General features: G+C 62.6%; 41 protein-coding genes and 4 pseudogenes (2 of these 45 cut by a window edge). 28 read left to right on the top strand and 17 right to left on the bottom strand.

Annotation, left to right across the window (positions count from 1 at the left end; all coding sequences use genetic code 11):
• The 8 genes and pseudogenes from BF95_RS03520 to BF95_RS03490 all read left to right on the top strand — a co-directional run.
• Positions 1-328: the 3' end of a LacI family DNA-binding transcriptional regulator gene (locus tag BF95_RS03520; RefSeq protein ID WP_043149386.1), read on the top strand. The gene continues 746 nt to the left of window position 1, outside the view; only the last 328 of its 1,074 coding nucleotides appear in the window; its start codon lies beyond the left edge, outside the window; its stop codon occupies positions 326-328.
• On the top strand, positions 318-1,397 hold the full coding sequence (locus BF95_RS03515; protein WP_327195401.1) for an MFS transporter: 1,080 nt from the start codon (positions 318-320) through the stop codon (positions 1,395-1,397). The genes BF95_RS03520 and BF95_RS03515 overlap by 11 nt, the downstream gene beginning before the upstream one ends.
• A 217-nt stretch (positions 1,398-1,614) precedes the next feature.
• Positions 1,615-4,035: a glycoside hydrolase family 3 protein gene (locus BF95_RS03510; RefSeq protein WP_235209547.1), complete on the top strand. Its 2,421-nt coding sequence runs from the start codon at positions 1,615-1,617 to the stop codon at positions 4,033-4,035.
• A gap of 266 nt (positions 4,036-4,301) precedes the next feature.
• Positions 4,302-5,969, top strand: coding sequence for a glycoside hydrolase family 43 protein (locus BF95_RS03505; protein WP_235209546.1), 1,668 nt, complete (start codon positions 4,302-4,304; stop codon positions 5,967-5,969).
• A 12-nt stretch (positions 5,970-5,981) separates the two neighbouring features.
• Positions 5,982-7,556: a glycoside hydrolase family 43 protein gene (locus BF95_RS03500; protein ID WP_043149379.1), complete on the top strand. Its 1,575-nt coding sequence runs from the start codon at positions 5,982-5,984 to the stop codon at positions 7,554-7,556.
• Between the two features lie 127 nt (positions 7,557-7,683).
• On the top strand, positions 7,684-7,983 hold the full coding sequence (locus BF95_RS30275; RefSeq protein WP_268747141.1) for a glycoside hydrolase N-terminal domain-containing protein: 300 nt from the start codon (positions 7,684-7,686) through the stop codon (positions 7,981-7,983).
• Positions 7,984-8,014: 31 nt separating this feature from the next.
• Complete coding sequence (locus BF95_RS03495; RefSeq protein ID WP_268747140.1) at positions 8,015-9,889, top strand: glycosyl hydrolase family 95 catalytic domain-containing protein; 1,875 nt, start codon at positions 8,015-8,017, stop codon at positions 9,887-9,889.
• A pseudogene (locus BF95_RS03490) lies at positions 9,889-11,801 on the top strand (NPCBM/NEW2 domain-containing protein). Before BF95_RS03495 ends, BF95_RS03490 begins: the two are co-directional and overlap by 1 nt.
• Before the next feature lie 55 nt (positions 11,802-11,856).
• On the opposite strand, the gene BF95_RS03485 reads toward BF95_RS03490, so the two are convergent.
• The 4 genes from BF95_RS03485 to BF95_RS03470 all read right to left on the bottom strand — a co-directional run bounded on the left by BF95_RS03485 (position 11,857) and on the right by BF95_RS03470 (position 16,774).
• Positions 11,857-13,815 (bottom strand): sialate O-acetylesterase, encoded by a 1,959-nt coding sequence (locus tag BF95_RS03485; RefSeq protein ID WP_043149376.1) that lies wholly within the window; start codon positions 13,813-13,815, stop codon positions 11,857-11,859.
• A 156-nt stretch (positions 13,816-13,971) separates the two neighbouring features.
• Positions 13,972-15,045 (bottom strand): alpha/beta hydrolase, encoded by a 1,074-nt coding sequence (locus BF95_RS03480; RefSeq protein WP_051519829.1) that lies wholly within the window; start codon positions 15,043-15,045, stop codon positions 13,972-13,974.
• 22 nt (positions 15,046-15,067) lie between these two features.
• Positions 15,068-16,087 carry a cupin-like domain-containing protein gene (locus BF95_RS03475; RefSeq protein ID WP_043149372.1) on the bottom strand — a complete coding sequence of 340 codons (1,020 nt, stop codon included), beginning with the start codon at positions 16,085-16,087 and terminating at the stop codon, positions 15,068-15,070.
• Between the two features lie 3 nt (positions 16,088-16,090).
• Positions 16,091-16,774: a SapC family protein gene (locus BF95_RS03470; RefSeq protein ID WP_043149370.1), complete on the bottom strand. Its 684-nt coding sequence runs from the start codon at positions 16,772-16,774 to the stop codon at positions 16,091-16,093.
• Positions 16,775-17,055: 281 nt separating this feature from the next.
• Between BF95_RS03470 and BF95_RS03465 the strand changes: the two genes are divergently transcribed.
• Together BF95_RS03465 and BF95_RS03460 are read left to right on the top strand one after the other, a co-directional pair.
• A complete protein-coding gene (locus tag BF95_RS03465) occupies positions 17,056-19,959 on the top strand; it encodes a TonB-dependent receptor (protein ID WP_043149368.1) in 2,904 nt (967 codons plus the stop codon).
• 64 nt (positions 19,960-20,023) lie between these two features.
• On the top strand, positions 20,024-21,568 hold the full coding sequence (locus BF95_RS03460) for a tryptophan halogenase family protein (RefSeq protein WP_043149367.1): 1,545 nt from the start codon (positions 20,024-20,026) through the stop codon (positions 21,566-21,568).
• Positions 21,569-21,588: 20 nt separating this feature from the next.
• On the opposite strand, the gene BF95_RS03455 is transcribed toward BF95_RS03460, so the two are convergent.
• Both BF95_RS03455 and BF95_RS28685 read right to left on the bottom strand, forming a co-directional pair.
• A complete protein-coding gene (locus tag BF95_RS03455; RefSeq protein WP_235209545.1) occupies positions 21,589-23,379 on the bottom strand; it encodes a glycoside hydrolase family 9 protein in 1,791 nt (596 codons plus the stop codon).
• A gap of 58 nt (positions 23,380-23,437) precedes the next feature.
• On the bottom strand, positions 23,438-24,106 hold the full coding sequence (locus BF95_RS28685) for a hypothetical protein (protein WP_235209544.1): 669 nt from the start codon (positions 24,104-24,106) through the stop codon (positions 23,438-23,440).
• A 150-nt stretch (positions 24,107-24,256) separates the two neighbouring features.
• Here BF95_RS28685 and BF95_RS03450 point away from each other — a divergent pair, with 150 nt between their 5' ends.
• The 4 genes from BF95_RS03450 to BF95_RS03435 all read left to right on the top strand — a co-directional run bounded on the left by BF95_RS03450 (position 24,257) and on the right by BF95_RS03435 (position 29,621).
• On the top strand, positions 24,257-25,384 hold the full coding sequence (locus tag BF95_RS03450) for a glycoside hydrolase family 43 protein (protein ID WP_043149421.1): 1,128 nt from the start codon (positions 24,257-24,259) through the stop codon (positions 25,382-25,384).
• 136 nt (positions 25,385-25,520) lie between these two features.
• Positions 25,521-28,145, top strand: coding sequence for a glycoside hydrolase family 3 C-terminal domain-containing protein (locus BF95_RS03445; protein WP_043149365.1), 2,625 nt, complete (start codon positions 25,521-25,523; stop codon positions 28,143-28,145).
• Between the two features lie 52 nt (positions 28,146-28,197).
• Positions 28,198-29,124, top strand: coding sequence for an alpha/beta hydrolase (locus tag BF95_RS03440; RefSeq protein ID WP_152542537.1), 927 nt, complete (start codon positions 28,198-28,200; stop codon positions 29,122-29,124).
• 113 nt (positions 29,125-29,237) lie between these two features.
• Complete coding sequence (locus BF95_RS03435) at positions 29,238-29,621, top strand: c-type cytochrome (protein WP_043149362.1); 384 nt, start codon at positions 29,238-29,240, stop codon at positions 29,619-29,621.
• A 9-nt stretch (positions 29,622-29,630) separates the two neighbouring features.
• Here BF95_RS03435 and BF95_RS03430 read toward each other — a convergent pair whose 3' ends face one another.
• Positions 29,631-30,221, bottom strand: coding sequence for a TetR/AcrR family transcriptional regulator (locus BF95_RS03430; protein WP_043149361.1), 591 nt, complete (start codon positions 30,219-30,221; stop codon positions 29,631-29,633).
• Between the two features lie 135 nt (positions 30,222-30,356).
• Here BF95_RS03430 and BF95_RS03425 point away from each other — a divergent pair, with 135 nt between their 5' ends.
• The 9 genes and pseudogenes from BF95_RS03425 to BF95_RS03390 all read left to right on the top strand — a co-directional run bounded on the left by BF95_RS03425 (position 30,357) and on the right by BF95_RS03390 (position 39,410).
• Positions 30,357-31,202 carry a p-hydroxycinnamoyl CoA hydratase/lyase gene (locus tag BF95_RS03425; protein WP_043149360.1) on the top strand — a complete coding sequence of 282 codons (846 nt, stop codon included), beginning with the start codon at positions 30,357-30,359 and terminating at the stop codon, positions 31,200-31,202.
• Positions 31,203-31,319: 117 nt separating this feature from the next.
• Positions 31,320-32,447 (top strand): cobalamin-independent methionine synthase II family protein, encoded by a 1,128-nt coding sequence (locus tag BF95_RS03420; protein WP_043149359.1) that lies wholly within the window; start codon positions 31,320-31,322, stop codon positions 32,445-32,447.
• Positions 32,444-32,833, top strand: a complete 390-nt coding sequence (locus tag BF95_RS03415) for a nuclear transport factor 2 family protein (RefSeq protein WP_200866870.1) — start codon at positions 32,444-32,446, stop codon at positions 32,831-32,833. Before BF95_RS03420 ends, BF95_RS03415 begins: the two co-directional genes overlap by 4 nt.
• Positions 32,834-32,848: 15 nt before the next feature.
• The gene (locus BF95_RS03410) at positions 32,849-33,610 is read left to right on the top strand and encodes an IclR family transcriptional regulator (protein WP_043149356.1); all 762 of its coding nucleotides are present in this window, start codon (positions 32,849-32,851) and stop codon (positions 33,608-33,610) included.
• 274 nt (positions 33,611-33,884) lie between these two features.
• A complete protein-coding gene (locus tag BF95_RS03405; protein ID WP_235209543.1) occupies positions 33,885-34,547 on the top strand; it encodes a glutathione S-transferase in 663 nt (220 codons plus the stop codon).
• A gap of 104 nt (positions 34,548-34,651) precedes the next feature.
• On the top strand, positions 34,652-36,013 hold the full coding sequence (locus BF95_RS03400; RefSeq protein ID WP_043149354.1) for a glycoside hydrolase family 27 protein: 1,362 nt from the start codon (positions 34,652-34,654) through the stop codon (positions 36,011-36,013).
• Positions 36,014-36,208: 195 nt separating this feature from the next.
• Positions 36,209-36,523 (top strand): annotated as a pseudogene (locus tag BF95_RS28680) (TonB-dependent receptor plug domain-containing protein); the annotation flags it as partial.
• A 398-nt stretch (positions 36,524-36,921) separates the two neighbouring features.
• On the top strand, positions 36,922-38,223 hold the full coding sequence (locus BF95_RS28675; RefSeq protein WP_327195403.1) for a TonB-dependent siderophore receptor: 1,302 nt from the start codon (positions 36,922-36,924) through the stop codon (positions 38,221-38,223).
• 2 nt (positions 38,224-38,225) lie between these two features.
• A complete protein-coding gene (locus BF95_RS03390; protein ID WP_043149353.1) occupies positions 38,226-39,410 on the top strand; it encodes a PepSY-associated TM helix domain-containing protein in 1,185 nt (394 codons plus the stop codon).
• A 17-nt stretch (positions 39,411-39,427) separates the two neighbouring features.
• Here the strand turns inward: BF95_RS03390 and BF95_RS03385 are convergent, their stop codons facing one another.
• From BF95_RS03385 to BF95_RS03360, 6 genes are all read right to left on the bottom strand, one after another.
• Complete coding sequence (locus BF95_RS03385; RefSeq protein ID WP_043149351.1) at positions 39,428-40,753, bottom strand: oligogalacturonate lyase family protein; 1,326 nt, start codon at positions 40,751-40,753, stop codon at positions 39,428-39,430.
• Positions 40,754-40,755: 2 nt separating this feature from the next.
• A complete protein-coding gene (locus tag BF95_RS03380; protein WP_043149348.1) occupies positions 40,756-43,473 on the bottom strand; it encodes an exo-rhamnogalacturonan lyase family protein in 2,718 nt (905 codons plus the stop codon).
• 19 nt (positions 43,474-43,492) lie between these two features.
• Positions 43,493-44,179 carry a DUF6250 domain-containing protein gene (locus tag BF95_RS03375; protein WP_037475935.1) on the bottom strand — a complete coding sequence of 229 codons (687 nt, stop codon included), beginning with the start codon at positions 44,177-44,179 and terminating at the stop codon, positions 43,493-43,495.
• Between the two features lie 108 nt (positions 44,180-44,287).
• A complete protein-coding gene (locus BF95_RS03370; protein WP_043149346.1) occupies positions 44,288-47,005 on the bottom strand; it encodes a TonB-dependent receptor in 2,718 nt (905 codons plus the stop codon).
• 17 nt (positions 47,006-47,022) lie between these two features.
• Positions 47,023-47,277, bottom strand: a complete 255-nt coding sequence (locus tag BF95_RS03365) for a hypothetical protein (protein ID WP_043149345.1) — start codon at positions 47,275-47,277, stop codon at positions 47,023-47,025.
• Between the two features lie 47 nt (positions 47,278-47,324).
• Positions 47,325-48,224 carry a LysR family transcriptional regulator gene (locus BF95_RS03360; RefSeq protein WP_443018324.1) on the bottom strand — a complete coding sequence of 300 codons (900 nt, stop codon included), beginning with the start codon at positions 48,222-48,224 and terminating at the stop codon, positions 47,325-47,327.
• Between the two features lie 174 nt (positions 48,225-48,398).
• Here BF95_RS03360 and BF95_RS03355 point away from each other — a divergent pair, with 174 nt between their 5' ends.
• Entirely contained in the window at positions 48,399-48,728 is a 330-nt protein-coding gene (locus tag BF95_RS03355; RefSeq protein WP_043149343.1) for a nuclear transport factor 2 family protein, read from the top strand.
• 64 nt (positions 48,729-48,792) lie between these two features.
• Positions 48,793-49,572 carry an SDR family oxidoreductase gene (locus BF95_RS03350; protein ID WP_043149342.1) on the top strand — a complete coding sequence of 260 codons (780 nt, stop codon included), beginning with the start codon at positions 48,793-48,795 and terminating at the stop codon, positions 49,570-49,572.
• Between the two features lie 14 nt (positions 49,573-49,586).
• On the opposite strand, the gene BF95_RS03345 is transcribed toward BF95_RS03350, so the two are convergent.
• A complete protein-coding gene (locus BF95_RS03345) occupies positions 49,587-50,423 on the bottom strand; it encodes a MipA/OmpV family protein (protein WP_268747139.1) in 837 nt (278 codons plus the stop codon).
• A gap of 282 nt (positions 50,424-50,705) precedes the next feature.
• Positions 50,706-51,917 carry a carbohydrate porin gene (locus BF95_RS03340; RefSeq protein WP_235209541.1) on the bottom strand — a complete coding sequence of 404 codons (1,212 nt, stop codon included), beginning with the start codon at positions 51,915-51,917 and terminating at the stop codon, positions 50,706-50,708.
• Positions 51,918-51,994: 77 nt separating this feature from the next.
• On the opposite strand from BF95_RS03340, the gene BF95_RS03335 reads away from it, so the two are divergent.
• Positions 51,995-53,866, top strand: coding sequence for a methyl-accepting chemotaxis protein (locus BF95_RS03335; RefSeq protein WP_081764018.1), 1,872 nt, complete (start codon positions 51,995-51,997; stop codon positions 53,864-53,866).
• Between the two features lie 185 nt (positions 53,867-54,051).
• Here the strand turns inward: BF95_RS03335 and desA are convergent.
• Both desA and BF95_RS03325 read right to left on the bottom strand, forming a co-directional pair.
• Positions 54,052-55,448, bottom strand: a pseudogene (gene desA, locus BF95_RS03330) (syringate O-demethylase).
• Between the two features lie 43 nt (positions 55,449-55,491).
• Positions 55,492-56,223, bottom strand: a complete 732-nt coding sequence (locus BF95_RS03325) for an alpha/beta fold hydrolase (protein WP_043149338.1) — start codon at positions 56,221-56,223, stop codon at positions 55,492-55,494.
• A gap of 98 nt (positions 56,224-56,321) precedes the next feature.
• On the opposite strand from BF95_RS03325, the gene BF95_RS03320 reads away from it, so the two are divergent.
• Together BF95_RS03320 and purU are read left to right on the top strand one after the other, a co-directional pair.
• Complete coding sequence (locus BF95_RS03320; protein WP_043149408.1) at positions 56,322-57,191, top strand: methylenetetrahydrofolate reductase; 870 nt, start codon at positions 56,322-56,324, stop codon at positions 57,189-57,191.
• Positions 57,161-57,671, top strand: a pseudogene (purU, locus tag BF95_RS03315) (formyltetrahydrofolate deformylase); it runs 400 nt beyond the window's last position. The gene BF95_RS03320 and the pseudogene purU overlap by 31 nt, the downstream one beginning before the upstream one ends.

The following is a 57,671-nucleotide window of genomic DNA, read 5'->3' as shown; positions in this document are numbered from 1 at the left end:
GCAGGCGTTGCTGGCGCGGGTGGATCGACCAACGGCTATCATCGCCAGCAACGACCAGATGGCGCTCGCCACGATCGAGGCGGCGCGCGACGCAGGCCTCGCCATCCCCGCCGACCTGTCGCTGGTCAGTTTCGATAACACGCCACTGGTCCGCTTCACCACGCCACCGCTGACCGCGGTGGACCAGCCGATCGCCGAAACGACGGCGATGGCCGTGCGCCTGCTGATCACCGCGCCCAGTGTGACGCTCGATCCGCCTGCGCCCGTCATCATTCCCATGGGGCTGGTCGAACGAGCTTCGACCGCGCCGCCGCCAGATGACGTCTAAGGACGCAGCAGCTGGCAGCGATCGCTGCTTCCTGCTCCTCTATGCGCTCGCTTGGGCGGGTGCCGCGATCGCCTACACGCCCTTTTTGACCATCCTGCTGCCGGTGCGCGTCGATCTGCTCGCGGGGACGGACAATGTGCGGTGGCTGGCTGCGACCACCTTCCTTGGTGCCATCGCCGCCAGTCTCGCCAATATCCTGTTCGGCTGGCTCAGCGACGTGACACGTCATCGCCGCCTCTGGGTCGCAACCGGCTTGCTCTTGTCCAGCGGGATACTTTGCCTGTTCCCGCATATTGAGCGGTTGGAGCCACTGATTCTGCTCATCCTGCTGTGGCAAATGGCGCTCAACATGATGTTGGGTCCATTGGCCGCCTGGGCGGGCGATTGCGTGCCCGACAGGCAAAAAGGACGGCTGGGCGGGCTACTCGCCTTTGCGCCAGCGTCCGGGGCGCTGGCCGGGGCGTTGGTTACAATGCCTGGCCTCGCCGATCCGCCTTGGCGCTTTGCGATGGTGGGCATGATGGCGATGGCCTGCGTCCTGCCGCTGCTGTTGCTAGGGCCGTCGGGCGCGGTCGCCACACAGCGCTCGCACGGCGCGGCCATAGCGCCGCTGCCCTGGTTGCGCGCGATGATCACGCGCATGTGGTGCGCCCGCCTGCTGGTCCAGATCGCGGAGGCCGCCCTATTTGCCTATCTTTATTTCTGGTTTCAGACGATCGACACACGCTTCGACGACGCCATTACGGCCCGCATCCTGACCATGGTCCTGTTCCTGGCGGCACCCTGCGCCTTGATCGCCGGACGCTGGGCCGACCGCCGCGATCGGCCGATAGCCCCGCTCTGCATCGCTGCCCTGATTGCCGCAATCGGCCTCACCGCCATGGCCCTGGCGCGTGGGCCGGTGGCGGCGATCGCCGGATTCATGCTGTTTGGCCTTTCCACCAACATCTTCCTGGCGCTGCATAGCGCGCAGACATTGCGGGTGCTGCCCGACGATGGACGACGGGGCCGCAATCTTGGCCTGTTCAACCTCACCAACACCGTCCCCTCGCTCATCATCCATCGCTGACGCTTGTGCTGGTGCCGACGCTCGGCTTTTCAGGATTATTTGCGGTTCTGGCTTTGCTGTCCGCCATCGCAGCCATCCTGCTGCGCGATACAAAACGGCACTGATGACCAATCGACGCAAAAGGCTTGATCCTGCTCGCAAGCCATGACAAACAGGCGTTGAGAACGTTCGCAGAAAATTGCGAGGAAGGATGCCGATGCGCTCAGCAGCGGGAATCATGATCATGGCGCTGGCCATTGGCGGCACTGTGCAGGCGTCGGGGCAACCGCGGACATCCGCCGATCCCGTCGTTGTGCCACCGGAAGCGAAGGCAGACCCGTCGGTCTGGCCCGCGGCCCACAGCCCGGCCGCCATTACCGATCGCCAGACCGAAGCGGCCATCGACCGCCTGATCGCGCGCATGACGGTGGAGCAGAAGGTCGGACAGACGATCCAGGCCGACATCAGCGCGATTACGCCGGCGGAACTGGCGCGCTATCCCTTAGGATCGATCCTGGCGGGCGGCAACTCCGGCCCATTCGGCAATGAGCGCGCCGACGCCGCGACCTGGATCAAGCTGGTCAGCGACTATCGCGCCGCGTCCGAAAAGGCGGGGGCGGGTGTCCCCATCCTGTTCGGCGTCGACGCTGTTCATGGTCATTCCAACCTGCCGGGCGCGACCATCTTTCCGCACAATATCGGCCTTGGTGCCGCGCATGATCCCGAACTGATCCAGCGCATCGGCGTTGCCACCGCAGCGGAAATTGCCGGGTCCGGGATAGAATGGACCTTTGCCCCGACATTGGCGGTGCCGCAGGATCTGCGCTGGGGCCGCAGCTATGAAGGCTATGCCGCCGACCCGGCGCTGGTGAAAGCCTATTCCAAGGCGATGGTGGAGGGTCTGCAGGGCGACCTGCTGCCCGGCAAGCCGCTCGGTTCGGTCCAGGTCGCGGCAACCGCCAAGCATTTTCTGGCCGACGGCGGGACCGAAAATGGCAAGGATCAAGGCGATGCTCGATTGCCCGAAGCAGAGTTGATCCGCATCCATGCGCAGGGCTATCCCGCCGCCATCGACGCCGGAGCACTTACCGTCATGGCCAGCTTTTCCAGTTGGAACGGCGCTAAGAACCACGGCAATCCGACGTTGCTGACTGATGTGCTGAAAAAGCGAATGGGGTTTGAAGGGCTGATCGTCGGCGATTGGAACGGTCACGGACAGATCCCCGGCTGCACCGTCACGGATTGCGCAACCTCGATCAATGCAGGGCTGGACCTGTTCATGGCTCCCGATAGCTGGAAGGGATTGTTCGACGCCACGCTGCGGGATGTGCGCAACGGCACCATTCCGATGGCCCGACTGGACGACGCCGTGCGGCGCAATTTGCGGGTCAAATATAAGCTCGGCCTGATGGGGCCGAACCGGATCGCGCGCGGTGATCCGGCACTGGTCGGGGCCGACGCCCATCTGGCGATCGCCCGCGAAGCTGTCGCCAAGTCGCTCGTTCTCCTCAAGAATGAAGGCTCATTGCTCCCCATTCGTCCGGGAGCGAAGGTGCTGGTCACCGGCCCCGGCGCCGACAATATGGCGATGCAGGCCGGCGGTTGGACCATCACCTGGCAGGGCACGGACACAAGCGCTGCGGATTTCCCCAAAGGCAGCACGATCGGCCGTGCCATCGTCGATGCCGTCAAGCAGGCTGGCGGTAGCGGGCAACTGGCACCCACCGGCGATTTTACCGACAAGCCGGACGTCGCGATCGTCGTCTTCGGCGAACAGCCCTATGCCGAATTTCAGGGTGACGTGTCGAACCTCATCTTCCAAAGCCAGGATGGGGAACGCGAACTGCTCGCCAAATTGAAGGCGCAGGGCATTCCGACGGTCGCGCTTTTCCTGTCGGGCCGCCCCTTGTTCGTCGGCCCGGCGTTCAACCTTGCCGATGCCTTCGTGGCCGGCTGGCTCCCCGGATCGCAGGGTCAGGGCGTTGCCGATGTACTGGTGGCGGGCAAGGACGGCAAACCGCCACGCGACTTCACCGGTCGGCTGCCCTTTGCCTGGCCAGCGGACGCCCGCTCTCCGGTCACCGCGCCCCTTTTCCCGGTTGGCTATGGCCTGGATTATGCGCATCCCCATGCCCAAGGCCCAGTGAATGAAGACCCCCGCGTCGAGCAGGGGCCAGCGGTCAGCGACAGCCTGTTCCTGCGCACCGGGCGGGTGCTCGATCCATGGCGGCTGGGTCTCGACAGCAGCGTGTCCATGCGCGCCGTCGATATCGCCGCGCAGGAAGATGCGCGCCAGTTCAAGTGGAGCGGCAAGGGCGATATCGCCATTGACGGCCCGGCCGTTGACATGTTGCGGCAACTCAATGGCGGCTTTGCCCTGCGCATCGACTGGCGGATGGATGCCCGTGGCACCGGCCCCGTCTCGATCGCGATGGGCAATGCGCGGCTAGATGTCAGCGCACTGGCGGCGGCAGCGCCGCTGGGCCAGGAAAGCAGTATCCAAATCCCGCTCCAATGTTTCAAGGATAAGGGTGCCGATTTCAAGGCGATCGGAACGCCGTTCCGCATGGGAGCGGATGCGCCGATGACGGTCAGCCTGCGCAATGTGCGGATCGAGGGCATCGGCACGCCTGTTCCCTGTCCGCCAGCCCTCCCCTGAGGCTGCGAATCGCCGCGAGACGCTGAAGCCGTAAACGGCATCGCGAAATGGCCCGCTTCTTCACCAGGAGGCGGGCCTTTTTTGATATTTGATGTTGGGCACGCGAAAACCCGGCGCCTGCGGTCGGCTCACCGGGTCAAACCGTCTCGCGCAAGCGGGTCGACAACGACATATGTTAGCGCTATCACATATCGAAGCGATGGCGTGAGACGTTTCAAGGCGTCCACTCCGTCATGCCGCGTTGGATAGAATGAGGAGAGGGATTGATGCATATTGGCCTGGGAATAATGGGTCGGCTGCTGCCATTTGCCGCATTGGCACTATCCAGCACGGCGGCGCAGGCCGAGCCAGCACGCTTCGAGCGCTTCACCTATGACGGCCAGTCGATCGAGCAAGTGAAGGCCGGACCAGGCGAATATATCAATCCCATATTGTCGGGCTATTATCCCGATCCGACCATTACCCGCGTGGGCGACGACTATTATCTCGTCAATTCCTCCTTCGCCCATTTCCCCGGCCTGCCGATCTTCAAGTCGAAGGATCTGGTGAACTGGGTCCAGATCGGCAATGCGATTGTCCGGCCGAGCCAGCTCGATTTTACCGGCCGCCGCACGTCGGAAGCCGTCTTTGCGCCAGACATCAGTTGGCATGATGGCGTCTTCTACATCGTCAATACCTGCGTCGCTTGCCGCAACAACTTCGTCATCACTGCCACTGATCCGGCCGGTCCGTGGTCCGACCCCATCTGGTTGCCCTTCGAGGGGATCGACCCGTCCATCTATTGGGAGGGCGACAAGGCTTATATCGTCAACAACCGCGCGCCCGATGAACCGCCCCGCTATGACGGGCATCGCGCCATCTGGATTCAGGAATATGACTGGCGCGCTGGCAAGATGGTTGGCCCCAGCACCCAGCTCGTGAATGGCGGCGTCGACATCAGCAAGAAGCCAGTCTGGATCGAAGGGCCGCATATTTTCCGCAAGGATGGCTATTATTATCTGACTGCAGCCGAGGGCGGCACCAGCGTCAATCATTCCCAGGTCGTGCTGCGATCGAAGAAACTGCGCGGCCCCTATCTCCCCTATGCGGACAATCCCATTCTCACCCAGCGGGATATGGACCCCAACCGGCCCAATCCGATTGGGTCCGCCGGCCACGCCAAGTTGATCCAGACGCAAAAGGGGGACTGGTGGGCGACCTTCCTGGCGGTGCGCCCCTATGAGGGCGACTTCTACAATATCGGGCGTGAAACCTTCCTGCTGCCCGTAACATGGAAAAATGGCTGGCCGATCATTCTGCCCCGTGGCGAAAAGATACCCCATGTCGGCAAGGTGCCTGACCTGCCCGCCCAGCCTCGCCCTGCGCTGCCGATGAGCGGCAACTTCACCTACACCGATGATTTCGACGGCGATCGTCTGGCGATGCAGTGGATCGGCATCCGCACGCCCCACCAACCCTTCTATCGCGTGACCAACGGCGCACTGGAATTGGAAAGTAGCACACCGCTCGGCGATCTGAACGGAGTTCCGGCCTTCGTCGGACGGCGGCAGCAGCATGCTATCGCCACTATGTCCACGACCCTTCGCTTTACCCCGGAAAAGGATGGCGACACCGCCGGGCTGGCCGCAATCCAGAGCGACCGCAGCCATATAGTGTTCGGCATTACTCAGGTTGGCGGTAAAAAGATGATCGCGCTGACGTCCCGCGACAATGCCGATACCGATATGCTGGTCGCCTCCGCACCGCTGACCGCCCCCGGCCCGATAACGCTCACCATCCGCGCCGATGGTGGCAAGATGGCGTTCGACTATGAAGTGGACGGAAAACGGGCGACGCTCAAGTCCGATCTGGACGCGACGCTACTGAGCACGCGCAAAGCAGGGGGGTTCGTCGGGACTGTCGTCGGTCCCTATCGCTACACCCCTGCATCCTGAAAAGGGCGTCTCATGACCATCAAGTCATCCATCGCCCTGCTGGGACTGTCGCTGGCCGCCACCACCCTGCCCGCGCAAGTCTGGCGCGCGGACCAGGGCGATGGCACCTATCGCAATCCCGTCCTCTTCGCCGACTATCCCGATCCCGACATCATTCGCGTCGGCGAGGATTTCTACTTCATCACCACGACCTTCGCCAATGCGCCGGGCATGACCATCCTTCATTCGAAGGATCTGGTGAACTGGCAGATTGCCGGCCATCTCATGGACCGGCTAGAGGGCAACCCCCGCTATGATCTGAGCGATGGCGGCGATTATCGCCGGGGCTTCTTCGCGGCCAGCATGCGCCATCACAAAGGCACTTTTTATGTGGCCGTCAGTCCGATCGGGCTCAACACGCGCATTTATCGCGCGAACAGCCCGACCGGCCCCTGGACCTATACCGAACTGGATCGCCACGCTTTCGACCCGGCGCTGTTCTTCGAGGATGATGGCCAAGCCTATCTGATGACGTCGATCGGGACGGACGGCACAGTGACATTGCTGACGATGAACGAGGACGTCACCAAGATTACGGCGTCCAAGGTCATCCATTATAACAAAGGCGCGGAAGGATCGAAGATCATCAAGCGCGCGGGCTGGTATTATCTTTTCAACGCGCTCCCTTCCAAACTGGCGCTGAGCGTCTCGCGGGCGCGCAGCTTGCAGGGACCGTGGGAGACCCGTCCGCAGATCGACGACACCAGCGGCGGCCATCAGGGCGCATTGGTTGATCTGGCCAATGGCGAATGGGCCGGCTTTGTCATGGTCGATGCCGGATCGATCGGCCGGATGACCAATATCAGCCCGGTATATTGGCAGGACGACTGGCCGATATGGGGCACGCCCGACGCACCGGGCCGCGTACCCGACCGCGCGCCCAAGCCGATCATGGGCCACCCCTTTGCCGAACCGCCCGCATCGGATGATTTTTCCGCATCGACATTGGGCCTGCAATGGCAATGGAACCATAATCCCGATGACCGCCGCTGGTCTTTGCGCGAACGGCCCGGCTTCCTGCGGCTTCACGCAACCCAGGCCGACCGGCTGTGGACGGCACGCAATACGCTGACGCAAAAGGGGCAGGGGCCGGGCAGCCGCGCTATCGTCAAAGTGGACGTGCGCGGGTTGCGCCCAGGCGATATGTGCGGTGTTGGCACCTTCGGCAAGATCAGCGCGCAATTGTCGATCGTCGGAAGCGACAAGGGTCGCCGCGCCCTGACGATGATGGTGACCGATTCCACGGAGGATGGCCCCCGCACCGAAACCCGCGTCGCATCCGTGCCCGTGTCAGGCCAGACGCTCTGGCTGCGCACCGACATGGACTTCGTCCGTGACGAGGGCCGCGTCGCCTACAGCCGGGACGGAAGAAAATGGATTGGCGTAGGGGATCATTTCCCGCTGAAATTCGACTGGCGCACCGGCACGTTCCAGGGGCAGCAATTCGCCCTTTCCTGCTATAATGCGCGGCCGGACGGCGGCTATATCGATATCGACAGCTTCACCCTGTCGCCCTTGCCCGAAACGGTGGAGGAAGCAAGGCCATGAAATTCAGCCGTCGCGAGAGCGTTGCGGCGATAGCAGCGGGCACCGCTGCCCTCTCAACCGCGCGCGCGCGTGGGCAGTCGCTCGCCCGCCCTCACCTCTTATGCTCTGGTATGAACAGCCCGCATCGGTGTGGACGGAGGCGCTGCCTGTCGGCAACGGACGAATGGGCGCGATGGTCTTTGGTGGTATCCGCCAGGAACGATTGCAACTCAACGAGTCCACCCTATGGGCGGGCCAGCCCTATGACCCTGTCAACCCTGCGGCGCGGGCCGCGCTATCCAAAGTCCGCGCGTTGATCTTCGAAGGCAAGATTGCCGAGGCCGAAGCCCTGGCGAACGACGCCGTCCTCGCCAGACCATCCACGCAAATGCCCTATCAGCCTTTTGCGATCTCATGCTCGATTTCCCAGCCTGGGGCAGACGTCTAACTATCGGCGCAGCCTGGATCTGGACAGCGCCATGGCAACCACCCGATTTACCGCCGATGGCATCGATCATCAGCGCCAGGTGATTGCGTCGGCAGGCGATCAGGTCATCGTAATGCGTCTGACGGCATCGGGCGAAGGACAGCTCAACGTCGATATCGGCCTGGCGTCCCCGCACAAAATCGTCGCGGTTGAGGCCGATGGATCGGCAAGCCTGTTGATGACCGGCCGCAATAGCGATGCCGCAGGCATAAAGGGCGGCTTGCAGTTCGCCGCCCGCTTGTCCGCTTCGGTAGAGGGCGGGCGGATCGAGCCAGGTGCAGGCGGCAAATTGCTGGTGCGCGGTGCCGATGCGGTCACGCTGATGATCGCCATGGCGACCAGCTATCGCCGCTTCGACGATGTCAGCGGCGATCCCGTCGCCGCGACCCAAGCCACGCTGGGTCGCGTGCGCGGCTATTCCTTTGCGCGGGTCGCGGCGGATACAACCGACGCGCATCGGCGGCTCTTTCGCCGCGTGTCGATCGACCTTGGCCGATCGGCCGCCGCAGACCTGCCGACCGACAAGCGCATTGCCGCGTCGCCGACCCAGGACGACCCGGCGCTTGCAGCGCTCTATTTCCAATATGGTCGCTACCTGCTGATCTCTTCGTCACGGCCGGGTGGCCAGCCTGCCAATCTGCAAGGCCTGTGGAACGATAGCCTCAGCCCGCCCTGGGGGTCGAAATATACGATCAACGTCAATACCGAGATGAATCATTGGCCTGCCGAGACCACGCATCTGGGTGAGTGCGTCACACCGCTGGTCGATATGGTCCGCGACCTCGCTGTCACCGGCGCGCGCACCGCGGCGACCATGTATGGCGCCCGCGGCTGGGTCGCGCATCATAATACCGACATCTGGCGCGCCAGCGCGCCGATCGACGGCGCGCAGTTCGGGCTATGGCCGACGGGCGGCGCATGGCTCTGCACACATTTGTGGGATCATTATGATTATGGCCGGGATCGCGCATTCCTGACCTCCATCTATCCGCTGATGGCCGGAGCCGCCCGCTTCTTCCTCGATACGTTGCAGCCAGAACCAAAGACCGGCTACCTCGTCACCAACCCGTCGATGAGCCCGGAAAATCCGCATGGTCATGGCGGCACCCTCTGCGCCGGGCCGACCATGGACATGGCGATCCTGCGCGACCTGTTCAGTCAGACGATCGCGGCCGCGCAAATTCTGAATGTGGATGCTAGCTTCGTGGAGGAACTGGAGGCGGCCCGATCGCGCCTTGCGCCTTATCAGGTTGGCCGACAAGGACAGTTGCAGGAATGGCGGGAGGATTGGGACGTCGATGCGCCCGAACAGGATCATCGCCATGTCTCTCATCTCTATGGGCTTTATCCCTCGCACCAGATCAGCGTTGAGGATACACCAGAATTGGCCGCCGCGGCGCGCCGGACGCTGGAAATTCGGGGCGATCGGGCGACCGGCTGGGCAACGGCATGGCGTATCACCCTATGGGCGCGGTTGCGCGATGGCGATCATGCCCATCGCATATTGGGCTACCTGCTCGGCCCCGATCACAGCTATCCCAATATGTTCGACGCCCACCCGCCCTTTCAGATCGACGGTAATTTCGGCGGAACGGCCGGGATCGTCGAAATGCTGCTCCATAGCCGTGACGACGTCATCGACCTGCTGCCCGCTTTGCCAAGCGCATGGCCGGAAGGACGTGTCACCGGACTGCGCGCGCGCGGACGGTGCGGCGTCGATCTCGCCTGGCGCGATGGGCGGCTCACGCGCGTCACGCTGCACCCCGACATGGACGGCCAAAGGACCATAAGGGTCGGTGGTCGTCGTGCGACGGTATCGCTCAAGGCCGGACGCGCCCTCATGCTTGAAGATGGAGATTTTGCCTGATGACGAAGGTTTACGTCCGGGGCTTGCTGCTCGGCCTCACTGCCCTGGCGGCCAGCACCAGCCTGTCTGCCCAGACCGCCGATCCGCTCGCGCCGCAAGGCCGTTGGAGCGCCTATCAGGGAGGCAGCGCCGCCCTGCCGCCCATGGGGTGGAACAGCTGGAACGCCTTCTTCACCGAGATCGATGAGGAAAAGCTGCTCGGATCAGCGCAGCGGATCATCGACAGCGGCCTCGCCAAGAAGGGCTATCAATATATCAATATCGACGACGGTTGGTGGCTCAAGCGCCGGACGAATGACGGCAAATTGCTGATCCGTTCGGAGAAATTCCCATCGTCCTTGCGCGCGGGCAAGGGCGACCCGTCTTTCCGTCCCCTGACCGACAAGCTCCATGCCATGGGGTTCAAGGCAGGCATCTATTCGGACCTTGGCCGCAATAGCTGTTCGCAGGCCTATTCGACCGGCGAAGCCCAATTGCCCGAAGGATCGATCGCTGAACGCGAGGTCGGTCTTTATGGCCATATCGATCAGGATATTCGCCTCTTCTTCGCCGATTGGGGTTTCGATCTCATCAAAGTGGACGGATGCGGCATCCGGGCCTTCGGCGAGGGCAGCGCACCAGTGAAATCCGGTAAATATCGCATGCTCGCGCCCCTGATCGACCAGGCGTCGGTCACCCGCTCGGATGTTCCCGCGGTGCAGGGACTGTTCAGCCAGATCAACCAGTCGCTTACCCGTCATAACCCGGACAATGACTATCTGCTCTCGCTCTGCGTGTGGGGTAGCGCCAATGTGCGCGCCTGGGGCAAGGATTATGGCAATAGCTCCCGCACCAGCGACGATATTACGCCCCATTGGGCGCGGATGCTGACGAACTATGACAGCGCAGTACGCCGAGCGCTCTATGCCCATCCGGGGTCTTGGAACGATCCCGACATGCTGTTCATCGGTCAGGGCGATTTCGACGCCGAGCATCTGACCGATGCGCGATCGCATTTTGCGCTCTGGGCGATGATGAACGCCCCGCTGCTGATCGGCGCGGACCTACGCAAGACCCCGCAATCCTTGATGGATATTTTCGGCAATGCTAACCTGATCGCCATCAATCAGGATCCCGCGGGTCATCAGGCCATTGTCGCCTTCGACAGCGATTCACTGCAGATATTGGTCAAGACATTGGCCAATGGCGACAAGGCGGTCGCGCTGTTCAACCGGGGCCTCGCGCCGGTCGATGCCATGCTGACGGCCGGTCATCTCAAATTCCGCGAAGACCAGGCCGTGGCTTTGACCGACCTTTGGACGGGCGAACAGAGCCGCTTTACCGGGGAGCAAGCCTTGAAGGTTGCGCCACGACAGACGCTTGTCTTCATGGCCAAGGGCGATCGGACCCTAGCGGACGGTCTTTATCTTTCGGAGCAACCTGGCAATATCAACCCGGCCGTCGATGGGGTTACCGCCCCTGCGCCTGATCCCACGATCTTCCGCTCCATTCCCGGCTGGCGCAGCACGCGCGGGCTGGGCGAACGTCCCATCTATGCGGGTTGGGGCGGCGCGCAGCCCGATGCGACCCCCTATAACCAGCCGCTCGCGATCGCTGGCAAGACCTATGCGTCCGGCATTGGCGTGCTTGCGAATTCACGACTGGAAATTCGGAACAAGGGCTATGGCCGCCTGACTGCCATGGTTGGGGTGGATGACAGTGCAGCGGACTCGCGCCATGGCGTCCGCTTCGCTGTCTATGGCGACGGCAAGCTGCTGACGCGCACGCCGGTAGTTCGCCGCGGCGAAACGCCAACGCCGATTGCCGTCGATGTAAAAGGCGTCGCCTCATCGAGATGGTCGCGCAAGCCGATGACGGGGTTCCGGGCGAAATGCTGCCCGTCAGTTGGGGTGACGCGGCCCTACTACGCTGATCGCCATGATGGGTGGGCGGTGTAGTAATCCGCCCGCCCAACATAGCCTCATTCCCTAACGACCTGTACCTATCGGCAGCTCGAACGAACCGACCGGTATAGGGGCCTCGTCATAGAGGTTGATGACCGGCGAATCCGCCCAGCCATATCGGACCCGCACGGCTGGCTGACCATCACCTGCAAGATGGATGCGCAATCCTTCCACCTCGCCGCCGACATAGCGACAGCTATCCGCCGCTTGCCCGCACAGCTCAAAGCCGATCGCCTGCGCGGCGCTACGCGTCTGAAGGGCGCCCGTTAGCCCTAAAAATTCGATCATGGCCCCGCCGTCCGGCGTAGCAATGGCCTTTGCCGCCTGCGGACCGCTAGCGGAATGCCGTTCGCCATAGGCAACCGCCCGCATCGACCGCGCGAGGCGGCGACCCAATTCCTGCTTCTCTCCGGGATGAATATCGAACGGATCGCCCAGATCGATCGCCGTGGCCAACGCCGCATGGGGGTCCGCTGCAACGGCCCGATATTGCGTATCGCGCATCCGTGCCCAGCCGCTCTCCGACGGTTTCGTCGTCGGCTTGCCATAGGCGGCGAGCTGCACGATGACGAAGGGCAGGTCGGGCGCGCGAAATTGTTCGCGCCATTCGGCCATCATTGCCGCCAGCCGATCGGCATAGCCAGGCAGGTCGACATCGGACTCGCCCTGATACCAGGCAACACCCTTCAAGCCGATCGCACCCAGCGGCGCGATCATGCCATTAAAGAGCGTGCCCGCGCCGGTCACATCAGCCCATGGCACACGCGGCGCGCCGGGGGGCGATTTGGCTGCCACGGCATAGCGCCACTTGTCGCCCAACGGCACATCGCCCCCATCGGCAAACCGCAAGGCCATGTCGCTCGCCGGTCCCAGCAGCCCACCATTGGCATAATTATCCATCACATTGATGATCAGGACATTGCGACCCGCCTTCAACAGACCCGGTGGCACGGTCAGGCTGGTGGGCTGCCATGCCTTGGCGCTCATCCCCACGGGACTGCCATTGATCCAGACCCGGCCGACATCATCCATGGTGCCCAAGGACAGGGTCGCCGCCTCGGCTGCCTGCGCAGCCGTCAAAATGAATTCCCGCCGGAACCAGACCATGCCGTTGAATTCGGAGAGGGCACTGACGCCCCATTCTTCCCATGGCCCCAATTTCGGCACATCTGCCCAGCCAAGGGTACTGCCGGGCTGCCAAGGCTCTTGGCCGACTGCATCGCCGGTGGCTGCGCGCCACCAACCTTCCCATTCGGCGCTCGCCGCCCGTTCGGCTGCGATGGGATCGCTGGCGTGCAACGTCACCATCGCGGAGCGATCGGCGCGACCGATCGCGGCCTGGGCCACTTCCCCCATCCAGGGGCTGATCTGCGATCCGCCCCAACTGCTGGAGATGGCGCCGATCGGAATGCCCGCCGTCTTGCGCAGGTCTCGCGCCATATAATAGCAGGCAGCGGAAAAATCGGGCACGCTTTCCGGGCTGGCCGTCTTCCACGACACCGCACTGGCAAAGTCCTGCCGTGCCTGGTCCGCCGCTTCGCGCGGAACCGTAATCAGGCGCAGTTGCTCGTCCGACGAATTGCGGATCTGCCCCATGGCATCCTGCGCATTGCGCACTTCCAATTCCATGTTCGACTGGCCTGAACATAGGAAGACGTCGCCCACGACCACGTCCCGCGCAGTTGCCTGCCCCTTGTCGCTGCGCGCCGACAGTGCGATCGGCCCAGCCTTGGCAAGCGCGGCAAACCCCGCTTGGAACCGCCCCTGCGCATCCGCCGTCACGACCTGGGTCGCCGCACCCAATGTTATCGTGATCATCTCGCCCGGATCAGCCCTCCCACGGATCAGGGCCGGACGATCGCGCTGGATAACCGAATGGTCACCAGATAGCGCATCGAACACAGGTGCTGCAGCCGCAGGCATAGCCGTCACCGGGAGGAATCCCATAGCTACGGCCGTGATATACCAATTTGAGCGCTTCATATGTGATCCTCCCGCTATGCAAATTATGCCGTTCCGCGCTTGCAGAATGTCCGAACAGCGCCGCTTAGAAGCGCCGATCAGGCCATTAATGTTAACGCTACCTTTTGGTGCCGTCATTTTCATTCGTTTGACAACCTGAAGGTCTGACCCGCCCCCTTATCGCGCGCGCTGAAAGGCGAGATGCGCGCTGAAGAAGGGCAACAACTTATCCTGAAAACGCCAGGCCACCCGATTGGTATGATCACCCTCATAGATTTCGAAACTGTTGGGAATGCCATAGCGATCAAGCACGCCATGCAGCGTCTGCGCGTCTGCCTTCAATCCATCCTTGTCGCCGACATCGATGGCGATCGCGCGATAGCGGCGGAGATTGCCGATATATTGATCGACGAACGCCAGCGGCGCATTCGCTGCCCATTTGGCCACGACATCGGGTTGCACCACCCCGTCCTTGACCGGCATGTCCAGATAAAGCGGCGGCTTTTGCGGGTTGGGCGACCAGGCGGCAGCCGTCGCCAATTGCGCGCGCAACATGAAGGATAGCCCAGCAGAATCGGCGGGCGACTTCACCGATTCGAGCTGTTTGAACACGGCCGGATCGATCTGCGCCGGATCGCGCGGCGACAGGCAGCAGGGGCTCATCATATAAAGCGCACCGAAGATATCGGTATGTTTCATGCCGATGCGGCTGGTCCCGTAGCCGCCCATGCTATGCCCGGCCAGCCCCCGGCTTTCGCGCTGCGCGATCGTCCGATAGTGGCTGTCGATATACCGGACCAGATCGCGCGCCACGAAACTTTCGAAATCGCCGGTCGTCACCGAACTGGAATACATCGACCCATTATGGACCGTCTTGGAATCGGGCAGCACCAGGATCATCTCCTGCGCGCCTTTGGCAAAGGCGCCTTCCACGGTCCGGGGAATGTGGATTTCCTTCGCCCATTCCTCCGCGCCGATCGAATAGCCGTGCAGCGCATACACGACCGGATAACGCGGTGATGGTTCGCGACCATAGCTGGGCGGAAGGATCACCAGCACATCGCGGTCGGCCGCTTCGCCTTCCAGATTGCCCTCGATCGTCGGGGCATGCACCTTGATGCGCTCGATCGTCACCGGCTTTGCCCCGGCGACAGCTGGCGGCGCACCCGTCGCAACCTGCGCCAAGGCAGGCATCGACGCCCCGGCCATCGCCAACGCCGTAACGACTATCATCCGTGTCTTGAACGTCATGCCAACCCCTCCATTTTCGTCGTCATTGTCCGCGCAACAGGCGCATCACCAGAGCGCGTATCCGCCCATAATTTCCTTGGCCGAGCGGCCCCAACACCCGATGCTGCGCGTCCGGCATATGGGCCAAAGGATGGCCATCGGGGCGAAAGACATAATGGTCGAAATAGGCGCGCCAGGCGTCCCGCTCGGCCGCTGGCCGTTCGGCAATGGCGATCATGGCGAGCAGCATGGCGGTGTGCGGCGCATCCGGCCCGGCGCTGAAACCATCCCACCAATAATTGACCAGAATGTTGACGGGATCGAGCGCCTCGACCTGATGCCACCATAATTTGGGGAGGTAGAGCGCGTCTCCGGGGGCGAGGTCCACCATAACGGCCCTCGCTCGCGCGGCCGCAAAGCGAGGATATTGCGGATCGTTGCTCGCCGCCCCCGCGGCCAGCGATATCGGCTGCCCCGACAAGGTATGGTCGATCGGCCCGACATAGAGATCGCCGATCGCATCGGGCGGATAGAGGGTGAAGCGTCGCCGCCCGGCTACTGCGCAGGCCAGATTATCATAGGTGTCATAATGGCAGGCAACGGTCGAGGCATTGCCCAGCCATATCCGGGGGCGGACGTTCGGCGGCAACAACGCGCATGGATTCGCCTCGGCAAAGCCGGGGAAATGATGATCGGTCGGCAGCGAACCCAGATAGCCGGTCTCGCCCGCATCCTGCGCATTGGCGGCGATCCGCGCGATCGCTTGCCGAACGGCGATGGTTTCCCTGGCAAAGTTGAAGCCGCCAGGCCCATCGCCATAATGATAGCGCCCACATAAATTTGGCGGACCAGCGAAATATTCCGCTGTCGATCCGCTGTCGAATCGCGCCAGATAGGCAAGCACGGCGTCATTGCTTTGTACGCTCATCTGCATCGCAGGCCAGTCGCTACAGACACCCCGAATCACAACGGGGCGGCACGCCTGCGCCAAATGTCGCAAACCTTCGACACCTCCGACTTCGGCAACGGTTCGTTCCAGGATAGGGACAGCGGCACTGGCCATCGGTCAGCCGAACCGTCCAAGCCTGTCGTTCCGCCGACGCGCCATCAGGCTTATATGCTGCAACGATCCGGCGATGGCGTAGGCAAGGCGCAGATGCCCGGATCGAAACAGCATCATGACGGCCGCATCGTCCAGATCATCGAGACTATCGAGGCTCACCGTATAGAGCCCATCCAGCCGCACCGTCTCCCCATCATCAAAGCTGAGCGCGATGTCGATCGGCTCGATCAGCCGGTGCGCAAGCAAGGCGGCGATGAAGGCTTCGGTCGCCTCCATCCCCGCAACCAGGCGGCTTAGCGCCTGTTGGACGACGCGCAATTGTAGGGTGGGCTTCCCTTCCGCATCGAACAACGGGTCACCATCGCCGGATGCAAAGCGGAGATGGTCCGGGTCGAAGGCGATATTCTCCTCGGCCGTAAAGAAGCCTTCGCGATCCGCCTCCAGCGCCCGAAAGGCGGGACGATCATCGGGCGAATCCACCAGATGCTCGCCAGGCTTCAACCCGGTTAGCGCCCCCAGATAGAATCGGCCCGTCTCGGCATGTTTGGAAAAAAGAATCGGGCAGGCAGCGGCAGCGGCCAGGATTTCACCAATGACGATTCGCACGAACGGACCAGATCCATGGTCCGGTGCCCGCATCCGCAAACCGGCATGCGCCACATTATTGAGCAACTGAAGCGATTTCATACCCTCTCCTCCTGCGGCACATTCTCACGCTGCCGCCGCCCTGTCTGGACGAATTTTTCGTCTCCGACAGCCTAATCACACGGGGCGATATTTACACATACAATTTCGCTTGATTGCCCGTTTCGATAGCGCTACCATTTACGCCTAGAAAAGAAAAGGCTTGGGTGAGGATCAAATCCGTTCGTGCGACGGCCCCTCCCCCCAAAGCCTGAAACTGTGATCGTGCGTGACAATAGTGTCGCGACGTTCGGGCGAGAAGAAGTGGGAGTAAGGGGAGGATCATGAAGATAGATTTCGATCGCGCTCGTTTGGCGAAGCGCAGCCGCAAGAGCCTGGCGGCGACAGCCAGCGGCCTGGCCCTGGCAATCGCCTTTCCGGCCGTTGCGCAAGTGGCCGAACAGGCCACCATCACGAACCCTGCCAGCGAAGCGGACATCGTCGTCACCGGCATCCGTGGGTCGCTGCAACGCAACCTAGACATCAAGCGCAATTCGGCTGGTGTCGTCGACGTCATTTCGGCGGAAGATATCGGCAAATTCCCGGATTCCAACGTCGCGGCATCGCTGCAGCGCCTTCCGGGCGTATCGATCAACCGGTCCGGTTCGCGCGGCGAGCCCGATGGCATCACCGTGCGCGGCTTCGGCGGCGACTTCAACGAAACGCTGATCGATGGTCGCCGCATCTCCACCGCGACCGGTGGCCGTTCGGTCGACTTCTCCTCGGTCGGTGCCGATTTCGTCGGCCAGCTCGCCGTACTCAAGACGCCAGATGTTTCGCTGTCGAGCAGCTCGATCGGTGCGACCGTCAACATCTCCTACCCCAAGCCGTTCGACAGCCCCGGCACGCGCGTCGCGTTCAGCGCCGCTGGTTCGATCCAGGACGATGCGGGCAAGGTGGTGCCGACCGTCGGTGCCCTGTTCAGCAAGACCTTTGCCGATGACACGCTCGGTATCCTGATCGACGGCATCTACACCCGTCGCGATACGCAGGTGAACCGCGTCTATGTATCCGGTTGGCAGGGCGGCCTTTTCGCCCCATGTCAGTTGGCAGGCAGCAATGCGGCAAGCTGTGCGCCATCCGATGATGTCGACGCAGCGCCGAGTGACCGCAAGAGCGTCGTCGGCTGGTATGGCCAGCAATATGGCGCCGATCAGCGCTATACCAAGGATGAGCGTATCGACGGCCGCATCGCCCTGCAATGGGCACCGTCCGACGACATCGTCCTGACGCTCGACGACAATTATTCGCGACAGAAGATTGTCACCGACATTGCCGGTTTCGGCGTCTGGTTCAACCAGGGCTCGATGCGCGATGTCGAACAGGATGAAAACGGCACGACGATCGACTTCGTGCAGCAGGGATCGCCAACCGATTTCACCGCTGGCACGGATACTCGCGTGCTGGAAACCAACCAAATCGGTTTGAACATGGTGTGGGACGCCACGTCAAACCTCAAGATCGAGGCGGATGCCAGCTATTCGAAGAGCCGTCAGAACCCCGATGGTGAAATCAGCAGCGAAAATGGCGATATCGGATATGGTGGCGCGTTGGGCACCGCAAACGGCATTCGCGTGTCCGGTAACAGCAGCAAGGCTTTCCCGGAACTGACGGCCTATGGTCCCAATGGCGATGCCTCGCGTTGGCTGGACCAGACCATTATCGGCTCGCACGTCACCGTGCGGCAGCAGCAGGTCAACAGCGACGAGATCAAGCAATTCCGCCTCGGCGCAACCTGGGAACAGGATAATCTGACCATCAAGTTCGGTGGCCGCTATATGGAGGATGAATTCAAACTCCAGAACAGCAGCACCTTCACCAACAACTTCTGGCAGGCTTATGCGGGTTACGGTCCGCCATCCGGCCAGGGCAGCGGTGTCCTGATGCCTGCCAGCCTGATTCAGGGCGTGATCGGCACCAATAACTTCATCCCCGGCTTCTCCGGCGTCCTGCCACCCGGTCTGCTGAAATATGACGCCAAGGAATATCAGCGCTATCTGGAAGGCCTCGGCAATCCCCAGGCGCAGACCATTCCGGGCTATAACGCTGGCTGCTGCGGCACCGCCTTTACCGGCGCGTTTGATCTGTTGCTCGATCCGGGCAGCGTTCAGAATGTGCGTGAAAAGACCTGGTCGGCCTATGTTCGGGTGAATTTCGAAGCCGATGTTGCCGGGATGCCTTTCTACTTCAACGCCGGCGCGCGCGAAGAAATCACGAAATTGGTATCAGCCGGTATCGGACGACTGCCTGTTTCCATTGTCGGAAGCGAAGCCGATCCAACGTTGCTCACTGTGGCCTTTGGCGAATCGCAGCCTATCTCTACGAAGAGCAGCTATTCCTACTTCCTGCCGAGCCTCGACATGAAGCTGGAACTGACCGACAGCCTGCACCTGCGTTTCGACGCTTCGCGCACGCTGACGCGCCCAGCACTCAACACGCTTACGCCGGTTCTTAACGTCGGCGTCGGCCAGCGCGTCGGAGCCCTGACAGCAACGGGCGGCAACCCGAACCTGAAGCCCTATCTGGCCGATAACTTCGACCTGGCGATGGAATGGTATTACCAGCGCAATTCCTACGCCTCCGTCAATTTCTTCCTCAAGGATGTGACGAACTTCGTTGTGCAGGGCGTCCAGCGCCAGGCGATCAACGGCGTCATTGATCCTACGACCGGTGCGGAGGCGAACTTTGCTGTGTCGCAGCGGGTCAATGGACCGTCCGCGACGATCAAGGGTGTCGAATTGGCATGGCAGCATGTTTTCGGTGACAGCGGCTTTGGCTTCAACGCCAACGCCACCTTCGTCGAAACCAACAAGCCCTATGACGAAACCAATTTGTCGCAGAGCGGCTTTGCCGTGACCGGGCTTGCCAACTCGGCCAACCTTGTCGCCTTCTATGACAAGGAAGGCTTCCAGTTCCGTACCGCCGTCAACTGGCGCGACAAATATCTGCAGGTCTTTGGTCAGGCCCAGAACAACTCGGCCTTTGGCGCGGAACCGACCTTCGTCAATTCCAGCCTGCAGATCGATTTGAGCACCAGCTACCAGCTAACCGAACGGTTCAGCCTGTTCGGCGAAGCGCTCAACATCACCAACGAAACGGTCAGCACCCATGGCCGCTTCTCCAACCAGTTGCTTGATGTGTATGCTTATGGCCGCCGTTTCACGGCGGGCGCACGCTACCGCTTCTAACGGTTCTCGCCCTGGAGGGGATGTCGATTGACATCCCCTTCTTTTTAATGGTGATTTCTCTCTTATGGTTCATCCTGTCCGCAACATCGTGATCGTCGGCGGCGGGACTGCCGGCTGGTTGACCGCTGGCATCATCGCGGCCCGCCATCGCACCCGCATTGGCCAGGGTTTCAGCGTCACTTTGGTCGAATCCCCCAACACCCCGATCATCGGCGTGGGAGAGGGAACATGGCCGACGCTCCGCACCACGCTATCGCGCATGGGCGTGTCGGAGTCCGATTTCTTCCGCGAATGTGACGCGGCGTTCAAACAGGGCGCACGCTTCGACCGCTGGACCACTGGCGCGGTCGATGACGGCTATTATCATCCCCTGATGCTCCCGCAGAATTTCGGGCAGGTGAACCTTGCCCCGCATTGGCTGGCAAGCAATCAGGGCGAAAGTTTCTGCGACAGCGTCAGCGCGCAGGGTCGCATCTGCGACGACGGCCTGGCGCCCAAGACGATAGCGACAGCCGAATATGATGCCCTCGCCAACTATGCCTATCATCTGGACGCAGGCAAATTCGCGCCCTTCATCCAACGTCATTGTTGTGAAAAGCTGGGCGTGCGCCATGTGCTGGCGGATGTCGAACAGGTGCTCATGCACGAGAATGGCGACATTCGCGCGATCCAGACCGCGCAAGCAGGCGAGATCGAAGGCGACCTGTTTGTCGATTGTACCGGTTTCAAGGCGCTGTTGATCGAAGGCGCGATGCATGTGCCGTTCAAGGACTGCAACGATATCCTGTTCTGCGATACGGCACTGGCCATGCAAGTGCCCTATGAGCGGCCGGACAGTCCGATGGCATCCCACACCATCTCGACAGCGCAGACATCAGGCTGGATCTGGGACATCGGCATCCAGACGCGCCGCGGCGTCGGCCATGTTTTTTCCAGCAGCCATATTTCGGACGAAGAAGCCGAGCGCGAACTGCGCGCCTATATCGGCCCGGCGGCCGATGGGCTGAACGCCCGCAAGATCAAGATCCGGTCCGGCCATCGCGAAACCTTCTGGAAAGGCAATTGCGTGGCCGTGGGCTTGGCCGCCGGTTTCCTCGAACCGCTCGAAGCCTCCGCGATCGTGCTGATCGAATTGTCGGCCAAGATCATTGCCGAACAAATGCCCGCCTGCCGCGAGGTGATGGACATCATCTCCTCGCGCTTCAACGCGACGACCCACTATCGCTGGGGCCGCATCATCGACTTCCTCAAGCTCCATTATGTGCTGACAAAGCGCACCGACAGCGATTTCTGGCGCGACAATGTGCGCGATGAAACCATCCCGGATCGCTTGAAGGAATTGCTGCTGCTCTGGCGCTACCAGTCCCCCTGGTTCCACGACGAGTTCGACCGCGCGGAGGAGGTCTTCCCGGCCGCCAGCTATCAATATGTCCTGTACGGCATGGGCTATCATACCGAAGTCGATCCCGCCTCGCTCAGTCGGGATCACCGCCTGGCCGATCGCGCCCGCCGCGAAAATGCCGCGCTGACCGACAAATTATGCGCCGGGCTACCCCGCCACCGGGATCTGATCAACAAGATCGTCGCGCACGGATTGCCGCCGGTCTGACCGGCGGCAACCGTTACCGCTTACTGCGTCCCCTTGCTCAGATGGTTGGCCGCATTGGCCAGTTCGATCCACGCTGCGCCTTCGGGAATGACATATTCATTCTGGCCCCAGAAATAGGGCCAATCTTCGTGATTTTCGGGGAAGTCCGGCTTGATCACCAATATGCCGGGCACGACGCCCCCGGCGATGAAGGAAAAATCAGCCCGATTATTGCCATAGGCGACTTCCTTCGACACCGTTCCCACGCCCGATACGAAAGAGATATCCGACCCAGGATGGTGCCCGGTCAGGAACGCCATGCCATGAAATAGCGCGTCCCGCCCGACAATATCGGGGAAAGCACGATGCAACGCCTCGGCCGTCAATGCATAGCCAAGGACCGTCCCTGACCCCGCCCAGCCGCCAGTCGTGATCGGAACGGCGAAAGGATTGGCGCGCGCCATCTCCACGCTGTTCGCCTGCCAACGGCGCACCGCCGGGATCATCCCGGTGCGATAGGAAGCAGGCATGAAGGGGATCGCCGCCACGGCGGTCTGCGCGTTGAAGCCAAAACCCTTTTCGATGGCGGGCCATAGCGCCTGTACCTTCGCGGCATAGACCGGCTTGCGCGTGGTGCGCAGCAATTCCACCGCCGCCGCGAACATCTCCGCATCAAGCGGCCCGCCTGTGGTGTTGCCGTGGCTGAACATATCCGGAGCCTGCCCCTGTTCCTGCTGCCAGACCCGCTCGGCGGTTGCCAACGCGCGCTGCGCCAGCGTATCATCCTGCCCGCGCAACACCCGCACGGCGGCCGCCAGCCCGGCGATCGATCCATAGTTGAGCGCCGATGACTTGCTGGTGAAGGCCCAGCGATCGTCCGGCGTTCCACTCCGTCCATTGCGAACCTCGCCCTGTTTGAGGGTCGGATCATAGGGCAGTCCATCGGTCTTGTTCACCGCATCGCCCAAATGCGTATATTGGGCAACATCGGGCTCCACGATGCCGTGAATGGCGCGGCCAACGGCGTTGAATTGGGCGAGCAATTGCAGGGTGCCATGCGCCACCTGCTGCGCCATGTCGGGCTTTCCGTCGGGCACATGCATTTCGACATGCCGCCGCGCTTGATCGACGCTTACCGTATCGCGGTCCAGCCGATAGCGCTCCGCCGCATCGGCAAGCGAGCGCACCACCTGATATTGGGATTGGGTGCGGATATCGAAATCGCCGGCATCATACCAGCCGCCGACGTTGAGGCCCGGAATATGCTCGCCCGGCTTGAAGCGCGTATCGGTCGTCGGTCCCTGCCGGTACAGGTCGATATGTTCATGGTTCAGCGGTGCCTGACGCGCATCGTCGCGATGGGAATCACCGTGCCAGCTGCGATAGGCTTCGTTGACCGACATATGGTCCATCGCAACGGGGAAATAGACATCGTTGGTCGGGTGCCAGGCGTCGGCATAGACATCCTGCGCGATGCGAAACGGCGCGGTGCGGACATCGCCATATTCGAGCATGTAGAGGCCCGGTTGCTTAACGGCACTGAAATCGAGTTGCAGATAAAGATAACGCAGATAGTCACCCCACGGTTTCACCGGCCCGGTCGCCACCGGCACCGCCGCGCCGTTGGCGTCCACGCGCAGCAATTTGAGCGGTGGCCGACGCTTGTCGTTGCGATCCAGTTCGACCGTGGCGATCTTGGGTCCATCGGGCGCATAACCCAACTGAGAATGGGCAATGACCGGCGTGCGCACCCAATCGGGGTCGGCCTGCGGCTTCACCGTCCATTGCAGCACGGTACCGGTCTTGTTTGCCGGCAGGATCGAGCGCAGCACGAACCAGCATTTTGCGCCTGATTACGCCCATCATAGAGCGCGATCGGCTGATCGCTGCTCACGCTGATCCGGCGCGCTGGGTCTTCCGGTGCCAGGACGAAGCGGCGACCGCTGGCCATCGGCAGGGGTTCGGCACCCGGCCCTTCGCTCCGCCCGCTGGCCGCATTGCGCTCCGCTGTCCGCTCCATGGCGCTTGCAGGATAGATCGGGAAGGTGCCGGTACGCTCATCCGCCATATAGGCATGGTGGAAATAGGCCGACGCAGCAATTCCAGGTTGAACCCGGCCTTGCCCGCCAAGGCCTGCGGCACGGGTTTGTCGAGAATGATGCTCAGTTCGACCGCGCCCCCGCGCCGCTCGGCACGAATGACATATTGCCAGTCATGGGCGGCATAACGCAGCGTCGTTTCGATGACGCCGGTCTGGGCGTCCACCTTTCGCTCCACCAGCGCACCGATCGCATCCCATTGTCCGGGAGTCGCGGACAATCGCACATCACCGTTGGTCGCGCTGCGCATACCCTGCTGGATGATTTCGATACCGCTGATCTTTGCATCCGCAAACAGGCCGTCATACCAGTTGGAAAAGGCTAGCACATTGACCGCTGGGCCTTCGAAATAGCCCTTTTCGTTCAACTGCAAGGCGGGTTCGCTCGGCGTCTGCGCGATTGCCGCCGTGCTGCTCAGCAGCAGCGCAATCCCGACACAGGAGGCTCGTAAACGCTTCATGTCTCTCTCCCTTGATTGCGCTACCATCATCCGAGCCGCAATTCTCACGCCTTATATCGCAGCGATTATAGATGGGCACAATATCCAATAGGCTGATTGCCATAGGCTTATGATAGCGCTATTCATGATCGAAACATGAAGGAGAGACTGATGCCCCGGACGCGACGGATATTGCTCGGAACCCTGCCCTTGGCGATGGCCTTGTTGACCGCCGGGTGCCAGCAGAGCGCGGACAATGCGCAGGCGCCAGCCGCCAATGCCGCAGACGCTTCGAAATATCTGTCCCAGCCGCTGGTCAAGGACATCTATACCGCCGACCCGTCCGCTCATGTCTGGGACGGCAAAATCTATGTTTACCCCAGCCATGATATCGACGGACCAACCGCCGAGGATGATCTTGGCAGCCATTTCGAGATGCGCGACTATCGCGTGCTGTCGATGGACAAGATCGGCGGGCCGGTAACGGTCGGACCGGTAGCGCTAGACGTCAAGGATGTGCCGTGGGCGGATCGCCAGATGTGGGCACCCGACGCCGCGCGCAAGAATGGCACTTATTATCTCTACTTCCCGGCCAAGGACAAGGAAGGCGTGTTCCGCATCGGCGTTGCAACGTCGAAGGATCCGATGGGGCCGTTCAAGGCGCAGCCGCAGCCGATCAAGGGCAGCTATTCGATTGATCCCGCCGTCTTCACCGATGATGATGGCGCAAGCTATATGTATTTCGGCGGCATCTGGGGCGGCCAGTTGCAGCGTTATGCCAACGGCAAATATGATCCGAACGGGTCGAAGACCGACCTGGAGCAGGATGACAAGCCCGCGCTACTGCCCCGCGTGGCCAAGATGACCGGCGACATGCTGGAATTCGCCGAAACGCCCCGACCGTTGCAGATCGTCGATGAACAGGGCAAGCCCCTGTTGGGCGGCGACCATGATCGCCGTTTCTTCGAAGCATCGTGGATGCACAAATTTAACGGCAAATATTATTTCAGCTATTCGACCGGCGACACCCATTATCTGGTCTATGCGGTAGGCGATTCGCCCTATGGTCCCTTCACCTATAAGGGCCGCATCCTTGAACCGGTGGAAGGCTGGACCACCCACCATTCAATCGCCGAATGGGATGGCCGCTGGTGGCTTTTCTATGCCGACACGCAGCTGTCGGGACAGACCCGGTTACGCAATGTCAAGGTTACCGAACTCCATCATAATGACGATGGCAGCATCCGCACGATCAACCCGATCCTGAGCGGCGCAGCGACGAAGAGCGCTGCCCAGTGACACTACACCGCCGGGGAAGCCATCGCTTCCTCGGCCGCCGTTTTTGTGCGGACATAATAATTACGGCACGGCCCCAAGGGTGAAGTGACCTTAGCCAAGACCAACGTCGCAACGACGCATTCAGGGAGACATGAGGATGAAGGCATCTTTCCTACGCTGTGCTGCGGGCGCGATGATCCTGGCCGGCTTGACTGTGCATAGCGTTGCGCTTGCCAATGACAGTTGGAAAGAGGCGGATGCCAAGGCGCGGGCCATCGTTGATCAATTGACGCTGGACGAAAAAGTCGAACAACTCCTCAACGTGGCACCGGCCATCCCCCGGCTCAAAATCCCGGCCTATAACTGGTGGACCGAATCGCTGCATGGCGCGATCGGCGCAGTTCCGACCACCAATTTCCCAGAACCGATCGGGCTCGCCGCGACATTCGATGCGCCGCTGATCAAGACGGTCGCGGCCACCATCAGTACAGAGGTGCAGGCGCTTCACACACTCGGTCGCCAGACTGGGCATCTCGGCAAGATCGGCACGGGCCTCAACACCTGGTCGCCCAACATCAATCTCTTCCGCGATCCCCGATGGGGCCGCGGCCAGGAGACCTATGGCGAAGACCCGTTCCTCACGGCCCGGATCGGCGTGGCCTTCATCCAGGGGATGCAGGGCGATAATCCCGATCTGCCCGACATAGTCGCCACACCCAAGCATTTCGCTGTCCACAGCGGGCCGGAACCAAGCCGCCACACCGACAATATCTTCGCAACCAAGCGCGATCTGGAGGACAGCTACCTGCCCGCCTTCCGCGCCGCCATCGTCGAGGGCAAGGCCGGGTCGATCATGTGCGCCTATAACCGGGTCGATGGCCAACCCGCCTGCGGGAGTCCTATGTTGCTGCAGGATTATCTGCGCGATGCATGGGGCTTTACCGGCTATGTCGTGTCCGATTGCGACGCCGTCGTTGACATATATGACAACCATAAATTTGCGCCCGACGCCGCTACCGGTGTCGCGGTCGCGCTGCGCCAGGGTGTCGATAGCGAATGCAATAATGCGACGCTCAATGGCCAGACAGGTCTGGGCGATCGCTATAAAGCCTCGCTCGCGCGCGGCTATATCGGCATGAGCGACATCGACACCGCGCTCGTCCGGCTGTTTTCCGCGCGCTATCGCAATGGCGACCTCCCCGGCCTGTCGAGTCGCAAGCCCAATGCCATGCCGGTCAGTCGGATTGGGACGGCGGAGCACCAGGTGCTTGCCCTGACCTCGGCGGAAAAGAGCCTGGTCCTGCTCAAGAATGACGGCATCCTGCCGCTGAAGGCCGGAACCAAGATTGCATTGACCGGCCCGCTCGCCGACGCCACCCGCGTCTTGCGCGGCAATTATTCATCGCCCCGCAGCGCCCCACCCATTTCGGTGGCCGATGGCATCCGGCAGGCGATGCCCGGCTCCGCGCTCACCCTCATCCCCTTTGGCCCCTCCATTACCGATGGCGATCCGGTTCCCGGCACCGCGCTGTTGACCCCGGACGGCAAGCCCGGCCTGCGCGCCGAATATTTCAATGCCAGCGGGGATGACGGTTTCGAAGCCAAGCCCGTGCTGACCCGCGTGGAAACCAGCCTCGTTTCCCGCGCGAGTGAATTTCAGCAGGTGTCGAAACGCTATAAGGTCGTCTGGACCGGCTATCTGGTCGCGCCGGAAACGGGGCTGTATCGCGTCGCGCTGACGGGCGTCAAAGGCACCGTCTCGCTCGAGGGCAAAGCCGTGGTCAGCGCCGAAGACTATTCGCGCTGGGCCGAACCGCTCGATCTGACCGATGTTCGCATGACCAAGGGCCAGCGCTATGCCATCCGTCTCCAGGGGGAGAGCAGCATCGCGCCCAGCCCTACCATCTTCTGGAAACGCATTTCCGACAATGTCGATCGCGACCTGGCGGACGGCGCGAAGGATGCCGATGTGATCGTCGCCGTCGTCGGCCTGACGTCCGATATCGAGGGCGAGGAAATGCCGGTCAAGATCGAGGGCTTTATCGGCGGCGACAAGACATCGCTCGACCTGCCCCGCGATCAGCGCGCCTTTCTGGAAAAGGCCAAGGCGCTGGGTAAACCGCTGGTCGTGGTTGTCATGAACGGCAGCGCGGTCGATCTATCCTGGGCCAAGGACCATGCCTCGGCCATCGTGGAGGCCTGGTATCCCGGCCAGTCGGGCGGGTTGGCGGTCGCCAATGTCCTGTCGGGAAAGACCAATCCGGCCGGACGCCTGCCCGTCACTTTCTACAAGAGCGTCGATGATCTTCCGCCCTTTACCGATTATGGCATGGACGGGCGCACCTATCGCTATTTCAAGGGTACGCCCGTCTATCCGTTCGGCCATGGGCTCAGCTACACGCAGTTCAGCTATGCAGCGCCCACGCTGGGCGCGACCGACGCCATTGCCAAGGACGGCCTGACCGTACGGACGGTCGTCACCAATAGCGGCGCACGGGCGGGCGATGATGTCGTCCAGCTTTACGTGACGCCCCCCGGCTTCGATGGCGCACCCCGCACCGCCCTGCGTGGCTTTGCCCGCGTATCGCTCAAGCCGGGCGAAGGGAAGGAAGTCGCCTTCACCCTGTCGCCCCGTGACCTGAGCTTCGTGACGCGGGACGGCGTGCGCGCGCTCATCCCCGGCGACTATCAATTGAGCATCGGCGGCGGGCAGCCGGGCACCGGCAGTCCGGTCCAGACCGTCGGCTACACCATCCGCGAGAGGGTCGACCTGCCAAAATGACAGGCGGCCATTTGGGACAGCTAAATAGATAAAAGGCAAAGGAGAGATGCAGATGAAACGCATAGTTGGTTTCGCCACAATGATCGGAGCAGCCACTTGGCTCATCACAGCGCCGATCGCGGCCCAGGCTCAGGACGACAAGATGGTGCCGATCGCCATCCCCGCGCAGCCGACCGCCATTGAACTGGGAACGCCCGCCCTCCCCGGTGCGACGGCCAAGGAATCCTGGCACAGCCAATATGGCAGCCTGTTTGCGCGCAACGTCACGGTCGCAACGCTCACTCCCTTCCTGCCCGATCCTGCCAAGGCGACCGGCGCGGCCATCGTTGTGGCACCAGGCGGCGGATTTCGAACCCTGTCGATGAACAATGAAGGCTGGGACGTGGCCAAGGCGCTGGCCGATCGCGGCGTTGCCGCTTTCGTCCTGAAATATCGCCTGCGCCAGACGCCAGCGGACATGCCGGCCTTTGAAAAGTCGATGCAGGAGATGTTTTCCACTACCGCTCGACCACCCCGCCCAGCCCCCGACCCCAATTTCGGTGACCTCTCGCCCCAGATCGCCGATGCCCGCGCCGCCTTCGCGCTGATCCGTCAGCGCAAGGCCGAATGGGGCGTCGATGCCGATCGGATCGGCATGGTCGGCTTTTCCGCCGGTGCCATGCTGACCATGGCGACGGCGCTTGCGGGCCAGGATGCCAAGCCCGCCTTCATCGGCAATATCTATGGGCCGCTATCCTCCATGAAAGTCCCGGCCGACGCGCCGCCGCTATTCGTCGCTCTGGCCGCTGACGACCCGTTCTTCGCCAATGGCGGCATCGCGCTCATCGACGACTGGCGCGCCGCCAAGCGCCCGGCCGAATTCCATCTCTACGAACGGGGCGGTCATGGCTTTGGCATGTATCAGAAGGACACGACCAGCACCGGCTGGTTCGACGCCTTCGTGCGCTGGATCGGGACGCACGGCGCGCTCACGCGCTAGGCCTATTCATTCACCTACGCTCTGCGTCAATCTTCCACTACCGTTCAGGCTGCATGTTCGATAACGCTGGGCATGCAGCCTGCGAATCCGGGTAGAAGGACAGAGACCTGACAATGACGATAGCGCGTATTTTTGCCGGATCTTTGCTTGCCTTGGCGACAATCACGCCTGCTACGGCCCTCGCGCAGGCAGGCGATGCCGTGAAGGGCAAGGTGGTATTTGCCCGCTGCGCGCTCTGCCATGACGTGAAGCCAGGCCCCAAGAAAATGGGTCCGGCGCTCAACGGCCTGTTTGGGCGGACGTCAGGAACCATCGCAGGCTTCACTTACTCGCCCGCCATGCAAAAGGCGAAGATACGGTGGGATGCCAAGACATTGGATGCCTTCCTCGCCAAACCGAGCGCGGTCGTTCCGGGCAATCGCATGGCCTTTGCCGGTGTGCCGCAGGCTGCGGATCGCGCCAATCTCATCGCATATCTCAAGAGCGCTACGAAATAACGTCCAGCGTCAGTCATGGCGGTAAAGGCGGGCGATCTGCGCGGCGATGTCGCGTGGCGTCAGCCGCCCTGGCCGATACCAGTCCGCCACACTGTTGAGCTGCGACAGCAGCAGGTTGCGATAGAGCGACCGGTCGATCTTAGCCGGTAGCGGCAGCGCGGCGACGATAGCGCGGAACAATTGTTCGAACCGGTCGCGCCGTTCGACCAGCGCCACGCGCACGGCGTCGGGCACTTCGCGAAAATCATTCATCATCGGCATCGTCAGCGAATCGGGATCGAGCTGGACTTCCAGCAGCGCAGCGCAGGCCGCTTCCAGCTGCGCCCATGGGTCGCTCTGCGCCGCCACGGCCGCTGCGATCCGTGCCTCGGCCCCATCCAGCGCGGCGTGATGCAGTTCGACGAACAGCGCGTCCTTCGATTTGATATGATGGTAGAGTGAGCCGCCCAACACGCCCGCCGCTTCGCCGATGTCGCGCATTGATGTGCCGCGATAGCCCTTGCGCGCGAAGAGCTGCGCGGCGATCGCCAATATCTGGCCCCGCCGCGTGCCCGCGCCGTCCGTGTCTTCACCCTTGGCCTGTGCGTCTGTCCTGCTCATGCAGCGCGACCTAGCATATTCGATCGCGATAGATCATCCGCCTTGGTGTGTGCGGAAAGGCGCGATGCATTATTCACTTGCAACCCGACCCCCGCTTACTGTATCCCAAGCATACATTCTATCGGGAGCAGGATCATGGAAAACCAAGAAGACGTCGTTTCCTTTGCGGTCGAGGACGGCATCGCCTGGGTGAATTTCAATCGCCCCGCCAAGCGCAACGCGATGAGCCCAACGCTCAACCGTCGCATGATGGAGGTTCTGGACGAGCTGGAATTTCGTGACGATGTCGGCGTGCTGGTGCTGAGCGGCGAAGGCACGGCCTGGTCGGCGGGCATGGACCTGAAGGAATATTTCCGTGAGACCGAAGCCGACGGCCTGCGCGGCGTGCGCAAGTCGCAGCGCGAAAGCTATGGCTGGTTCCGCCGCCTGCGCTGGTATCAAAAGCTCACCATCGCCATGGTCAATGGCTGGTGCTTTGGCGGCGGTTTCGGCCCCCTGTTTGCCTGCGACCTCGCCATCTGCGCCGATGAAGCGCAGTTCGGCCTGTCCGAAATCAACTGGGGCATCCTGCCCGGCGGTGGCGTGACCAAGGTGGTTGTCGACCTGCTGCCGATGCGCGACGCCATGTGGCTGACGCTGACCGGCGACCTGATCGACGGCAAGCAGGCGTCGGCGATGCGGCTGGTCAATGAAAGCGTGCCGCTCGACCAGCTCAAGGAGCGCACCCGCGAGGTTGCCAACAAGCTGCTGGCCAAGAACCCGGTTGCGCTCAAATTCGCCAAGGATGCGGTGCGCCGCGTCAGCACCATGACCTATGACGAGGCGGAGGATTATCTGGTCCGTATGCAGGAAGCGGCCAATTTCCATGACAAGAGCGAAGGCCGCAAGGAAGGCATCCGCCAGTTCATCGACGAAAAGAGCTACAAGCCGGGTCTGGGCGCCTATGACCTGACCAAGGCGAAGGCACCGACCGAGGGCTGAATGGTCCGATCGCCGTGCAACGCACCGGGGTTCGCCCCGGTGCGTATTTTCATGTTTGCGATATATCCACATCCATGAATTTGTGGCAGAATGTCCTTCAACTGGAGGAGGATTTTCATGCCCATAGCCACGACCCATGTCGGCAGCCTGCCGCGCGGCGACGCCCTGACGCCACTGTTGCTGGCCCGCGACAAGGGTGAACCCTATGACGCGCACGCCTTTGACACGCAAGTCCAGGCCGCCGTTACAGACGCGGTAACCGCCCAGATCGACGCCGGCGTCACCATCGTCAGCGACGGCGAATTGGGCAAGGTCGGCTATTCCACCTATATGATCGAGCGGCTGACCGGCTTTGGCGGCCATATCGACCGCAGGCCCGCCGCCGACCTCGCCCCGCTGCCCGAATTGCGGCAGAAGCTGGCTGGGATCATGGGTTCCCAGGAATTTACCCGCGCCTCCTGCATCGGCCCGGTGCGACTGGTGACGTTGGAGCCGCTGCATGACGATATCCGCCGGTTCAAAACGGCGCTCGCGCCCCATGGCGAGGGCGTGCGCGCCTTCATGAATGCGGCGTCGCCCGGCCTGATCACCGCCTTCCAGGTCAACCGCCATTATCCCAGCCACGAAGCCTATCTGGCCGATCTGGTCGATGCGATGCGTGAAGAATATGAGACGATCGTGGCGGCGGGCTTCGACCTGCAACTCGATTGCCCCGATTTGGCGATGTCGCGCCACACCGGCTATCAGGACGCCAGCGACGAGGAGTTCCTCAAGATCGCGTCCGCCAATGTCGATGCGCTCAACGCCGCCACCGCCAATATTCCGCCCGAACGGATGCGGATGCATATCTGCTGGGGCAATTATGAAGGCCCGCATGATCATGACATTCCGCTGGAAAAGGTCATCGACATCATCCTGCCCGCGCGCCCGGCCACCGTCCTGTTCGAAGCCGCCAATCCGTGCCACGAACATGAATGGTCGGTGTGGCGCGACGCGACCATACCCGATCACAAGATCCTGGCCCCCGGCCTGATCGATACCTGCTCCAACTATGTCGAACATCCCGAACTGATCGCCCAGCGGATCGAGCGCTTTGCTGGGATCGTCGGCAAGGATCGGGTCATCGCCAGCACCGATTGCGGGTTTGGCACCTTTGCCGGATATGGCAAGATCGACCCGGCGGTGACGTGGAAGAAGCTGCGTTCGCTCCGTGCCGGTGCGGACCTGGCGGACGCGCGACTGTGAGCGAGGAGGAGCGCCGCGCGATCGAGGCGGATTGCGCCAGACTGATCGCCCGCTACGCCAATCTCAACGACGCGGCCGACTGGCAGGGCGTGGCTGACCTCTATGCCGAGGATGGACGGATGGCGCGCCCGACCGCGCCGGACGACTGGACGCAGGGGCGCGCAGCGATCCTCGCCGCCTTCCTCGCCCGACCGGCGCGCACCACGCGGCATGTCTGTTCCAACGTCGTGATCGACGTGATCAGCCCGACGCAGGCCGTTGGGGAAAGCGCGATGCTGCTGTTCACCGGCGAAGGCGCGCCCAAGGTCGGGTCTTTCCACGACCGCTTCGTCCTGACTGCAGCGGGATGGCGCTTTGCCGAACGGCGCGGTAGCCTGACCTTTTAACGGAGGGCGACCATCATGAATGCCACCACGCCATCCACCGTCAAATCGGCGATGCGGACCATCGACATCATCGAATATGTCGTGGCGCGCCCGGCGGGCGTGGTGGCGCAGGAGATTGCGGCGGGCCTCGCCATTCCGGTCAGCAGCCTGTCCTATCTGCTCGCGACATTGGTGGAGCGGCACTATCTGGCGCGGGAGGGGCGGCGCTACCTGCCCGGCCCGGCGCTGGCGCGGCTGGGGTCGCCGCGCGTCGCGCTGTCGCTGGCGGACAAGGTGCGGCCGCTGGTCCGGTCGCTGCGGACGCAGACCAACGAAACCGCTTCCTTCTTCGTGCGCGATGGGTGGCAATTGGTGGCGATCGTCACCGAGACGGCGGAACAGTCGCTGCGCTATTCGATCAGCGTGGGCACGCGCATCCCGATGCATAGCCTGGCGGCGGGCAAGGCGTTGCTGGCGAGTCTGGGCGACGAGGAGATCGACGCCTATTTCGCGCAGGTGCCGCTGGAGCCGTTCACCCCGCAAAGCGTGACCGATGAGGGCGCGTTGCGCGCCGAGCTGGCGGCGATCCGTGTGTCGGGCGTGGGGCGCACGCGCGAGGAATATACGCCGGGCATCTGTGGCCTGGGCATGGCGGCGGTGGTCGATGGCGTCGCGGTCGGCGCATTCGCCGTGGCGATCCCCCTGCCCCGCTTCACCCCCGACCTGGAAACCCGCGCCGTCGCCCGGCTGGAACAGGCGGTCGCGCTCTTCACCGCCGCTGAGGCACCGCCGGTGTAGCGACACAAGCGTCACAGGGCGAAGTTCACGATGTCGTCGGGTGAAAAGGCCCAATGGTGCGTCAATAGTCCCGAGACGTACTGTCCAGGTAAGGCTGAAGTCACTATTGGGTCATAGTGATGCGACGGCAACGCGCCAGTGGCGCGACACCGGATCTGCCTGGCCATGGCGTGCGTCTGGTGTGGCTTGGGGGACTGTTCCATCTATCAGGATAGATCAGAGGAATTCCTACATTGGAAGGGGTTTTGATGCCGTGCCTATCCTTGGCTCCAACATGAGTGACCGCAGCATGCCAGCACCGATTCTCTACAGCTTTCGCCGCTGTCCCTATGCGATGCGGGCGCGGCTGGCGCTGGCGGTGGGTGGCATGGCCGTCGAACTGCGCGAGGTGAAGCTGTCGGCCAAGCCCGACGCGATGTTGGCCGCCTCGCCCAAGGGCACCGTCCCTGTGCTGGTCCTGCCCAATGGCACCGTCATCGACCAGAGCATCGACATCATGCGATGGGCTTTGGCGCAGCATGATCCAGAGGACTGGCTGAGCCGTGACGATCCCGCGCTCGTGGCGGCCAATGATGGCGCGTTCAAACATGATCTGGATCTCTACAAATATCCCGACCGTCATGGCACGCACGCCGAAACGCATCGCGCAAGCGGCTTGGCCTTTCTGCTGGAGATCGAACAACGGTTGGCAGAGTCGATTTATCTATGCGGCCCGGCCCGCGGGTTCGCCGATGCCGCGATCATCCCGTTCGTGCGGCAATTCGCCGCTGTCGATCCAACCTGGTTTGCCATGCAGCCGCTGCCCAACCTTCAAAACTGGCTGTCGCGCTATCTGACGTCGGACCTGTTCAGCGCGATCATGGGGCGCGTTTCGCCGTGGCGGCCGGGGGATGCGCCGGTGCATCTGCGCTGGCAGGCAAGCGACCCGGACCGATAGGGCGGTCTTTCATTGCGGCCTTGTCCCTTTCCGTCCCCGGTTGCGGGGCGGCAATTAGTCTGACAAATAGAGCAAAACTCTATTGGGCAGAGGACAGCATCATTATGGATATCTCCCGCCGGACCATGTTCGCCGCGACCGCCGCATCGCTTGCGGGCGTTGCGCAACAGGCGGTGGCCAATGCCCCCGCGTCCTCGCCCAGTCTGCCGCCGCCTGCCTCCCCCCTCGCCCCGCACCCGCCCATGGGTTGGAACAGCTGGAACAGTTTTGCGGGCACCATCACTGAGGATCAGGCGCTGGAGACCGCTGCGATCATGCGGGACGCCTTGCTGCCATCGGGCTATAATGTCTTCACGATCGACATTCAGTGGTATGAGCCGGAAGCGAGCAGCTACACCTATAATGCCAACCCGGTTCCGGCGCTGGACGCCTATGGGCGGCTGGTGCCCGCGCCCAATCGCTTTCCATCGGCCAAGGGTGGTGCGGGCTTCGCGCCGATTGCCGCCAAGGTCCATGCGATGGGGCTGCAATTTGGCATTCATGTCATGCGCGGCATTTCGCGCCATGCGGTGAAGCTGAACCTGCCGATCCTGGGTACGAATGTCCGCGCGCAGGATATTGCCGACACGACTTCCATCTGCGCGTGGAACCCGGACATGTATGGCGTGGACATGACGAAGCCCGGCGCGCAGGCCTATTATGACGGGCTGTTCAAACTCTACGCTTCATGGGGTGTCGATTTCATCAAAATGGACGATATGAGCCGTCCCTATGACAGCCGCGCGCCGGAGATCGAAGCGGCGGCGACGGCCATTGCCCGCTGCGGGCGGCCGATGATCCTGAGCCTGTCCCCCGGCGAGACACCGCTGTTGCGCGGCGACCATGTCCGCCGTCATGCGCAGATGTGGCGCATTTCCGATGATTTCTGGGACGAATGGGCGCAATTGGAAGCGCAGTTCACGCGGCTGGAGAATTGGACCCCGTTTCGTGGTCCCGGCGCCTGGCCCGATGCGGACATGCTGCCGCTCGGCCGCATCGCCTTGGGCGAGCGGGTGTCGCGGTTCACGCCCGACGAACAGCAGACATTGATGACTTTATGGTCGATCACCCGATCGCCGTTGATCATGGGCGGCGACCTGCGCCACCTTGATGCGGCCACGGTGGCGCTGCTGACCAACCCCGAAGTGCTGGCGGTCAACCAGGCGAGCCAGGACAACCGCCCGCACTTCCTTGAAGACGGATTGCGGGTCTGGTCGGCGGCGTCCGAGGACGGGAAGGCGCGCTATCTTGCGCTGTTCAACCTTGGGACCAAGACGCGGGACGTTTCCATCCCCCTCGAAACGATCGGCGTGAGGCAGCCCATGACGCTGCGCGACCTGTGGGCGCGCCGCGACCTCGCGCCGGTCGCCAAGCATGTCGCCATCCCGCTGAGGCCGCATGCGAGCGCGCTCTTCCGGTTGGGTTAAGGTCATAAAATGAGACAGGGCGGCTTGCCCTGACCCTTCAAACTCACTATCGCGAATCACTATCATTAGCGATGAACGATATGGGGGTTTGTCTTGTCCATTTTCCGCGCGGCGCTGTTTGCGTCTGTTTCCTTGTCGGCTTGGGCGGCGGTGGCTTCTGCGCAGGAGGTTCCTGCGGCGGCACCCGATGCCGCCATGGCTGATAGCGATCAGATCATCGTGACGGGCCGCGCGCAGCGCCTTTACCGCACCGAAACCACGACCGTCGGCAAAAGCGCCGAAGATCCGCTCGACATTCCGCAAGCCTTGCAGGTGATCAACAAGGATCTGTTTGCCGATCAAGGCGCGCGCGACGCGACCGACATCTATCGCAATATTTCGGGTGTCAGCTTCTTTAGCTATGCAGGCGTCACCTTCCGCGGCTTTCGCCAGGACCAGTCCTTCTACGACGGGATGCGCGGCAATCCGTTCATCGGTTTTTCCGTGCCCCAGCTTTTCAATATCGAACGGGTGGAAGTGTTGAAGGGACCGGCAGGGCTTTTCTTCGGCCCTGGTTCGCCCGGCGGCATCATCAACTATGTGTCGAAGGTGCCCGGCGATATCAGCGCCATGCGCCTAGTCGCGACGGCGGGCAATTATGATCGTCGCGGCATATCAGCCGAAGCGACCGGCCCGATCGACAAGGACGGGATCGTCACCTACCGCCTCGGCGGCTTTTACGAGGCGATGAACCCCTATCGGCGCAATACCAAGAATGTGTCGCTGATCGGTGATGGCGGCCTGGCGATCAAGACCAATGAGGGCGGCAAGCTGACGCTTCAGGCGACGGTCTATGACAATGATCTCCAGGCCAACCGCCTGCGCGGCATATTGACCGACGATGACGGCAATTTCCTGACCGACATTCGCTGGAATGCCAACGAACCTACCGATTTTCTACATTTGAAGTCGCAGGCTATCAGGCGCGTTATGCGACGGCGATCGGGGAGCGGGTCACGTTCGACGCGGGGGTGCGCTATTTCAAGGCGACCGAAACGCAGCAATATCATGAGCCGCGCGGACTGGTCGCGGGTAGCGACGATCTGGTCGCGCGCGAGTTTCGCGATCAGATCCGTGACGTCGATGGCCTATCCTTTTCGGCCAATCTGACGGCGCGGGTCGATCTGCTCGGCATGGAGCATAAGTTCCAAACCGGCGCGGACTGGTATGACGAAACGAGCGTGCTTAATTCGCGCATCCTGCGGGCGGGCGTGACGCCGCTCAGCCTCAGCAATCCCGTCTATACCAACAGCGCGCGCGACGTGGTGCGGGCCGCTTTGCTGCCCTTCACCGTCACGGATACACGCACGAAGCGTCAGGGCGCCTATCTGCAGGACCAGATCAGCCTGAGCGATGCCTTCATGCTGGTCGGTGGCGTGCGTTACGACAAGTTCGAGGATGCCGTTGTCAACGCTGGCTCTTATGAAGATGACGACATCACCTTCCGCACGGGCGCGATCTACAAGCCGCGTAAGGACGTCTCCATCTATCTGAGTTGGTCGCAAAGTTTCGAGCCGCAGACGGCCGCCAGCCAGAATGGCGATGTCGGTGGTCCCTTCGCGCCCGTCACCGGCGACCAGTTCGAAGGCGGCATCAAGACCGACCTGTTCGACGGCAGGCTCCAGGCCAATCTGGCTGCCTATCGCATCGTCCGCAAGAATATCCTCCAGGCCGATACCAGCCTGCCGCCCGTCAACGGCCAGGACCAGTTGCGTCCGATCGGCGAGGTGACGAGCAAGGGGTTCGAGATCGACCTGTCGACCGACATCACCGCCAATTGGGTCGCGCTGGTCAATTATGGCTATAACGACACGAAGATCACCGGCACGATCGCGGGCCAGGCGATCACCAACGCCGTCGGCAATCGCTTCGCCAATGCGCCCAAGCATAAGGTAGGCTTCTGGACCCGCTATCAGGTGCCAGCGATCGACGCCGCCTTTGCAGTCGGGGGTGAGCATGTGTCGAAGCGCATCAGCCTGTCGGGGCAGACCGTCAAACCCTATACGATCTTCGATGCATCGATCACCAAGGGGCTTGGCTTTGCCGAACTGATGCTGCGGGTCGATAATATGTTCGACAAGGTCTATGCGGCATCGGGTTTTTCGGCACAAAGCGGGCATTTTCCCGGTGAGCCGCGAACATTCCTGGCCGAACTGCGCTTTCAATTCTGACCATGGATCAGCTGCGCGTAAAAAAGGGTCGGTCGCTCTGGTGGGTGGTGCATAGCTGGATCGGCCTCAAACTGTCGATCTTCCTGACCTTCATCCTGGCGACGGGCACTTTTGCCGTGTTCGCGCATGAAATCGACTGGCTGGCGACGCCCGCCATGCGGGTATCGCCTCGGTCGGAACCGGTCGCATCCTGGGGAGCGTTGGCGCAGGCGGCGGCCCGCGCCGCGCCCGACGCCCGGCTCCAGACGCTCTATGCGCCGATCGACCCCTGGTTCGCGGTCGAGGCCTGGGTCAGTCGCGGCAAGGGGGCGCCGGAGCGGGTCTATGTCGACCCGTGGACGGCGGAGGTCACCGGCCGGCATGGCTGGGCCAATGTCCACCGCTTCCTGCGGCAGGCCCATCGCCACCTGATGCTGCCGACGAAGATCGGCATACCGATCGTCTGTTCGCTCGCCCTGCTGCTGGCGGCCTCTTTGGTGTCGGGCATCGTCACCTACAAGAAATGGTGGCGCGGCTTCTTTCGCGCGCCGCGCGGCGGGGACGGGCGGCGGATGACGGGCGACCTGCATCGCCTGATGGGCCTGTGGAGCTTGTGGTTCGTGGCGCTGATCACGCTGACGGGCCTATGGTATCTGGTCGAGACATTGGGCGGGAACGCCAAGGTGCCCAAATTACCGGAAGTGGCGGCTGGTGCGATGCCAACCGGGGCCGCGCTGGACCGGCTGGTCGCCGTCGCGCGCCGCGCCGATCCTGCGCTCGATATTCGGGAAATCCGCTTCACGCCCGACAATGGCGTCATTTTCCTCGGCCAGTCCTCCGCCTGGCTGGTGCGCGATCGCGCCAATGCTGTGGTCGTCGATCCGGCGACATCGCGCGTCGTCGCGCAGCTGGATGGACGCGACCTGAGCGCGCATCAGCGCATTTCCGAAATGGCCGATCCGCTGCATTTCGGCACCTTCGGCGGCCTGTGGACCAAAGTCCTCTGGTTCCTGTTCGGTGCGCTGCTGACGGCCATGGCCGTCACCGGCACGATGATCTACGCGATGCGGCTGGCCCGATCGTCGCGATCCGACGCCAGCAGCCTGAAGATCGCCTGGCAGGGCATGGGGGCATGGGGATATTTCGGCATCGCCCTCATTCTCCTGACGCTCATCCTGACGCCAGGGGCGATCGGCGGTGCCAGTTGAAGCTGCAAGCGCGCCCCCTATGATCCGCCCTGTTTGCGCAATTCAGCAGCATAGATGTGCGGTGCGCCGTCCATGTTGGAGCGGAAGATCATCCATTTGCCGTCGGGCGTGAAAGTGATGTTGGGTTCCAGCCGATAATCATGCTTGCGCATGTCCACGATCTTTTCGACCCCGAACGTGCCCGGCGCGATCAGGTCCGCAGCGTTGTCCGCATGAATGCCGGCGACATCGGGTATGGCGCGCGGGGTGAAGAGGTAGAGATATTTGCCATCGGGCGCATGGGCGACCATCTCGCTATCGCCGCCATCGCCTGAAAAATGGCGCATGTCAGGTGCCTGATTATAATGGACCGACCACTGGTTGCGATCGACATGATACCATTGCCGCCGACCGGTGGCGATCTCATAGCCCGCCAGCCAGAAGACTTCGCCGCGCGGCGTCTGCAGATCATACCAGATCCAGGCGCCATCGGGCGAGAAGAACTCATGGCCTGCAATTTCCATGTTCATGATCCGCTTGTGGATCAGCTGCTTGCCACTGCCGTCAGTGCGGATCGTCCAGATCCGATCGACCTTGTGCCACGGCCCTTCGTGGCAATACATGATGAGGCCGGGATCGGTCGGCGAAAATTGGATATGGTTGAGCCAATCCGTCGAGGCGACGACGACCTTCCGCTCGCCCGTGCGGATGTCGATGGTGAAGATCTCCATCGGAATCTTCGCTTCCAGCCGTTCGTTCAGGCGCACTTCCTTCGCCTCGGCAAAGCTGAGCGGCTTTCCGTCCGGTCCATTGGCGGCATAATGCGCCTGGCCGAAGGTCTGCTTGATCTCCGGCGTCCCAGCCTTTTGCGTGCCATCGGGCTGCAGCGGCTTGTCGCTGGCGGCCCATTGGCCAAGCAGCAGCGTCTCGTCGGCATTGATCGACCCTATCGAACCGCCATCGACCGTCGCGATTTTGCGGGTCTTGCCGCTGTCGATATCCGCCACGAAGATGGTGGCGCCGCCCGCCCCGTCATCGCGCTTGCGGCTGGCATAATAGGCCGTGCGGGTCTTGCGCCCGGTGAACAGCAGTTGCAGATCCTTGCCCTTGACCAGCGGCTTGATGGTCCAGTCGGCCAGCGTCATCACCGCGATGCCGTCCGGCGTCGATATCACCATCTTGTCACCCTGGGGCGTATAGCTGTTCTGGTGGAAATAGAGGCTAGCGCTGCCCGGCTGGTCGGTCAGCCGCAGGACACGGTGGCCGGTCGTCTGGTCGATCCATTCGGCGGCCGGCTTTGCCTGCGCGGCCCCGGCGAGGCCAACCGCCGCCATCGCGGCCCATCCGATCATCGCTTTGCGCATCCTCAATTCCTCTTTTCTGCGGCAGCCCATTCCAGTGCGTCGGGAATGAGTGCCAGATTCTGGATCGCCGCCAATCCCCATTGCGACGCGGCGTTGGTGGAGACCCCCGGCCACTCGACCGTCGGGCCGACAAAATCGGGGCCGCTATGGGCGACCCGTGGGTCGCCATCCGACAGCCCCAATCCGGCCTCGCCGCCCAAAAACTCCCGCGCGGCGCGTGTCGATAGCGCGGCATCGCCGGTTTCCCGGGCGACATAGGCCGACAGGCGGGAATGTCCTTCCTTCAGGTTCCGCTTGCCGAAGGGCAGAGAGAAATGCGCATCCCATTCCTGCGGCGAAGCGTTGAACCAGCGGCAATAATCGAGCCATGCCGCCCGATAGCGCGGCACGTCGATCAGTTGCAACAATTCGGCATTCACTTCAAACGCCCCGAATACGGCGTTGAGATGCGAGATGGATATTTTGTCGCCCGGCCCGATGAAGCGCCCGGATTTGAGATCATAGGGTGCGCTGCCCGCCAGCCAGCCATATTTCAATCGCCCGATACTATCCATGCCGGCGATTAGCCGGTCCCGCCACCGCACGTCGCCCGTCCGTTCCCATTCCGTCAGCCAGGCCGCCGCGAGCGACCCCCAGACGGTGCCGAAGCTGAAATCCACGACGCCTTCGGGGAGGGTCTTGCGCTCGGCACCGGGCACCTTGCGGCCAATCTCGACATGGGTCAGCGCCTGGTCCGAGGGGACCAAAGCGCGCATCAGGTCGCCCACCCGTTCGTCGCCGGTCAGATAATAGAAGATGCGACGATAGGCAGCGTTGCTGACGCGCGGCTGTTTGGAGCTGTCGCTCCAATGCTGGACGCCGTGCCGCGTGCCAAGGCCCGCAAAGCGACCAAGATGATAGACATCGACCTCGCCGGTATGACGGGTCATCGCTTCGGCCAAGCGAAAGGCGCGCGCCCGGCCGCTGCGCAGCACATCATACCAAAGCCACAGGTCAGGCGACAATTCGCTATTGGCCCAGGCATAGCCGCCGATATCATAGCGCCAGACGTGCCGATCCTCGTCATACGTGTGCATAACGTCGCCATGGTTCCAGAAGCCATACCAGCCGCGCCGGTCGACCTCTTCGGCATAGAAATCGACCAGATTGACCAGTTGGTCCTCGATCCGCGCCTTCAGCGGGCTGGATCGGTCGGGCAAGCTCCAGATGCCCAGCACGTCGGCCGCATGGATGCGTTCGGGCGTCACCATCAGTTGCGGCGGCGTCGAATTGGCCTGCGCCATCGCCGCCAGATGCGCCGCTCCGGGCGTCGCCGCGCAGGCCCAGAGGGTCAGTTCGCTGGTGCGGGCCGCGCCGGTCGCGTCATCCCAGCCGGGCTCATAATCCTCATAGGTGATGTCCAGCCCTTCATTCTGGGCGGCATAGGCTTCCATGCCCATGACGTCCCTATAGGGGCGCATGTCCATCGGCTGTGCGTTGGGGGACCAGAGCCAGGCGGTGAGCGATGCCTGGTCAGTGTCGGCCCCGCGAATGTCGATCTGCGCGGGATACCGCTGCCAGAAATAGCGCGCCGCGATCGCGATGCCGCCGGTGGGCGATCCGACATAGCCCAGGCCCTGCGAGCGCGTTCCCGATGTCGCATCAATCCACGCCTGCCCAGCCTTGGTCCGCTTGGTGATGGCAAAGCCGTCAGCGGAGAGCTGGCTCAGCGTGAAATCGCCCCAAGTCGGGATGCGGCCGAGCAGATTGCGGACCGTCGGTGCCATGCTATCCAACGCCACGGCTTGGCCCGCAATCTGTGCCTTGCGCGCGGCCCCACCCGGATCGCGGCGGAGGCCGGTCAGCGGCCGCACCGCCTCGCTGAACAATCCGTCCGCGCCGGTGCCGATCCGCACATGACGGTCATGCGGGGCAGCATCCATCGGCACTTGCGCCTGCAGGCCGAGGCCGCTGATGAAATCCCTGGCCGGATCGCCGTCGAAGATGAAACTATGCACGACGCGCAGATGATCGGCCCCTGCATAGGCATAAAGGCGGACGACAAACGGCAGCCAGGCGCGCCCTTGCCCCTCGTGCATCCCTTCCAGCTTCACGACGGCGCGCACCGGCCCTTTCTGCTCGACCGTCGCCTTGTCGATCCTGCCGGTGAAATGGCTGCGCTCACCGCCTTGCGGTGCGTTGTCCACGCTGGCGATCAGCGCCAGCGATCCCATGACGGTCCGCTCGCCTGCTTTGGCCGACTGGATGATGGCCTTGCCCGACGTGCCGATCGTCCATTGGACCGATCCGACGGTGATGACGATCCGGTCGGCGGTTTCGCGTAACAAGACCGGCGCTGGAGGAGCGACTGGCTTGCCCTGAACCACCGTCATGCTTGCGGTTGGGGTGTCTCCGGCTGGCAGCGCATGTGCGGTCCATTTGAGCGATCCATCCGGCCAGCTGGCCAAGGGCCAGTGCTGCGATGGCAGAGCCTTTCCCTCGGCGTCTTTGACGGACAGGGCGGTTCCGGCGCGCAATGCCCCTTGCGGCCATGGCACGCCAAAGGTCTGGCCCAGCGAAAGCGGCGGCGCGGCATCGTCGATCCAGCGCACGGGTGTCGGCGGCACGTTGCTGCCGCGTGCGTTCGCGGCCCGTGCAGCGGCAGGCAGGAGCGCCGAAGCGCCGGTCAGCAGGCCAAGCCTCAGGCTGTCCCGGCGGCTGACTATGATCCCTGTCGTCATCGGCGTTCCGCTCCTTTTGTCAGCCATGGGTGATGGTCAGGTTGCGGACCTGAATGTGGCTCTGCGTGGTGCGCAGCCCGAAATGACCGCGACGATAGGGGGCGGGGTCGTCCATCTCAAACAGGGGCGCGCCATCGCGCTCTACCGCGATATGATGGCCGTCAGCGATCAGGCCAATGGCGAACCAGGCGTTCGGTGTCAGCATGTCCGCCTTTGCCAGTCGGTCATGGTCGGGCAGCAACGGTCGTTCCCCCACCCGGCCGACATAGCGGCGCATCCGCGTCGTGCTGTTGCGGTTGCCGCCGATGCCGACATAATAGGTTTTCAGCCTATCATAATCCTCGAACGCGCCGCTGCGCCGCCGCCCCAGCACCGACCCATCGGGCACAGCAGGGTCGGTCGCCATCCAGAAGGCGTTGACGTCGCTGACCGCATCATGGGGTCCGCCTTGGGCCACCGCCCGTACCTCATAGCGGATCGCGACGGGAGCCACGAGGGCGGGCAGAAACCAGAGCGTGACCCCGGCGGGGGCGTCGATGTCCAAAATGCCATCCCGCGCCGAGACGCGGGCATCGCCGATCGCTTCCATCCGCCATTGCTTGAGACCGCTTCGAAAATCATCGCCCGAAACGGTGCGTCCGCCATCCGCGCGTGCGGCGACCGGTGCCAGCATCAGCGACATCAGCATCGTGCGGCGGTTGAACATGGTGCTATTCCCGGTTCAGGCTGAACGAAGAAATGCTGCGGGATCGGGAGAAGGGGGAGATCCCGCAGCAAGAGCCGTGGTCCAGAAGGGGAACCACGGGGGAGCGGATCAGAGCTTGAACCGAATGCCGCCATAGACGCGACGCCCGAAGGTTTCGATGATCGTGCGGCGATAGATGCTGTTGGCATTCTCCTTGCGCGTGGCATCCAGCAGATTGACGCCTTCCAGGAACAGCGAGACATCCTTCATCAGATTGAGGTTGAGCGACGCATCCAACTGGCCATAGGCTTCGCCGAATTCGGGGTTGTTGCCACGCCCGACCGCCGTGATCAGATATTTCGAGCGCCAGTTATAAGCGCCACGGATGCTGAAGACATCATCCTCATAATAGGCCGAAATATTGTAGCTTTTGCGCGACAGGCCCTGGAACGGCAGGGAATCGCCGGTGAAGAAGTCGGTGCCTTCGTAACCGCTATCCTTCGAGTAAGTGAAGTTCGCGATGACGCCCATATGTTTGACCACGGGTATGTTGATGAAGTCGAACGCGACCTGTGCGCCCGCTTCGATGCCGTTGATCGTCACTTTCTGCGTCCCGTTGCTGGGCACCGTGATCGCATAGGTGACACCATTGGCGTCCGTGAACGGCTCCGTCGTATTCTGGATGAAGGAACCGATCTCCTTGCGGAAGTAGGTGACCGACGCAAAGCTCGTCTTGTTGATATAATATTCCAGGCCCGCATCATATTGGCGTGCCCGGAACGGCTGGAGTGCGGGATTGCCGCGTGAGCCGGACAGGCCCACGACATCCAAAGTGAACCGCGGGGCGAGTTGCTGTGGCAGGGGGCGCGCCATCACTTCGCTGGCCGTCAACCGCGCCATCAGCGTGTTCGGGATCAGTTCGGCTTTCAGGTTGATCGATGGCAGGAATTCGGTGTTCTTGCTGTCGAAGGCAACCGGGCTGATCAGCGCGGGCTGACCGCCTGGCTGCGCGGTCCGCAGGAAACCGGATGTATCGACTTGCGTATTAACGACACGCGCACCGGCGACGCCGCTGACCGCGACCGATCCGACATCAAAGGCGAAGGCCGCCTGCGCATAGCCCGCAATGTTGCGCTCGCCGACTTCCCATGTGTCAGTGAAGACCTGGCAAGTGCCGTCCGCATTTGCGGGGCAACCGCCTGGCGCGAACGGATCGGGCACGCCGACCGCATCCGCCACCGCCTGGGTCATGTTCAACCAGCCGGTATAGCCGCCATCGAAGCCCAGATTTCCGGTGTTGAAGAAGGGCGACGTGCCAAGGCCCGCATTGCCGGTGACAATGGCGCTGATCTGGCTCTGCACCGCAGGATCGCTAAAGCCGTTCAGCGTCGTCGTCCGGGTGTAGAAACGGCTCTTGACGGTCAGGTCGCGATATTGGCCACCCACCTTGATCGATGTGAGGAAGCCGGTGTCGAACGTATATTCGGCGTCGAGCTTCGCCATCTTTTCCGCCTGATCGTCGTAACGCGGGCGACGCAGCACGGTCAGCTGGTTGATCCCGGCGATCGTCGTCGGATCATTGGGCAGGATGATCTGGGGCGCTTGCTGGGGATTGTCATAATCGACGATCAGGCTGGACATGCCCGTCACAGCCGCCGTGGCATTAATCTCATTATTATAGGCCTGCGCCTTGGAATAGGAGATTTTGGGGCTGAGCTTCAGGTTGCCGCTGGTCCAGTCCGCACCCACCGCGAGATTATAGGTGGTGCGCCGGATGTCGCCCAATATGTTGCGATAGGATACGCCCAATTGGCTGGTTTGCGCCAGGGCCGGGTTGTTGATCATCTCAAGATGGGTGACGGTATTGTCCGGGCCGATGACGGTATTGGCGACATCGACCAATCCACCACTGGTCCCTGTCTGCAGGAATTGCGATGTGACCGACTGGTTGGACCGGGTCCAATTGCCCTCCACATATGCGGTCAGATCGTCGCTCGGCCGCCATTCGAGAATGCCGTTCAGCGCATAGCGCCGTGTTTCGAGGCGGTTGATGACATACCGGGGAATGTCGGGGAAGAAGTCGGCTGCGCCGTCTTCGTTCAGGTCATAGGCCTGCAAGCCCGGCGTCGTGGGGTCGCTGTCCAACCGAACCCAGCCGGTGGTGCGCGCCTGATGGCTTTCCACATTGCGGTTTTCGAACGTGCCCGACACCAACACGCCAAGTTTGCCGTCGGCAAAAGTGTCGCTGGCAATCAGGGCAATGCGCGGGTCCATATAGTCGGCAATGTCGGAATAAATCGCCTGGGCCGATCCCGCCACATAGGTCTTGCCGCCATTGTCGAACGGCCGCCGGGTAATAACGCGCACGGTGCCACCGACGCCACCTTCCGTCATGTCGGCGGTGGCGGACTTGACGACTTCCAGCCGGTTGACGAATTCGGAGGGCAGGTCGCGGAAGTCGACATCGCGGCCGCCGCCTACGGTGGTGGACAGGGCGGTCGTGCCGTTGATCTCGACGCGATTGAGCGACGGGTCCGCCCCGCGGATGGTGACGCCAGCGCCTTCGCCATCGGCGCGCGAAAGCTGCACACCGGTCACGCGCTGCAGCGCTTCGCCGATATTCTTGTCGGGGAATTTGCCGATATCTTCGGCCGAAATCGCGTCGAGCACCTGCGGCGCATTGCGCTTGGCGTTCAGCGCGCCCTGCAAACTGCTGCGAATGCCGGTGACGACGATGTCGTTATCGCTCGCCGCATCCTGCTGCTGCGCGGTCGCTGTCCCGGCGGAAAGCAGAAACACGGCCATGGCGGCGCTCGAAACCAAGGCGCCGTTCCTGGAAAACTTCATCAACCATCCTCCCCAAATCAATGCACATAATGCTGGGCGTTGAGCCAGTGGGCGGCTTGACCTGCCGCCTCGTTCACACCCGTCAGTTCCATATGTTGGACATCAATCTCTATATATGGATATTTTTGGGACGGGAAAATTTGCGGCAAAATGAGCCCATCGCACGACGAGCCGTTGCGTCGCGTAAAAAGACGTTCAAATTGGATCATCGGGCTCGGCAATTTGGGCCGGGCATCATCGGTGGTGGGAGCGCGATTATTGGCGGCGTCCATCCGTTCAGTCGACGAAGCAATGCCGCTAAAAGCGTATCACCGGTTCATCATCTTGCCGACGCGGCGAAATCGCGGGCGAGGTCGACAAAAGCCTTGAACGCGGCAGATGGGTTTCGTCGGTTGGGATAATAGAGGCACAGCGGCGCGAGCGCCGGCGTCCAGTCTTCCAGGACACGGACCAGACGGCCGGCCTTCATGTCCTCGCGAATGTCGGATTCCATGAGGAAGCCGATCCCGACATCATCCAGCACCGCCATGCGCGCGAGACTGGCCTCGTCCAGCGTCATCGGGCCATCGACGTCGATCTGCACCGCTTGCCCCGCCTTTTCGAACTGCCAGCGGAACAGGCTGCCGTTGGGTAGACGGACACGCAGACATGGATGCGCAAGGAGATCCGGCGGGACCAGCGGCGTCCCATGCGCCGCCAGATAGGCGGGCGACGCAACGACGGCATAGCGTCGATACAGACCGAGCGGGATAGCGATCATGTCACTGGGCACCAAGTCGGCCGTGCGAATACCCGCATCAAACCCATCCGCGACGATATCGACGAGCCGCCCTTCCGTGACGAGATCGATATGGACCTGCGGATAGCGGCGAAGATAGTGGAGCAGCAGGGGCGAGAATATCTCCCGCGCGGCCGTGGCGAAGGCGTTTATGCGCAATGTGCCTGAGGGCGTTGCCTGCTGCGACCGGGCGGCATCCATCGCCTCGTGAATGTCCTGCAGCGCCGGGCCGACCTTGCCGACAAAATCCCGTCCCGCATCGGTCAGCGAAACGCTGCGGGTGGTGCGATTGAACAAGCGCACGCCAAGCTGCCGTTCGAGCTTCCCGATGGCGTTGCTCAGCGCGGTGGTGGAGACGCCAAGATCGATCGCCGCCGCCCGGAAAGAGCCCCGGCGCACGATCGCGATCACCGCGTCGAGTTCGATCAGACCATGCCGCATGATTGTCCTGCTTTTCGTAACAGTGCATCCCGATCTATCCCGATTATCATGGCGCGCGTCTACCGCTAACTTGGGTGTCACGATCAAGCCCTGGATGCATGGTGGCCGGTGACACGGATCATTCGCCCCTTGGCTATCCTCGGACAGGTCGACACGCATGGAAGGAAACCAGATATGACGGTTCAATTGCCCCCGCCCATCGCCGCTTATTTCGCGGCCGATGCCAACAAGGACGGCCATGTGGTCGCGCATTGCTTCACCGACGACGCCGTGGTGAAAGACGAAGGCAAGACGCATAGCGGGAAGGACGCCATTCGGGACTGGAAGGCGCAATCTTCCACCACCTACCGCTGTACGGTCGAGCCATTCGCCATCGCCACTGATGGCGCGCGGGCGGTCGTGACCAGCCATCTCCAAGGCGACTTTCCCGGTAGCCCGCTCGACCTGCGCTATTTCTTCACGCTCGACGGCGACAAGATCTCTGCCCTCGAAATCATCCCATGAGCGCGGGTCATCGCCGGATCAGACAAGCTAACTCTCAAATATCGCACCGAATGGAACCCACCGCATGACGCCTTTTCTGACCTTGCAGGGGAAGCGCGCGTTGATCACGTCGGGCACCCGCGGAGCCGGCGCGGCGACGGTCGGCCTGTTCCGCGAACTCGGCGCCCAGGTTCTCACGACTGCGCGGACGCAGCCTTCAGGCACTTCGGACGCGCTGTTCGTGGCGGCCGATCTTACCACCGCTGAAGGCTGTGTAGAGTTGGCGAGCGCAGTGCGCGATCGCCTGGGCGGCGTGGACATCATCGTTCACATGCTCGGCGGATCATCGGCACCAGCCGGGGGATTTGAAGCGCTGAGCGACGCAGAATGGCGCAACGCCCTGCACCTCAACCTCATGCCCGCCGTCCGGCTCGATCGCGCGTTGCTGCCCGATATGGTGTCGCGCGGCAGTGGCGTGGTGATCCACGTCACCTCCATCCAGCGCGAACTGCCCCTGCCGGAAGCGACCACCGCCTATGCCGCCGCGAAGGCCGCGCTTTCCACCTACAGCAAGAGCCTGTCCAAACAAGTGGCACCCCATGGCGTCCGGGTGGTGCGGGTGTCGCCGGGCTGGATCGAAACGGAAGCCGCCGTCGCACTGGCGACCCGACTTGCCGCCGAACAGGGCGGCGACATTGCCCAGGGCAGGAAGTTGATCATGGACTCGCTCGGCGGGATTCCGATCGGCAGGCCATCGACACCGCAAGAGGTCGCCAGCCTGATCGCTTTCCTAACGTCCGACCGGGCCGGGACGATTACCGGCACCGAATATGTCATCGATGGCGGAACCGTGCCGACGGTGTGAGAAAATTGGCACCGTCAAAGGTTGCAGCGGAAGCCGTAACCGACGCCCAATGTGAACTGCAATCTGCGCCCCCGCTCGCGGACGAGCGGCGAATGACCGGCCTCGCTCCCCAATCGATCGAGGCTGGTGAAAAGCGTGATGGCGCTTTGCCGGTTCAGCGGGCGAAGCGCCGAACCACCGACACCATAAGACAGCAAGCCGCCCTTTGGCGAATAGGCACCAAGCCCGGATCGCTGCGACTGCATCGCATCGATACCGAAATAGCTATCCATATAGGGCTTGCTGACGACGGTAGCGCGAGGACCGACATTGATGATCGTCCGTCCGCTGCGCATCTGATACGAAATCGCGCCGTCCGCTATCACGGCTTCATGTCCGCCAAAGCCACGGCGGACTTCCAAACGGCCGCGCCAGGGCCCGATGCGTTTTTCAACGAAGCCGCCCAATTCGGCAGCAGCCGCGACATTGCCCATCCCGCGCAGCCCGTCGCTTCCGCCCGTGATCAGAAAAGGCGATCCTCCGCGCTCCTCGTCACGCCCAAAGCGGACCTTGGCCAGCGGACCGGCTTTCCACCCATTGGTGTTGACGGCGTTCCATCCCAATCCTTCGGGGATCGAAGCAAAGATCACATCCCCATAATTGACACGCAGATCGGGAAAGATCGACAAAGCCATGTCTCGCGACCCTTGCCACGCGGGGCTCAGGACCGGTGCCAAGCCGATCGTCACGCTCCATCCTGCTTCGCTTCGGTCCAGGGGCCGACCCGCTACCGTTGCCGGCTGCGGCCCTTCCGTCTGGGCGAAACAGGGTTGGCCCAAGCCCAGGGCGGCCGCGGCCAAGAGATAGCGCATGTTCATCCTCGTGTCGGCAACTGCCCTTGATGCCCAACAATTTGGGGCCGCGCCTACTTTAGTCCATCACGCCATAAACGCCAGCGGTGGCAGGAGAATTGAGGCAAGAGCCGGTTGCGATCCCTGATCCCTGACGGCTGTAATCGCGCAGCCGTCAGCACCATGCGATCACCAGAATCGAAGAGAATGACGTCGCCGATCACATAGCCTTCGGGCGTAACGGGAGCGAACTGCTTGGCCCGGTTCGGCACGAAACCCTTGAAGCGGTTGGGGACAGGCTCGTCAGCGAACCGGCCATTCCGCGATCAACCGCAGGCCAAGCACGAACGTGGATCGAGGCCCGCCGCCGGCGAAGGCGCGGCGGACATATTGCATGTCGGGCTGAACCGACAGGAACGGTGCCAAGCGGTCCTGGTAGGTGATTTCCACCCCCGTTTCGGCTGCATCAGCGCGATCGCCCAAATCGCGTATCGATCGGCGGAACCCGCGCGACAGCAGACCCTGCGCAACGCCCACTGAAAACATTCCGTCCGGTCGCCCTGGAACCAGCCCGCGGGCGAGCAACCCGGCTTGGAACCCGCCGCGAAACGGCGTCGTCTTTCCGTCCGACACGCCTGCGCGGAAGAACAGATCGATACCCCGGCTGTCGTCGCCCGACACGCGCTGGTCGATCAGGACATAGGCACCGACCGCAGTCCGCTTGACGGGATCACCGTTGGCGTCGCGCGCATACAAGTCGTCCTGCTGCCGCGTATAGTGCCAGGCGCCGACCGCCAGCTTGCCGTTGATGCGCGTGCCTGCCTCGGCGATCAGGAGCGCGCCATCGCGCATCCCGAAATCGATCCCCGATGTATCGCCCAGAACACCCGCCCGTGCATTCACGACGGCAGCACGAACATAGCCTGAGTCGGTGATCGCCACGTTCAGCCGCATCGTCAACGCGGTCGAGGGAAAGATCGAGGGCCCATTGGGGCCCGTCGCCGCCAGTTCCGAGCCAATGCCGAACGCCGGCGCGATCAGCAACCCGGCCGAATCATTTTGGTAAAAATCCACATTCAGATCAGACAGACCGACCAGCAGCGCGGCACGACCGCCAGCAATATCCTGTTCGATCCAAGCATCGTACAGCTTGGTGCGGCTCTCGGCGACTTCGATATTATCGACCCCCTGCAACGTCCCCGCCAGCGCGTTGATCGATCCCCCATGGTTGCTCAGCAGATGCACATGCGCGCGTGCGCCGCGCCAGCCGACCAGCCGGTCGAGGTCGCCATCTGCGGTCACCTCGATATTGCCGAGCACGCGGGCGCCCCGTGCATCGCCACCGGCGACGTTCCCCATGAGATCCAGGACATAGCGACCCGCAATCGTGATGGCACGTGCCGGGGGTTCGGGTGCCGCTTCGGTAGACACGGATTGGCCCGACGCTGGGAAGGACCAAGCGGCGGACAGCAAAAGCGTGAGCCCTGCAAATCGAGGCACTGTTACCAACTTCACGAATTACCTCCGACCACCTCCGTTCCGCCTATTATAGGATTGGAATTGTGCCCCAGTGCCGAACAGGTGAGCAAAACATGCCGATGACGATGTCCAGTCCCAGCAATGCGATCTCGCTATCCAGAGCGATCCGGATGGCGGGCGCCGTCCTGTTCGGACTGATGCTGCTATGCGGCGCGAGTGGCATCGGCGCGGCGTGGATGCAGACCGCCGCGCTGCATCGTCAGACCGAGGCGACAGCGCTGCTCGCCAACCATCTGGGCGCGGACATGATGCACGACGCCATCCGTAGCGACGTGCTCGCCACATTCCAGGCGGCAGAACCGGGCAGCGCGATCAAGCCCGACGAGATTCAGAATGATTTCCGCGAGCATCTCGTCGCGCTGCGCGAGGGCATCGCGGCCGATTCAGCCTATACCGGCGACGCCGAGGTCGCCGCAGTGACCTCCAAGCTTGAGGCGCCGATGGAGGCCTATGTCCGCTCCGCCACGCAGGTCATCGATAGCGTCGGCCGCGATCCGGTCGCTGCGCGCGCAATGCTGCCGGGGTTCTTCGACCAGTTCCGCGTGCTCGAGGAGTCGATGGGCGCGGCGTCGGAGGCGATCGAGGCGAACTCAAAACAGTCCGCTGAAAGTGCAGCGCGGATCGGCACGATCGCGATGATCCTGCTCGTCGTTACGCTGGCGATCGGCATCGCGGGGATATGGGCGTTCGTAGTACTCGCACAGCGCCGGGTCGTGCAGCCGATCGTCGTCCTCGCCGGTACGATGCGCGCGCTCGGCGAGGGCAACCTTGCCGTTGAGGTAGCCGGCGCGGATCGCGGCGACGAACTGGGCGACATGGCGAAGGCGATGCTGGCGTTCCGCAACCAGCTTCAGGCGGCCGAGGCCTCCAAACAGGCCCAGGCCGCGCTGATCGTCGATAGCCTTGGCACCGGCCTGACCGCGCTGGCGCAGGGCGATCTGACTGCCGAAGTCGTCGCTGACCTCCAAGCGCCGTACACAGGGCTGAAGGACAATTTCAATAGCGCGGTTCGCAGCCTGCGCGGGTTGATCGGATCGGTAGCGCAGGGCACGATGATGATCCGCACCGGATCACAGGAGATCGCGCAGGCCAGCGAGGACCTCGCCCGGCGCACCGAAGGCAATGCCGCCAGCCTTGAGCAAACCGCAGCCGCGATTACGCAGATGGACCAACGACTGAAGGCGACCGCCGTCGCCGCCGGGCAGACGGTGGAGCGCGCGGACGGCGCGATCACCACGGTCGCCGGCGGACGCGCGATCGCCGAGGAAGCGGTCCAGGCGATGACCCGGGTCAGCGAAAGTGCCAAGGGCATCGACAGCGTGATCGAGGGGCTCGACAAGATCGCCGTCCAGACACGCGTGCTGGCGATGAACGCCGCGGTCGAAGCCGGGCGCGCCGGCGACGCAGGACGCGGGTTCGCAGTGGTCGCCGATCTGGTGTCCGCGCTGGCCATGCGCGCCGAGGAAGAGGCCGGACGCGCGCGCGATCAGCTGACCGCGACGCAGGCCGACATCAGCACCGCGGTCGAACGCGTGCAGCGGGTCGATGGTGCCTTGTCAGCCATTTCGGCGGATGTCGGCGGAGTGCACACATTGCTTGCCGGAATCGCGGATGACAACCAAGCGCAGTCGAGAGCGATCACCGAGGTCAGTACTGCAGTCGGTGCGATGGACCAGGCGACGCAGCAGAATGCGGCGATGGTCGAGCAGACCTCCGCTGCGGCGCGCAACCTGACCTTGGAAGTCACTGCGCTGTCGGAACAGGCCGCTAAATTCCGCATCGGCGGTGCACCGCAAAGGGGCGTCACTCCGAGGCAGACCAGAATGCGTAACGAACACCCGCAAAATGCGTCGCGATCGCTCACGACAAGAGCCACCGCCATGGCGGATGTCGGCGCGAGGCGCGACGAGTTTGCAACCTTCTAAGGCGCAGTGAAACGGTGCTGGCTTGTCCTGGCGACTGCAGGGCAGCAATTTAGTGCGATCTGGCAGCTGCAGCAACTATGCTCGGTTAGGGTTAGCCATCGCGGTGGTCCAGGGTTTCGCCACGCCAAACGAAAACGGGGGACGCCTTGCGGCATCCCCCGTTGCTTCCCGCTCAGGAAAAGCGATCAGGCATTCTTGGTGCGCCAGCCGTCGGCATAATTGTCGCGCGCGGCTTCCGAATAGGGGACCGAGGAGACGATCGCCTTGATTTCGGTCTGGACGTGGCGTTCGACGGTGGGCTTGGACGTGCCGCCATCGGGTTCGCCCCAGAGCAGGGTGACTTCGGTGCCGGGCTCGGCGAACTCGGCATCGACCATCGCCAGTGCCAGGAAGCGACCGGCGTTGATGGTGTAGCCGATCCAGGTGGACAAGCCGACCGTCTTGCCGTCCTTGAGCACCGCGTCATAGGGATGCATGCAATAGACGGCGCTGGGGAATTCAAGGAACTTGGCCTTGTCGCCGGTCTGGAGCATCGAGCTCATGACGCGGACGATGTCCTCATTGTCGAGGGCCAGCGTCACCTTGCGGCGGTGGGGCTGATCCTTGATCTTCTCCAGCGCTTCGCGGCCGATGAAGTCATGGTCGAACTTGACCATGATGCCATAGCCCAGCTCCCATGGGTTGAGGTAATAATCCTCGATATTGTCGGAGACGAAGCTGCCGCCGAGCGAACATTTGCCTTCATAGCTGTTCTCGCTTGCCCATTCGCGGAACTTGGAGCCTTCGCCGGTGTAGGTGGCGGGCAGCGGCGAGGGGATCCAGCCGGATTCCAGCGTGTTGGACGAATAGGTACGGCCACCGCACAGCGTCAGGCCATGGTCCTTGCCGGCTTCGATCAGCGCATTGCGAACGGTGTCATAATCCTTCCAGGGACCAAACAGCTCATAACCCGGCTGGCCGGCCATGCCGTGACGCAGCGCGCGCACTTCGACGCCGGCGATCATGATCGGTGCCATGTGGAAGAATTTGAGGTCCGGCGGGGTTTCGCCCATCGCCTTTTCCAGCACCGGCATGGCGTTTGGCCCCTGCAGCTGGAAGCGATAGTTGCGGCGATAGCCTGCTGGTCGAGCGGACGGGCGATGGTGCGCTCGTCGCGTTCCACCTTGACGTCCCACTTGCCGGTCGAGGCCCAATATTCGACCCATTCGATCGACGGTGCGCGACCGACCAGCTCGAACTTTTCTTCTTCCAGATAGAAGAGAATGACGTCGCCGATCACATAGCCTTCGGGCGTGACAGGCGCGAACTGCTTGGCGCGGTTCGGCACGAAGCCCTTGAAGCTGTTGGGGGCGAGGTAGGACAGCATGTCGAACGCGCCGGGGCCGGTGACGAGCAGGTCGACCATGTGGAAGCTCTGGTTGAACAAGACCGAGCTTTCCGCCCAGCTGCGCTGTTCGTCGCGCCAGTTGCTATATTCGCCAGGCACGCCCGGATAGGCGTTGGGACCGACCTGCTGGTTGCGCAGGAATTCGACGATGTCGCCCTTTTCGTCGAGCAGTTGCTGCAGGGATTTACCACTCATTCCATTCTCTCCTTAGACACGGAAAACATACTGAAATCGTCACTCATGCAGGCGGCCATGACAGCCATTCCCGCACAATCTGGTTGAACGCCTCTGGCGCTTCGGCGGGCATCATATGGCCCGCCCCTTCGACGACGCGCAGTTGCGCGCCGGAAATGGCGGCGACGATCGCTTCATGCTGGGCGACCGGCGACCATTGATCCTGCCGCCCGACCATGGCGAAGGTCGGGCAGGCGATGGTCGGCAGCAGCGCATCGACCGACGGGCGGTTGAGCAGCGCCTCGATCTGCGCCTCATAGACCGGCAGACCCGCCGAAACGGTCATGGCATAGAGGCTGTCCATCAGCGCTTCGTTGCGCAGGCCCGCAAAGCCGAGCATCGGCGGCAGCCATTGCGCCACCAGCGCAGCCATGCCCTGCGTCCGGCCAAGGTCGCGCAGCGCATAACGGCCTTCGCGCTCGCCAGGCTTGGGCGTGTGAACGCCGGTATCGACCAGCGCCAGCCGCTCGACCCTTTCAGGGGCCTTGCGCACGACCTCCAGCGCGATGCGCGCGCCCATGGAATGGCCCAGCAGCGACACGCGCGCGGGCATATGCGCCAACACATGGTCGGCCATCGCCTCGATCCGGTCCGCACCGCCATAATAGCCGTCGATCGCGCAGCTGTCCGGGAAAGCGCCGAGCGTAGCGCCGAACATGCGCGAATCGCACATCAGCCCCGGAAGGATGACGAGCGGGGCGGCGGGGCTATGCTGATCGGTTGATTTCGCACTCATGAAAATTTCATCTATACGAACACGAGCAGTTGCGCTAGAGGAAAATGCATCGAGGAAAGCCGCGTGGCCCAGCCCGAACACCATCATGGGAGAGAATGATGACCCTGCCGTCGATCCATCCGAACTGGGATCTGCCGCCCAAGGGCATGACCGATGGCTATTCGCTGGAGATCACCGCGAAGGACATTGATGCGCTGCGTGAAGCCGCGCCGACCATGGCGGCTGATACGCCGGTGGCCGTCACCTTCCTGCCCGGCGAGTCGCTGGAAGCGCGCATTGCTGCGGCCAAGCTGGTGCGGTCGCTGGGGTTCGAACCGATGCCGCATTTTTCCGCGCGGCGGCTGGAATCGGGCGATGATTTCGAAACCTATCTGGCCGCGGTCGTGCGCGAAGCGGGCGTCCAGCGCTGCTTCGTGATCGCGGGCGATCCGCCCGAAGCGGCCGGCCCCTATTCGGACAGCATGGCGCTCATTCGCACCGGCGCGTTCGAGCGCGCCGGGATCAAGGCGATCGGCGTTGGCGGCCACCCGGAGGGGCACCCCAATATGACGCCCGACCAATGTTTCGCCGTGCTGACAGAAAAATGTGCGGAAATCGAACAGCGCGGCATGGCGCCGCTGATCGTCACCCAGTTCAGTTTCGATGCCGCTCCCGTGCTTAGCTGGTTGGCGGACCTGCGCCAGCGCGGCATCGACGCGCCGGTGCGGATCGGCATTCCAGGGCCAGCGGGCATCAAGACGCTGATGCGCTTTGCCGCCCGTTGTGGCGTCGGAGCATCGGCATCGGTGCTGACCAAATATGGCATTTCGATCACCAAGCTGATCGGTACCGCCGGTCCCGACAAGCTGGTCGACGCGCTTGCCAGCGGCCTTGGAGACCAGCATGGCAAGGTCCGCCTGCACTTCTACCCCTTTGGCGGCCTGACCAAGACCGTCGAATGGATCAACGATTATACGGCCCGCCACTGAGCGCGCATGATTACCGGAGAAGCGATGTGAGTGAAATCTGCACCCTGACCCTGCAATGCGACGACCGGCCGGGCCTGGTCGCCGATGTCGCAACCCTGCTGACCCAGCAGGGCGGCAACATCACCGACGCGCAGCAATTCAACGACAAGCTGACCGATCGCTTCTTCATGCGGGTGGAATTTGAAATCGCCCCCGATGCCGTGGAAACGCTGCGCGCCGCTTTTGCCGGACTGGCGGACGAGCGCGGCATGGAATGGAATCTGCGCCGCCGCAACGAGCGACAGAAGGTGCTGCTGATGGTCAGCAAGTTCGACCATTGCCTGGGCGATCTGCTCTATCGCTGGCGCATCGGTGAATTGAACATGGATGTCGTCGGCATCGTGTGCAACCATCCGCGCGAGGCGCTGACCATATCGCTGATCGGCGACGTGCCGTTCCACCATCTGCCGATCACCAAGGATACCAAGCCGCAGCAGGAAG

Origin of the sequence: Sphingobium sp. Ant17, from assembly GCF_000588875.1 — a bacterium.
Taxonomy (GTDB): domain Bacteria; phylum Pseudomonadota; class Alphaproteobacteria; order Sphingomonadales; family Sphingomonadaceae; genus Sphingobium.
Note: the sequence above shows the minus strand (reverse complement) of the source record. Positions and strands in the feature narration are given on the sequence as shown.

Bases quoted from the DNA above. Each gene is read 5' to 3' on its own strand.
- BF95_RS03515 (WP_327195401.1), top strand. From the start codon at position 318: ATGACGTCTAAGGACGCAGCAGCTGGCAGCGATCGCTGCTTCCTGCTC.
- BF95_RS03510 (WP_235209547.1), top strand. From the start codon at position 1,615: ATGATCATGGCGCTGGCCATTGGCGGCACTGTGCAGGCGTCGGGGCAA.
- BF95_RS03505 (WP_235209546.1), top strand. From the start codon at position 4,302: ATGCATATTGGCCTGGGAATAATGGGTCGGCTGCTGCCATTTGCCGCA.
- BF95_RS03500 (WP_043149379.1), top strand. From the start codon at position 5,982: ATGACCATCAAGTCATCCATCGCCCTGCTGGGACTGTCGCTGGCCGCC.
- BF95_RS03495 (WP_268747140.1), top strand. From the start codon at position 8,015: ATGGCAACCACCCGATTTACCGCCGATGGCATCGATCATCAGCGCCAG.
- BF95_RS03485 (WP_043149376.1), bottom strand. From the start codon at position 13,815: ATGAAGCGCTCAAATTGGTATATCACGGCCGTAGCTATGGGATTCCTC.
- BF95_RS03480 (WP_051519829.1), bottom strand. From the start codon at position 15,045: ATGACGTTCAAGACACGGATGATAGTCGTTACGGCGTTGGCGATGGCC.
- BF95_RS03475 (WP_043149372.1), bottom strand. From the start codon at position 16,087: ATGGCCAGTGCCGCTGTCCCTATCCTGGAACGAACCGTTGCCGAAGTC.
- BF95_RS03470 (WP_043149370.1), bottom strand. From the start codon at position 16,774: ATGAAATCGCTTCAGTTGCTCAATAATGTGGCGCATGCCGGTTTGCGG.
- BF95_RS03465 (WP_043149368.1), top strand. From the start codon at position 17,056: ATGAAGATAGATTTCGATCGCGCTCGTTTGGCGAAGCGCAGCCGCAAG.
- BF95_RS03460 (WP_043149367.1), top strand. From the start codon at position 20,024: ATGGTTCATCCTGTCCGCAACATCGTGATCGTCGGCGGCGGGACTGCC.
- BF95_RS28685 (WP_235209544.1), bottom strand. From the start codon at position 24,106: ATGAAGCGTTTACGAGCCTCCTGTGTCGGGATTGCGCTGCTGCTGAGC.
- BF95_RS03450 (WP_043149421.1), top strand. From the start codon at position 24,257: ATGCCCCGGACGCGACGGATATTGCTCGGAACCCTGCCCTTGGCGATG.
- BF95_RS03445 (WP_043149365.1), top strand. From the start codon at position 25,521: ATGAAGGCATCTTTCCTACGCTGTGCTGCGGGCGCGATGATCCTGGCC.
- BF95_RS03440 (WP_152542537.1), top strand. From the start codon at position 28,198: ATGAAACGCATAGTTGGTTTCGCCACAATGATCGGAGCAGCCACTTGG.
- BF95_RS03435 (WP_043149362.1), top strand. From the start codon at position 29,238: ATGACGATAGCGCGTATTTTTGCCGGATCTTTGCTTGCCTTGGCGACA.
- BF95_RS03430 (WP_043149361.1), bottom strand. From the start codon at position 30,221: ATGAGCAGGACAGACGCACAGGCCAAGGGTGAAGACACGGACGGCGCG.
- BF95_RS03425 (WP_043149360.1), top strand. From the start codon at position 30,357: ATGGAAAACCAAGAAGACGTCGTTTCCTTTGCGGTCGAGGACGGCATC.
- BF95_RS03420 (WP_043149359.1), top strand. From the start codon at position 31,320: ATGCCCATAGCCACGACCCATGTCGGCAGCCTGCCGCGCGGCGACGCC.
- BF95_RS03410 (WP_043149356.1), top strand. From the start codon at position 32,849: ATGAATGCCACCACGCCATCCACCGTCAAATCGGCGATGCGGACCATC.
- BF95_RS03405 (WP_235209543.1), top strand. From the start codon at position 33,885: ATGAGTGACCGCAGCATGCCAGCACCGATTCTCTACAGCTTTCGCCGC.
- BF95_RS03400 (WP_043149354.1), top strand. From the start codon at position 34,652: ATGGATATCTCCCGCCGGACCATGTTCGCCGCGACCGCCGCATCGCTT.
- BF95_RS03390 (WP_043149353.1), top strand. From the start codon at position 38,226: ATGGATCAGCTGCGCGTAAAAAAGGGTCGGTCGCTCTGGTGGGTGGTG.
- BF95_RS03385 (WP_043149351.1), bottom strand. From the start codon at position 40,753: ATGCGCAAAGCGATGATCGGATGGGCCGCGATGGCGGCGGTTGGCCTC.
- BF95_RS03380 (WP_043149348.1), bottom strand. From the start codon at position 43,473: ATGACGACAGGGATCATAGTCAGCCGCCGGGACAGCCTGAGGCTTGGC.
- BF95_RS03375 (WP_037475935.1), bottom strand. From the start codon at position 44,179: ATGTTCAACCGCCGCACGATGCTGATGTCGCTGATGCTGGCACCGGTC.
- BF95_RS03370 (WP_043149346.1), bottom strand. From the start codon at position 47,005: ATGAAGTTTTCCAGGAACGGCGCCTTGGTTTCGAGCGCCGCCATGGCC.
- BF95_RS03365 (WP_043149345.1), bottom strand. From the start codon at position 47,277: ATGGACGCCGCCAATAATCGCGCTCCCACCACCGATGATGCCCGGCCC.
- BF95_RS03360 (WP_443018324.1), bottom strand. From the start codon at position 48,224: ATGCGGCATGGTCTGATCGAACTCGACGCGGTGATCGCGATCGTGCGC.
- BF95_RS03355 (WP_043149343.1), top strand. From the start codon at position 48,399: ATGACGGTTCAATTGCCCCCGCCCATCGCCGCTTATTTCGCGGCCGAT.
- BF95_RS03350 (WP_043149342.1), top strand. From the start codon at position 48,793: ATGACGCCTTTTCTGACCTTGCAGGGGAAGCGCGCGTTGATCACGTCG.
- BF95_RS03345 (WP_268747139.1), bottom strand. From the start codon at position 50,423: ATGCGCTATCTCTTGGCCGCGGCCGCCCTGGGCTTGGGCCAACCCTGT.
- BF95_RS03335 (WP_081764018.1), top strand. From the start codon at position 51,995: ATGCCGATGACGATGTCCAGTCCCAGCAATGCGATCTCGCTATCCAGA.
- BF95_RS03325 (WP_043149338.1), bottom strand. From the start codon at position 56,223: ATGAGTGCGAAATCAACCGATCAGCATAGCCCCGCCGCCCCGCTCGTC.
- BF95_RS03320 (WP_043149408.1), top strand. From the start codon at position 56,322: ATGACCCTGCCGTCGATCCATCCGAACTGGGATCTGCCGCCCAAGGGC.